Below are 56,499 nucleotides of genomic sequence, written 5' to 3'. Positions count from 1 at the left end.
ACCACTGGGACCGTCCCGACGACGGCATCTGGGAAACCCGCGGCGGCAGCAAGGACTTCACCTACAGCCGCCTCATGTGCTGGGTGGCCCTGGACCGCGGCGTCCGCCAGGCCGTGGCCACCGGCCGCCCGGCCGGCGTGCGGCGCTGGACCGCCGTCCGTGACGCCATCCACGGCCAGATCATGACCCGGGGCTGGAGCGAGGAGCGCCAGGCGTTCGTCCAGCACTACGACAGCACTGTCCTGGACGCCTCGCTGCTGATGATGCCGCTGGTCGGCTTCATCCCGCCGAAGGATCCGCGCTGGCTGTCCACCCTGGACGCCATGGACCGGGAACTCGTCTCGGACAGCCTCGTCCACCGCTACGACCCCGACGCCTCACCGGACGGTCTCAGGGGCTCCGAGGGCACGTTCTCGCTCTGCTCCTTCCTCTACGTGTACGCCCTCGCCCGGGCCGGACGGGTCGAACAGGCCCGGTACGCCTTCGACAAGATGCTCACCTACGCCAACCACGTCGGCCTGTTCGCCGAGGAGATCGGGCCCACCGGCGAGCAACTGGGCAACTTCCCGCAGGCGTTCACCCACCTCGCGCTGGTCACCGCAGCCCTCGCGCTCGACGCCGAACTGGACGGGGAGCCATGACGGAACCGATGGAACCGGAGGAACCGAAGGGACCCGGAGGGCCGCGGGCAGCGGTGCCACGGCCGGACGGGGCCGCCGAGGCCGGCCAGCCGCGGGAGGCGGACCTGTTGCGCACCATCCTGCGCTCTCCCGGCTACCTCAGAGCCCTCGCCTTCTCCGCCTTCGTCGGCATCCCGGTGTCCCTGGTCGCGTTCTGGTTCCTCGCCGGGCTCCACGCACTCGAACACGCCGTGTGGGTGTCGCTCCCGCACGCCTTGGGCGAAGGCGGGCCCCCGTGGTGGTGGCCCCTGCTCCTGCTGCCGGTGGCCGGGTTCCTCGTCGGTGTGGTCGTCACCCGCCTCCCCGGGGCCGGCGGCCACGTCCCCGCGGCCGGGCTGGCCACCGGCGGCACCAGGCCGGCCGCACTGCCCGGCGTACTGACCGCGGCGGCGGTGGGCCTGCCGCTCGGCGCCGTGCTGGGGCCGGAAGCACCCCTGATCGCACTGGGCGGCGGCCTCGCCCTGCTCCTGCGGGACCTCACACGGGCCCCGACGAGTGCGCTGACCACCGCGTTGCTGGGCTCGGCCGGCGCGGCGGCCGCCATCGCGGCGATCTTCGGCAACCCGCTGGTCGCCGCCGTCCTGCTGATCGAGGTGACGGGCGTGGGCGGGCCACGGCTGTTCGCGGTCATGCTCCCCGCGCTGCTCTCCAGCGGCATCGGCTCCCTGGTCTTCACCGGCTTCGGGCGCTGGACCGGCCTGGGCACGGGCAAACTCGGCCTCAAAGTGTCCGGGGCGGACCCGCGCCTGGACGCGGCGGACGTGCTCTGGGCCGTGGTCATCGCCCTCGGCTGCGCCCTCCTGATGCGGCCGGTGCAGTTCGCGGCGCGCCGGGTCGCCGTGTTCGTCTCGCGGGGCACCGTGCCGCGCACGGCGCTCTGCGCGCTGGGCGCCGGCGCCTGTGCCGCGCTCTACGCCCTGATCACCGGCCGTTCCTCGGCGGAGGCCGCGCTGTCCGGTCAGTCGACGCTGGCCCAGCTGGCCGCCGATCCGCACGCCTGGGGAGTCGGCGCGCTGGTCGCGGTCCTGCTGTTCAAGGGCGCCGCCTACGCCCTGTGCCTGGGCAGCCTGCGCGGCGGCCCCATCTTCCCGGCGCTGTTCCTGGGGGCCGCGGCCGGCGTTCTGGCGTCACCCCTGCCGGGCCTGGGCGTGGTGCCCGCCATCGCGGCGGGCATGGCCGCCACCACGGTCGCCGTCCTGCGGCTGCCGGTCAGCAGCGTGGTGCTGGTGATCCTGCTGCTGGGCAGTTCCGCCGTGATGCCCGTGGCGATCATCGCCGCCGTGATCGCCTTCGTCGTCACCGAATTGCTGCCGGAGCTCCCTTCCCTGCCGCCGCCCGCGCCCGGGCCCGGCGCGGCCGCCGACGCCCGGGCGGCCCGGGCGCCTTGACGGCGGCCGGGCCGCCCGCGGCAGAGGGGTGCCACGGGAATTCCCGCTCGATCCGGTACTGCCGGCCGGCCCGTACGTCGCTACGCTGGACGACGCGCAGTCGGCCACGCCCGCACGGCAGCAGGAGGTACCGGGATGGCACCTACGGCGGCACACCAGGGGCAGGGGCCCGATCCCGGGCTGTACGGACCCGGGTCCGTGACGTGGCAGTGCCACGGGGACCCGGTGATGTGGATCGCCGGGGTCCGTGCGCTCTACCTCCAGGCCCTGCACCCCCGGGCCGTCCGCGGCGTCATGGAGAACAGCGCCGCGTTCGGGGACAAAGGGGGCCGCGCGGAGGCCTGGGGGCGGCTGCTGCGCACCGCGGACTTCGTCGGCACCCTCACCTACGGCACCACCGCCGCCGCCGAGCAGGCCGGCGCCCGCGTCCGGGCCGTCCACCGCAAGCTGTCCGCGACCGACCCCGCCACCGGCCGCCGGTTCCCCGTCGACGACCCCGCCCTGCTGCTCTGGGTGCACTGCGCGCAGATCGACAGCTTCCTGCACGTCCTGCGCCGCTCCGGCGTCCCCCTCACCCCCGCCCAGGCCGACCGCTACGTGGACGAGAACCGGGTCAACGCCCGCCTCGTCGGCCTCGACCCCAGGGGCGTGCCCGCCGATACGGCCGCTCTCGCCGGCTACTTCGAGACGGTCCGCCCCGACCTCGCCGCCGGGGCCGACGCGCTCGCCGTGGACGACTTCCTGCGCTCCCCGCCCGTCCCCGGATACCTCGTCCCTGGCCGAAACCTGCTGTGGCGGCCGCTCGCCGCCCTCGCGTACGGTTCCCTCCCGGACCACGCGCACCGGCTGTACGGCAGACCCGCTCCCGACCCGCGGGACGTCACCCGCCGCTTGCGCCTCACAGGACGCCTGTTGCGCACCATCCCCGCAGGTCTGCGCTGGCAGCTGCCGCCAGGTCACATCTTGAAAGCGATGCGCCGCATGGGCCCCGGGAGTCGCCCCTCGGCGTACACACTGCGTACATCAGCGGCCATACTGGACCGTCCGGGGAGGGCGTAGCACAACACACGGGGGCGGCTTCAAGACATGGCGGAGTCCAGACTGATCCAGGGCCGGTACCGGTCGCTCGATCTGATCGGGCGCGGCGGCATGGGCGAGGTATGGCGGGCCCGGGACGAATCGCTGGGCCGCCAGGTCGCCGTGAAGTGCCTCAAGCCCCTCGGGCCCGAGCAGGACAACCACTTCACCCAGGTGCTGCGCGAGCGCTTCCGCCGCGAGGCCCGCGTGGCCGCCGCGCTCCAGCACCGCGGCGTCACGGTGGTCCACGACTTCGGCGACGACAGCGCGGCCGGCGGTCCCCTCTACCTCGTCATGGAACTCCTGGACGGCCGCAACCTCAGCCAGCTCCTGGAGGACAACGAGTCGCGTCCGCTCCCCGTGGACGTCGTCGTGGACATCGCCGAGCAGATGGCAGCCGCGCTCGGATACACCCACGACCAGGGCGTCGTCCACCGCGACCTCAAGCCCGCGAACATCATGCGGCTCACCGACGGCACCGTGAAGATCTGCGACTTCGGCATCGCCCGCCTCGCCCACGACATCGGCTTCACCGCCAAGCTCACCGGCGGCGGCATGGCCATGGGCACCCCGCACTACATGTCGCCCGAGCAGATCGCGGGCGGCGAGGTCGACCACCGCAGCGACCTCTACTCCCTCGGCTGCGTCCTGTACGAGATCGCCACCGGCGCCCCGCCCTTCGACCTCGGCGACTCCTGGTCCGTCCTGGTCGGTCACCGCGACAACGCGCCCGTACCGCCCCGCGAGCACCGCCCCGAGCTGCCGGAGTACTTCGACCGGCTGGTCCTCGAACTGCTCGCCAAGCGGCCCGAGGACCGCCCCGGCGACGCCCGGCACCTGCACCGGCGGCTCGTGGAGCACCGGCTCGGCCCCGGCGGGCTGCCCGGCGCCCAGCCGCCGCTGCCCGAATGGGCCCGGGGGATGACCGCCGGCCGCAAGGCCGGCACCGACGCCCGTCCCGCGAGCGGGGAATGGGCCGTGCTCACCGGTTCCTGGACCGCCGCCCGGCCCGGCGTGACCCGGCCGATCGAGCGGCCCGACGCCGCCACCGACCCCCGGCTCACCCTCGCCGTCGGGCTGACCCGCGCCGAGGCTCCCGGCGGGCCGGGGCATCCCGACGCGCTGGACGCCGCCCACTCCCGTGCGTACGCCCTCAGCCGCGCCGGCCGGTCCGAGGAGGCGCTGGCCGCCTACGCCGCCGTGGCCCGGGGGCGGGCCAGCGTGCTGGGTCCCGACCACGGCGACACCCTCGCGGCCCGCCAGCAGGAGGCGTACGAACTGGGCCGTCTCGGGCGCCACCGCGAGGCCTGCGAGACCTACGCCGCGGTGGCCGCCGCCCGTTCCCGCACCGTGGGCCCCCGCCACCCCGACACCCTGCGCTGCCGCCACGGCCTCGCCTGCGCGCTCGGTGCCCTCGGCCGCCACGAGGACGCCCACCGCACCGCCGCCGAGGTCGCGGCGGACCGCGCAGCCGTGCTCGGCGCCGAACACCCCGACACGCTCCTGACCCGGTACGAGGTCGCGTACGCGCTCGGCCGCCTCGGTCGCTGGGACGAGGCGCTGGCCGGCTTCCGGCAGGTCGCCGCCGTCCGTGAACGGGTCCTCGGCCGCGACCACCCCGACGCCCTCGCCGCCCGCTACGAAACCGGGGTCGCGCTGGGCCGCACCGGGCGCGCCGCCGAAGCCCTCGGCCTGTTCCGCGCCCTGGTGCGCGACCGCACCCGCGCCTACGGGGCCGCCGACCCGGAGACCCTGCGCGCCCGGCACGTCCTCGGCGTGAACCTGGGCCGGCTGGACCGCTGGGAGGAGGCGGTGGCCGAGGCCCGCGAGGTGGAGCGGGCGCGGGCCGAGGTGCTGGGCGCCGAGCACCCGGACACGCTGGTCAGCCGCCGCGAACTCGCCGTCGGCCTGGGCCGCCTCGGCCGCTGGCACGAAGCGCTGCCGCTCTACCGGGAACTCTCCGGCATCCGCGAACGGTCCCTCGGCGAAGGGCATCCCGACACGGTGCTGGCCCACGCCGACGAGGCGCACTGTCTGGAGCGGCTCGGCCAGGTGTGCTACCAAGAGCCATGACGACGACCTCGGCGCCCTTCGGGCAGGCGGCCTACGACGTGGTGATCGTGGGCGGCGGGCACAACGGTCTGGTGGCCGCCGCGTACCTGGCCCGCGCGGGCAGGTCCGTAGTGGTCCTCGAACGGCTCGGCCACACCGGCGGCGCCGCCGTCTCCACCCGCCCCTTCGCGGGCGTGGACGCCAGGCTGTCGCGCTACTCCTACCTGGTCTCCCTCCTCCCCGCGAAGATCGTGCGCGATCTCGGCCTGGACTTCGCGGTACGCGGGCGCACGGTCTCCTCGTACACGCCCGTCGAGCGCGCCGGCCGCCCGGGCGGACTGCTCATCGGCGGCTCCGAGGCCCGTACGCGGGAGTCCTTCGCCCGCCTCACCGGCTCCGACCGCGAGTACGAGAACTGGCGCGCCTTCTACGCGACGACGGGCCGGCTCGCCCGGAAGGTGTTCCCCACCCTCACCGAGCCGCTCCCCACCCGCAGGGAACTACGGGCCCGGATCGACGACGAGGCCGCCTGGCGGATGCTGTTCGAGGAGCCACTGGGCCGGGCCGTGGAACGGTGCTTCTCCGACGACCTGGTGCGCGGCGTGGTGCTGACGGACGGCCTGATCGGCACCTTCGCCGACGCCCACGACGCCTCCCTCGCGCAGAACCGCTGCTTCCTCTACCACGTCATCGGCGGCGGCACGGGTGACTGGAACGTCCCGGTCGGCGGCATGGGCGCGCTGACCGACGCCCTGGCGCAGGCCGCGCGGACGGCGGGAGCCGAGATCCTCACCGGGCACGAGGCACTGCGCATCGATACGGACGGCGACGCGCCCGCGGAGGTGACGTTCCGGACGGCGACCGGGGAGGGCGCCGTCGCCGGCCGCACGGTGCTGGTGAATGCCTCGCCGCGGGCCCTGGCGGAACTGCTCGGCGAAGCCCCGGCACCCCGGCCCGAAGGCGCCCAGCTCAAGGTCAACATGCTGCTGCGGCGGCTGCCCCGGCTCCGCGACACCTCCGTGGACCCCCGCGAGGCGTTCGGCGGAACCTTCCACATCGCCGAGGGGTACGAGCAGCTCGCGCGGGCCCACGCCGAGGCCGCGACCGGTGAACTGCCCTCCGTACCGCCCTCGGAGATCTACTGCCACTCGCTGACGGACCCCTCGATCCTCGGACCCGAACTCGTCGCGCGCGGCTACCAGACCCTGACCCTGTTCGGCCTGCACACCCCGGCCCGGCTGTTCGAGAAGGACAACCAGGGGGCGCGGGAGGTGCTGCTGGCGGGCACCCTCGCCCAGCTCGACGCGCACCTCGCCGAGCCCCTCACCGAATGCCTCGCCCTCGACGCGGACGGCCGGCCCTGCATCGAGGCCAAGACCCCGCTCGACCTGGACCGCGAACTGCGCCTGCCCGGCGGCCACATCTTCCACCGCGACCTGTCCTGGCCGTACGAAGACGGTCAGGACACCGGCAGGTGGGGCGTCGGTACCCGGCACCCGAACGTACTGCTGTGCGGGGCGGGCGCGGTGCGCGGCGGCGGGGTGAGCGGGGTTCCCGGTCACAACGCCGCCATGGCGGTCCTCGGACGCTGAGCCGTCAGCCGACCTGGCCGGTCGGCTCGATGACCACGATCGGGATCTCGCGGTCCGTCTTGGTCTGGTACTCGTCGTAGTCGGGCCATTGCCCGACCATCACGGGCCAGTACTTGGCCCGTTCCTCGGGGTTCGCCGTGCGGGCGGTGCCCTGGAGGATCTTCGGGCCCACCTGGACGCGGACTTCGGGGTGCTCGGACAAGTTCTTGTACCAGAGCGGGTGGTCGGCGGCGCCGCCCTTGGACGCCACGATGAGGTAGCGGCCGTCGGCCTCGCCGTAGATGAGCGGTGTGCGCACCGGCCGGCCGGACTTGCGGCCGAGGGTGGTCAGCAGCAGCGTCTGGGTGTTGTTCCAGAACTGGCCCTCGCGGCCGTTCGTCTCGACGTACTTCCGCAGGTGGTCGAGCTGCCAGGTGCCGGGTTTGGGGTCGGTCGGGTTGTCCCAGTCGACGGTGGTCATCGGGGTGCCTGCCTTCGCGTCGAACGATCAACGAACCTCAATCAACCACACAACGCCCCGCGGCACGGCGTTCATTCCGGCCGGACGTGGCCCGGACGGGTGAACCCCGCCCCGTCCGGCCCTCCGTCGGAGGGTGGGCGTGGCCGGAGCTGCCGGGCGCGCCCGACTTGCCCGACCGGCCCGGTGGGGCACCGCGCGGCCTGCTGCCGGCCGGGCCCCCGGCGCGGACGGCCGATCTCGCCGCGCACCGGGACCGCGCGGAGCCGCTGCTGCCGGGTCTGCGGCAGCCCTTCGCCCGGCACGCGGCGGTCCCGGACGGCTGGATCCGGACCTTCCGGGAGTTCGAGGGGCTGCTGCGGGACTGGGACGAGCTCGTCGCGGGGGCCCGCCGTAGGGGCTGGGGCCTGATCGGCTTACCCCTCTGAGCGCGGCTCAGTCGGCCGACCGGGTCCAGCCCGTGGCCTCCAGGCGGGCGAAGTCGGCCGGGCGGTCCTCGGCGAAGAGGAGCCGGGCCGGTTCGGCGACGCGGATGACGTCGACGTAGACGCCGCGCCCCACGTAACGGCCGGTGGCGGCGTGGCGGAAGCGCAGGCGGACCTCCCGGCCCGCCCAGGAGGGGAGGGGCGCCTCGAGGCGGTGCCAGATGCGGCCCGACCAGCCGTCGGCGCGGCCCTGGGGCCACGGTTCGGGGGCGCCGCCGGTGGAGCGCACGGTGCTGAAGGGCAGCGGCTCCCACGTCCGCCCGTCGGCGGAGGCCTCCAGGTGGAAGGCCCCCTCGCCCGGCACGGTGTCCCACCACAGGGCGCAGCGCAGCCGGGCGGCCGCGGTGGCGGGGGTCAGCGGGGGGAGGGTGAGGGTGCCCGAGCCGCCCGGGGTGATGCCGGAGAACCAGGCGGGGCCGCCGTGCCTGGTGCGGACGGGGACGGCCCGGGCGAAGCGGTTGCCCGCGGCGACCCGGGGCGCGCTGCCGGCCCGCCAGGTCCGCACGGGGTGCACCGAGTTGCCGAGCAGGATCAGGAAGGAGTCGGTGGAGGGGTCCAGGACCAGGGAGGTGCCCGTGAAGCCGGTGTGACCCGCGGAGTGCGGCGTGGCCATGGCGCCCATGTACCAGTGCTGGTAGAGCTCGAAGCCCAGGCCGTGGTCGTCGCCGGGGAAGGCGGTGTTGAAGTCGGTGAAGAGCAGCTCGACGGAGGCGGGGCGCAGGATGCGCTTCCCGGCGTAGACCCCGCCGTCGAGCAGGGCGCGGGCGAGGACGGCCAGGTCCCAGGCGGTGCCGAAGACGCCCGCGTGCCCGGCGACGCCGCCGAGGGCGTACGCGTTCTCGTCGTGGACCTCGCCCCACACCAGGCCGCGGTCCAGGCCGGACCAGGGCGGACGCTGTACCTCGGTGGCGGCGGTGCTCCGGCGCCAGGAAAGCGGTGGCCGGTAACGCGTGCGGTGCATCCCGAGCGGAGCGGTGATCTCCTCGCGGAGCAGGGTGTCCAGAGTGCGATCGGTGATCCGTTCCAGGAGCAGCTGGAGCGCGATGAGGTTCAGGTCGGAGTACCGGTACACGGTCCCCGGAGTGTCCTGCGGTCGCACCGACCACAGCAGCCGCAGCCGGCCCTCGCGGGTGGACTCCTGGTAGAAGGGCGCCCACGAACGCAGCCCCGAGGTGTGCGTGAGCAGCTGACGGACCGTGACCAGTTCCTTGCCGCCCCCGGTGAACTCCGGCAGGTACCGGTCCACCGGAGCCTCCAGCTCCAGCCGCCCCCGCTCCATCTGCTGCACGGCCAGCAGCGAGGTGAACAGCTTCGTGAGCGAGGCCAGGTCGAAGACGGTGTCCTCGGCCATCGCGATCCGTTCGGCCGCGGGGAACTCCCGGGCCCGGTCGGCTCGGCCGTCGTAGTCCGCGTACCGGACCGCGTCGCCCATGGCCCGGTGGAGCGCGACGGTGCGGCCGCGCCCGGCGAGCACGACGGCCCCGGCGTAGTACGGGTGTTCGGGGGAGGGGCCGAGGAAACGCCGGGCCTCCTCCGCCACCCCTTCGAGGTGCTTCTCCAGCAGCCCGGCCTGGCGGGCGGACCCGTAGCGCAGTTTCAGCCCCTGGAGGGCGCGCCGCTCGGCCGGGTTGCCGCGGGCGCCCGCCGCGCCGGGGAGGGCGGCCTGGAGGACGAGTACGCCGCCGAGCGCGAGCAGCCGCGCCCCGAGCCGCCTCCGGCTCAGCCCCCCGTCCCCACCCGCGGCGCCCCGCCCCCGCCCGGTCCCGGCGCCCGGGTCGGCGCCCGCGCCTGCCGGTACGCGGTTCGCGGCCGCCCCCTCGGCGTGGGTACCGGCCGGGTCGGGACCCGGTTTCGCGCCCGCCGGGGCGGAGCCCGCCCGGCCGTTGACCCCGACCGCCCCCGTGAACTCGTACATGACCGGTCCTCCCGTCCGCCGTCACGCCTTACCGCAGTATCTGCCCGCGCGGCCCGCACCTCCCGCACCGGCCGGCCCGCAAAGAATCTGACGCTGCATCAGAAAACCTCTTCCCTCGACCGGCGCGCTGCGGCATCCTCACGCCCATGGAGACGGAGCTGAGCAAGAAACTGGGAGTCGAGCACGCCATCTTCGGCTTCACGCCCTTCCCGGCGGTCGCCGCCGCCATCACCCGCGCGGGCGGCTTCGGCGTACTCGGCGCAGTCCGCTACACCGCGCCCGACGACCTCAAACGCGACCTCGACTGGATGCAGGAACACACCGACGGCAAGCCCTACGGCCTCGACGTCGTCATGCCCGCCAAGAAGGCGGTTGACGGCATCGGCGAGGCCGAGATCGAGGCGATGATCCCCGCCGGACACCGTGCCTTCGTCCGCGACACCCTCGCCAAGCACCACGTGCCCGAGCTCGCCGAGGGCGAGGCATCCGGCTGGCGGATCACCGGCTGGATGGAACAGGTCGCCCGCGACCAGCTCGACGTCGCCTTCGGCTACCCCATCAAACTCCTCGCGAACGCGCTCGGTTCCCCGCCCGCCGACGTCGTCCGCCGCGCACACGAGCACGGCGTCCTCGTCGCCGCCCTCGCAGGCAGCGCCAAACACGCCCGCCGCCACGCCGAGGCCGGCATCGACGTCGTGGTCGCACAGGGCTACGAGGCCGGCGGCCACACCGGCGACATCGCCACGATGGTGCTGGTCCCCGAGATCGCCGAAGCCGTCACCCCCCTCCCCGTCCTCGCCGCCGGCGGCATCGGCAGCGGCGAACAGATCGCCGCCGGCCTGGCCCTCGGCGCGCAGGGCGTCTGGCTCGGCTCCCTCTGGCTCACCACCACCGAAGCCGACCTGCACTCCCGCGCCCTCACCGCGAAACTCCTCGCCGCCGGCTCCGGCGACACCGTCCGCTCCCGCGCCCTCACCGGCAAGCCCGCCCGCCAGCTGCGCACCGAGTGGACCGACGCCTGGGACGACCCGGACGGCCCCGGCGCGCTCCCCATGCCGCTCCAGGGCCTGCTGGTCGCCGAGGCCGTGTCGCGGATTCAGAAGTACGAGGTCCAGCCGCTGCTCGGCACCCCCGTCGGCCAGATTGTCGGCCGGATGAACAGCGAACGCAGCGTCCAGGCCGTCTTCGACGAGCTGACCGGCGGCTTCGAGAAGGCCATCGACCGAATCAACCGCATCGCCGGCCGCCGGACCCGAGAGGCGTGAACAGCATGACCGACACCAACGGCTTCTGGGCCCAGGCCACCGCCGAGCCCGACCGCGCCGTAATAACCACTCCCGACGGCGAACAGTGGAGCGCGGGCCGGCTGCATGCGGACGTCAACCGGCTCGTCCACGGGCTGCGCGCCGCCGGGATGGAGAAGGGCGACTCCTTCGCCGTCGTCCTGCCCAACGGCGTCGAATTCCTCACCGCCTACCTCGCCGCGTCCCAGGCCGGTTTCTACCTCGTCCCGGTCAACCACCACCTCGTCGGCCCCGAGATCGCCTGGATCGTCGCCGACTCCGGCGCCCAGGTGCTCATCGCGCACGAGCGCTTCGCCGAGGCCGCCACGGCGGCGGCCGACGAAGCCGGCCTGCCCGTGAGCCACCGCTACGCCGTCGGAACGGTGGCCGGTTTCCACCCGTACGAGGACCTCCTCGCGGGACACCCCGGCACGCCCCCCGCCGACCGCACCCTCGGCTGGGTGATGAACTACACCTCCGGCACCACCGGCCGGCCGCGCGGCATCCGCCGCCCGCTGCCCGGCAAGCTCCCCGAGGAGACGTACCTCGGCGGTTTCCTCGGCATCTTCGGCATCCGGCCCTTCGACGACAACGTCCACCTCGTCTGCTCACCGCTCTACCACACCGCGGTCCTCCAGTTCGCGGGCGCCTCGCTGCACATGGGGCACCCGCTGGTGCTCATGGACAAGTGGACCCCCGCCGAGATGCTGCGCCTGATCGACCGGCACGCCTGCACCCACACCCACATGGTGCCGACCCAGTTCCACCGCCTCCTCGCGCTCCCGCAGGAGACGAAGGACGCCTACGACGTCAGCTCCATGCGGCACGCCATCCACGGCGCCGCCCCCTGCCCGGACCACGTCAAGCGGGCGATGATCGACTGGTGGGGCGGCTGCGTCGAGGAGTACTACGCCGCCAGCGAGGGCGGGGGCGCCTTCGCCACCGCCGAGGACTGGCTGAAGAAGCCGGGAACCGTCGGCAAGGCCTGGCCGATCAGCGAACTGGCCATCTTCGACGACGACGGCAACCGGCTGCCGCCCGGCGAACTCGGCACCGTCTACATCAAGATGAACACCGGCGGTTTCAGCTACCACAAGGACGAGGGCAAGACCCGTAAGAACCGCATCGGCGACTTCTTCACGGTCGGCGACCTCGGCCTGTTGGACGAGGAGGGCTACCTGTTCCTCCGGGACCGCAAGATCGACATGATCATCTCGGGCGGGGTCAACATCTATCCGGCCGAGATCGAGTCCGCGCTCCTCACCCATCCGGCGGTCGCGGACGCCGCCGCCTTCGGCATTCCGCACAGCGACTGGGGCGAGGAGGTCAAGGCCGTCATCGAGCCCGCCGAGGGCTTCGAGGCGGGCGACGCCCTCGCCGCCGAGATCCTGCACCACTGCGAGCGGCAGCTGGCCGCCTACAAGCGCCCCAAGACGGTCGACTTCATCGAGACGATGCCCCGCGACCCCAACGGCAAGCTCTACAAGCGACGGCTGCGCGATCCGTACTGGGAAGGGCACGAGCGCGCCATGTGACGCACCGGGGCAACGGTTCTGGCAAGTTGGCCGACATGAGTACGGCACCGCACAGAACGCCCCTGACCGACTGGACCGTCCTGGTCCCCGTGGTGGCCCTCGCCGCGCTCGTCCTGAGCTGGGGACGCGACCTGCCCGCCGTCGCGGTCGCCCTGGTCGCCCTCTGCCTGGCGGGCGCGGTCCTGGCGGCCGTGCACCACGCCGAGGTGGTGGCCCTCCGGGTCGGCGAACCCTTCGGCTCCCTCGTCCTCGCCGTCGCCGTCACCATCATCGAGGTGGCCCTGATCGTCACCCTGATGGCCGGCGGCGGCGAGAAGACCGCCTCGCTGGCCCGGGACACCGTCTTCGCCGCCGTCATGATCACCTGCAACGGCATCGTGGGCGTGTCCCTGCTGGTCGGTGCGCTGCGCAACCGGGTGGCCGTCTTCAACGCCGAGGGCTCGGGTGCGGCGCTCGCCACCGTCGCGACCCTCGCCGTACTCAGCCTCGTGCTGCCCACGTTCACCACCTCGAAGCCCGGCCCGGAGTTCTCCAGTGCCCAGCTGACCTTCGCCGCCTGTGCCTCCCTCGCGCTCTACGCCCTGTTCGTCGCCGTCCAGACGGTCCGTCACCGGGACTACTTCCTCCCCGTGGACACGCAGGGCAGCGCCTCGGGAGCGGTGGCCGGGGACGAGGCCCACGCCGTGCCGCCGAGCGTCCGTGCCACCCTGGTCAGCCTCGGTCTGCTGCTGGTCGCCCTCGTCGCGGTGGTGGGCAACGCCAAGGCCGTCTCGCCGACCATCGAGCGGGGCGTCGCCGACGCCGGGCTGCCGCACGCGGTCGTCGGTGTGATCATCGCTCTGCTGGTGCTGGCTCCGGAGACCCTGGCGGCCGTCCGCGCCGCCCGCCGGGACCGGGTGCAGACCAGCCTGAACCTTGCCTACGGCTCGGCCATCGCCAGCATCGGCCTGACCATCCCGGCCATCGCGCTGGCCTCGGTCTGGCTCTCCGGACCGCTGCTGCTCGGCCTCGGCCCGGTCCACATGGTGCTGCTGGCGCTGACGGTGGTGGTCAGCGCCCTGACGATCGTGCCGGGGCGGGCGACGCTGCTCCAGGGCGGGGTACACATCGTGCTGCTGGCCGCGTACCTGTTCCTCGCGGTGAGCCCGTGAGCCCCTGAGCCCCTGAGCCCCTGAGCCCGATGGGCCCCTGCGCCCGTGCGTCAGCGCCGCCGCTCGTGCGGCCGTACGATCTCCAGCCGCGGCGAGGAGAGGATGTCCCGCTCGCAGAACCGCGAGGTGACCCAGCGCTCCCGCGAGAACAGCATGGTCTGGTCCGCGTAGTACGGCGACCGCGGGTCCGCCGACTGGCTGTACGTCAGCAGGGTGCGCGCCACCGGGCAGCGGCTGCCGTCCCAGCCCACCGCCTGGATGTGGCTGGAGCCGTGCACCACCTCCGGGTAACCCCCGGCGGCCGCGTTCCACGGCGCCTCGATCTTGTTCCAGACGCCCAGCGCCTCCGTGCCCCCGCCCACCGGCAGCTTCCGGCCCGCGCGCACCACGAACTGGTGCTCCCCGAGCGGCGCGTCCAGGGCGATCCCGGCCGCCCGCAGCTCCGCGACGGCGTCCGCGAGCGCCCGCCCCACTCCGGGCGCCGCCCGGTTCAGCGTCCGGGGCGTGCCGACCGGGTCGGCCGGGGAGAACGGCACCAGCCACAGGTCCTTGGCCGCCGTGCCCGCCGTCAGCCTCCGCCAGAAGCGGTCGAACAGCAGGGCGCCCCGGCTGGAGCCGTCGGCCCGGTGGTCCCAGCCGGCCAGCACCGGGCACGCCGCCGAGACGTCCACCGCCGTGCCGTCGCTGCCGTTCGCGGTGCCACCGGGCAGCGCGGCGCACACCCCGGCCGCGTCGGCGGCGGCCAGGTCGCCGGCCGGGACCCGGTTCGCGTACTGCTGCGCCTGGAGGTCGGCCACCGTCAGCCGGCCCCTGGCGGCCATCGCCGAGACGTCCTCGACCGCGCCCCGGGTGCGCAGGGACCGCGGGGTGCCGACCGTGCCCCAGATCCGCTCGTACCCGGTCAGCGGACGGTCCGCGTTGGCCAGCCACGCACTGTCGTTGGAGTTCTCGGCGTACGGGGCGTCCCGCAGCGTCGGCGCGCTGCCCGGGCCGAACACGCCCGGCTGTACGGCGTCGGGGTCCGAGCCGGGCGCGCAGTCGCCCCGCGCGCCGTCCAGCACCGCGAGCCCGGAGGCGGGGTACGTGGCCCTGCCGAGCGGGGTCGAGCAGCGCGCGGCGAGCTCGTCGGTGATCCGGGGGAGCACCTGGGACTGGGTGAAGAGGGTGTGGCCGGCCGAGTCGGCGGCGACGGTGTTGACCCAGGGCAGGCCCTGGGTGCGGGCGAGGGCGTCCCGCAGCCCGGCCACCGAGCGCGCCCTGCCGAGGGCGAGGGCGGTGTCGGAGCCGCGCAGGTTCAGGGCGTTGGGGTCGTTCAGCACGTACGCCGCGGCGGAGGTCCAGGGCAGCGGCAGGCCGGGGCCGAGGGCGGTCACGACCGGCCCGAACCGGGTCCACCACTGGCTGCGCACGACCGGTGCCCCGCCCGCCACCGGGACGCCGACCTTGCGCTCCGTCATCCGCTCCGGCTTTCCGTCGACCAGGTAGACGGTCGGGTCGGCGGGGTCGAGGGTCAGCTGGTGCAGGTTGACGGGGGTGCCGGTGGCGACCGTATGGCTCCAGGCCACCCTCTCGTTGAAGCCGATGTTCACCACGGCGCTGCCGAGCAGCGAGGCGCCGGAAACGTTCAGTTCGCCCGGGATGGTCTGCTGCGACTGCCAGAACCGGCGGCCGCCCTGCCACGGGTAGTGGGGGTTGCCGAGCAGCAGTCCGGTGCCGTTCGCCGTGGTCGAGCCGGCGAAGGCCACCGCGTTGGAGCCCATGTCGTAGCGGCCCGGGTCGAAGAACTGCCGGGCGGCTTCGGCGGCCGCCGCGGGATCGATGCCCGCGGATCCGGCGCGGGCTGCGGCCGATGCCGGCGGCTGCGCGGCCGTGATCCCGTCGATGCCGCGCCCCTGGCCCGCGAGCACCGAGACGGCGAAGCCGTGCGCGGCCACGTCGAGTGCGGTGACGGGGTGGACCCAGGCGGCGCCCTTGCAGGCCGGGTCGGTGATCTCGTGCTGCGCCAGCCAGGCGTTGTACCCGGCCGCCCAGCCCCGCATCAGTTCCTTGACGTCCTTGCCCGGCCCGCCGGGCGCGGGGGTGGCGAGCAGCCTCTCGATCGTCCCGGACTCGCGGACGCCCTTGAAGTAGAGGTCGCTGGAGAGGTTCGCGGTGGCCGAGGAGAGCGAACCGTCGGGCGCCGCGTCGGGGCCGAACCAGCGCGAGCGCTCCCCGGCGACGGTCAGGAACCCGTCGGCGAGCACGCACACCTGGTCGGCGGCCTGCGCCCAGCCGGTGCCGAACCCGAGGTCCGCGTAGTCCCGGGCCACGATGTGCGGAATGCCGTTCTCGGTGTACCGGATGACGGCGGACAGCCCGCCGTCGGACGGGGCCGACCCGTCGGCGGCGGCCGCCGGGGACTGCGGAACGGCCGCCGCGGCGGTGAGCAGCGCGGCGCCGGAGAGCGCGAGGCGGCGCAGGAGCGGGCGGGTGCCGACCTGCAAGGTGCCTCCCAGGTGGCTGCCGGTGGGCTTGCGCGTCCGTGCGGCGACGTACGCCCGCACCCGGTGCCGGGGGCGTCCGTACGTCGCCGCGGGCGAGAGGTCAGGCGTCGAAGTCGGTGCCGCGGCTGACGGACTCCCAGGCGTCGGCTTCGGCGCGGGCGGCATCCGCGTGGGCCCGGATGAACTCGACGGCGTCGGTGCCCAGCACGAGCCGCAACGGGGTCTGCGGGGCGTCCAGGGCGGCGAGGATCGCGGCGACCGCCTTGACGGGGTCCCCGGGCTGGTGGCCGTCGCTCGCCGGAAGCCCGGCCCGTACCGGGCCGACGATGTCCTCGTAGGCGGGCAGCGGGGTCGTGGACCGCAGCGCACCGCCGCCGGCGAAGCCCGTGCGGAACGAGCCGGGTTCCACGATGAGCACCTTGATCCCGAAGGGGGCCACCTCGGCCGCGAGCGCCTCGGTCAGACCCTCCAGGGCGAACTTCGTCGCGCAGTAGGCCCCGACACCGGGGAAGGCCAGCCGTCCGCCCATGCTGCTCATCTGGACGATCGCACCGGACTTCCGGGACCGCATGTGGGGGAGTGCGGCGCGCTGGAGCGCCGCCGGGCCGAAGAAGTGCAGATCCATCAGCTCGCGGAGTTCGGCGTCGCTCGCCTCCTCCACGGCGCCGACCAGGCCCCGGCCCGCGTTGTTGACGAGGACGTCGATACGGCCGAAACGGGCCACGACCCCGTTGACGGCCTCGTCCGCCCGGGCGGTGTCCGTCACGTCCAGGGCCAGCGGGACGAGGCGCTCCGGGTGCTCGGCGGCCAGGGCTTCGAGGGCGGCGGTGCGGCGGGCGGCCGCCACGACCGTGTCACCTGCGGCCAGCGCCGCCTCGGTCAGGATCAGGCCGAAACCGGAGGACGCCCCGGTGATCAGCCAGACCCGGCCCTCGGGCGCGCCCGTCGGATGCTGCGTAGTCATCAATCCCCCTGCGAGTGACTGGTGTTACCGGATCACCCAGATCCTCGCACCGGTGGGCCCCGCGGCGTCAGTCGGTTCTCGGACCATGCGGATCCGGACCCTCCTCGGGGACCGCGCCGGTTCTGTGCAGCCGGCGCAGGGTGAGCCGTTCGTGCACCAGGCGGCCGACGAGTGAGCCGCCGTAGACGACGAAACCGACCCCGACCAGCCAGGACTGGACGACGAGAAGGGTGCCGAACGGCCCGTAGGTGACGGCGCTGGACGCGATCAGCGGGGAGAACACCAATTGGGAGAAGACGCGCAGGCCGAGCAGGCCGACGCTGGTGGCGATCGCCCCCGGCAGCAGGGCGCGCCAGCGGACCCGGCCGCCCAGCAGGAGGCGCTGGGAGGTCCAGAAGAAGAGGACCGTGCCGATGAGGTCGCTGACGGTGCCGACGACAATGCCGGGCGCGCTCTTGGAGGGGGCGGGGATCTCGACCAGGAGTGCGAGGTAGCAGACGAGCAGGGCGAGCCAGACGACGTGCCGCCACATGGTGTGCCAGCGGGCGGTCGGGAGGTCCCAGACCTTCTCGTAGCCGGTCTGGACCGCCGAGCCGAAGGTCAGGCCGAAGACGGCGAGGGCGGCCAGACCGAAGGCGGTGGTCCGCTCCAGCGCCAGGTCGGCGGCGCTGAACAGCATCTCAACCCGGGCCCGCGAGGCCTCGGTCACCCCGAGGGCCTGCCCGAGCCAGCGGCCGAAGCCGGAGCCGCTGCCGGGCGCGGCGGCCGCGACGACCACGAGCAGCGGTACGAGGGTCAGGAACCCCAGGGCCGCGAAGCCCATCGCCCGGTGCATCAGCTCCATCTGGCGCCCACGGCTCCAGGCCAGCCCGACGAGGGAGGCCCGGAGCCGGTCGTGCGGCGGACGGGGCGTCGAAGTCACACCCTTCACCTACCCGGCCGCACCCCGATCGCCTCGGAGGCGCCGCCGAAAACGGCCCGAAGAGGTGGTTTTCCGGCGCCCGCGCAGCCGACCCCGGCTCGCCGGTGGCCGTCAGGGGCGTTCGGGTGTCTCCCCCCTCAGGTCCCGGATCCGCTTGATCTTGCCCACGGACCGCTCCAGCGTCTCCGGATCCACCACCTCGACCCCCACGGACACCCCCACGCCCTCCTTCACGGCCCTGACCACCGCGGCGGCCGCCGCTTCCCGCTGGGCGGCGTCCGCCTCGCGCCGGGCCTCCACCCGGACGGTCAGCGCGTCCATCCGGCCCTCCCGCGTCAGCCGGAGCTGGAAGTGCGGGGCCAGGGCCGGAACGCGGAGCAGGATCTCCTCGATCTGCGTGGGGTAGAGGTTCACCCCCCGCAGGATGATCATGTCGTCGCTGCGGCCCGTGATCTTTTCCATCCGGCGGAACGCCGGGCGGGCGGTGCCCGGCAGCAGCCGCGTCAGATCCCGGGTGCGGTACCGGATGACGGGCATGGCCTCCTTGGTGAGCGAGGTGAACACCAGCTCTCCCGGCTCGCCGTCCGGCAGCACCGCCCCGGTGAGCGGATCGACCACCTCGGGGTAGAAGTGGTCCTCCCAGATGTGCAGCCCGTCCTTCGTCGAAGCGCATTCCTGCGCCACCCCGGGCCCCATCACCTCCGACAGCCCGTAGATGTCCACGGCGTCGATGCCGAGCCGGTCCTCGATCTCCCGGCGCATCTCCTCCGTCCACGGCTCCGCGCCGAATATCCCCGTACGGAGCGAGGTCGACCGGGGGTCGATGCCCTGGCGCTCCATCTCGTCCAGCAACGTCAGCATGTAGGACGGGGTCACCATGATGACCTCCGGCCGGAAGTCCTGGATCAGCCGGACCTGGCGGTCCGTCATGCCCCCGGATGCGGGCACGACCGTGCACCCGAGCCGTTCAGCTCCGTAGTGCGCGCCCAGGCCGCCGGTGAACAGCCCGTACCCGTAGGCGATGTGCACGACCTGCCCCGGCCGGCCGCCCGCCGCGCGGATCGAGCGGGCGACGACATCGGCCCAGGTGGACAGGTCCCGCTCGGTGTAGCCCACCACCGTCGGCCGGCCGGTGGTTCCGCTGGAGGCGTGGATGCGGCGCACCTGCGACCGGGGGACGGCGAACATCCCGAAGGGGTACTGGTCGCGCAGGTCGGCCTTGGTGGTGAAGGGGAAGAGGGAGAGGTCGGCGAGGGAACGGCAGTCGTCGGGGTGCACACCGGCCTTCTCGAACGCCTGCCGGTAGAAGGGCACCGTTTCGTAGACCCGGTGCAACGTGTCGCGCAGCCGGCTCAGCTGGAGGGCCGCCAGCTCGTCACCGCTCAGCAGTTCGCCCGGGTCCCGCTCCTCGCCCGCGAAGTCCGACATGTCCTCACCCCGTTCTCGACGCACCGACCGATCATTCGGTAGCCTGCCGGAGGCCGACGGCTAAATCAATGACTCGAACGAGTGATCGGTGCCGTCGGTGCCGCAGGACCGCGCGGGACCCGGCCGGAGCGCCGCCCGGCCGCTGTTCGCTCCCCGCGCCCGGCCGCCGTTCGCTCCCCGCGTCCGGCGGTGGTTCACTGTCCGCATGCCGCTCGCCGACTACGGGGTGCTGTCCGGAACGCTGCACCGCCACTTCCGCGACGAGCCCGACACGCAGGGCCGCTGGTTCCGCGTCAACCTGGAGGTCGACGCACCCGACGGCCGCTACCGGTGCGCCGTCGACGTCGACAGCAAGCACTCCACGACCGGCGTGCAGTGGAAGGTCCTCACCCTCGCCGCCTCGGTGCTCGAACCCGCCTCCGCGCTCGCGCCGGGCTATCACGACCTCGCCCGCACCTCCGGATCGGGCGCCCTCGACTTCCAGCGCTACCCCGCACTGGCCGGCGGGCCAGGCCGCGCGATCGCCCGGCTGCGCGCGCTCCTCGGCCGGCCGGGCCCGTCGTACCCCTGGATCTCGGGCTCCTGCCTCGAAGCCTCCCAGGCGCTGGAGCCGGTCCTCGTACCCGGCCGGCCCGTCCTGGTCTTCGGCGAGCCCTTCGACCACGGCGGCCCGGGCATGCACGACATCCACCAGAACCAGGGCGACCCGTACGGCAGCCGCTGGTGGGCGGACAACGGGACCTGGCAGGACGGCGCGACGATGACCAGGAGGGACGACGGCTGGTACGACGTCTTCCTGTCCAGGTTCTCCACCCAGGCCGTCCGGACCGGTCCGGACGGCCACCCCCTGTGAAACGGGGGCGCCCACCACGGTCTCAGCGGGTGGCGTCCGCCTCCGTGGCCACCGCCTTCGCCCAGCGGTAATCCGCCTTCCCGCTCGGGGAGCGCTGGATCGCGGGCGTCACGACGAGCTGGCGCGGGATCTTGTACCCCGCCAGCCTGGTCCGGCAATGCGCCTGGACCTCTTCCAGCGTCGGCTCCGGCGCCCCCGCCCGCACCTGGACCACCGCGGCGACATGGCTGCCCCACGTCGGGTCCGCCACCCCCGCGACCAGCGCGTCGTACACGTCCGGGTGCGACTTCAGCGCCTGCTCGACCTCCTCCGGATAGACCTTCTCGCCCCCCGTGTTGATGCACTGCGAACCGCGCCCCAGCACGGTGACGATCCCGCGCTCGTCCACCGTCGCCATGTCACCGAGCAGCACCCACCGCTCCCCGCCCTTGCGGAAGAAGGTCTCGGCCGTCTTCGCGGGGTCGTTGTAGTAGCCGAGCGGCACGTGCCCGCGCTGCGCCAGCCGCCCTGGCCGGCCCACCGGCACCGGCTCGTGGGTCACCGGATCCACCACCTGCGTACGGTCGTTGACCTCCAGCCGGAACCCCTTCTCCGGGCCGGAGTCGTGCGCCGCCCGGCCGTTGGAACCGGACTCCGAGGAACCGAAGTTGTTCAGCAGCACCACGTGCGGCACCAGCCGCTGGAACTCGGCACGGACCGTGTCCGACATGATCGCCCCGGACGAGGAGACGCTGAACAGCGAGGACAGGTCAGTGTCCTTGAGCGGACCGTTCAGGGCGTCGATGAGCGGCCTGAGCATCGCGTCGCCGACCAGCGACACACTGGAGACCTTCTCCTTCTCGATCGTGCGCAGCACTTCCTCGGGCGCGTACTTGCGGTGGATGACCACCCGCTGACCGTAGTTGAAGGCGATGAACGAGGTCAGGGTCGAGGTGCCGTGCATCAGCGGGGGCGCTGGGAAGAAGGTGAGCCCGGCGCCGCGCGCCGTCACCCGTTCCGCCAGCTCCTCCGGCCGCTTCACCGGCTCGCCCGACGGCTCGCCGCCGAACAGCCCGGCGAAGAAGAGGTCCTCGGCCCGCCACATGACGCCCTTGGGCATCCCGGTGGTGCCGCCGGTGTAGATGATGAACAGATCGTCGGGGGAGCGGGGCGCGAAGCCGCGCTCCGGGGAGCCGGCCGCCTCCGCGTCCGCGTACGCCACCGGCGCGATCGCGGGCTCCGGCGCGCCGTCGGGAACCTCGCCGACCCGGATCAGGTGCCGGAGCCCGGCGGTCTGCGGCAGCGCCGTGGCCACCCGCCCGGTGAACTCGCCCTCGAACACCAGCGCCGCGAGGTCGGCGTCGTTGTAGAGGTAGACCAGTTCCTCTTCGACGTAGCGGTAGTTGACGTTCACCGGGACCAGCCGCGCCTTGAGGCAGGCCAGCACCGTCTGGAGGTACTCGACCCCGTTGTAGAGGTGCAGTCCCAGGTGCTCGCCGGCCGTCAGCCCGCTGTCGAGGAGGTGGTGCGCGAGGCGGTTCGCCGCCGCGTCCAGTTCCGCGTACGTCAGGCGGCGCTCGGCGCCGGTGCCCGGGTGGTCCACGTAGACGAGGGCTTCCCGGTCGGGGACCACGTCGACGACCGACTCGAACAGGTCGGCAAGGTTGTACTCCACCGTTCCTCCTGACCCGAAAGTGTCCATGGCTGACCCCATGGCCGGCCCGGCTCGGCGGTCATTAGAGCGCCGGGACGGTCAACTGGGAAGGCGCGCGACAAGAAAACTGACTGAGTGTCAGAAAACTATTGAACTGCATCCTCCCCTCCTGCAACCTGTTCTAGGTCTTCAGACAGGAGGACGGCAATGGGTGGGACGGAACACCTGACCGTGGAACGCCGCGGGGCCACGCTGGTGCTCACCATGAACAGGCCGGAGGCGAAGAACGCGCTCTCGCTGCCGCTGCTGGTCGGGCTGTACGACGGCTGGCTGGAAGCCGACGCGGACGACGCCGTCCGCTCGGTGGTCCTGACCGGTGCGGGCGGGGACTTCTGCGCCGGGATGGACCTCAAGGCGCTGGCCGGCCGGGGGATGGCGGGCGACCAGTACCGGGACCGGCTCACGGCCGACCCCGACCTCCACTGGAAGGCGATGCTCCGCCACCACCGGCCGCGCAAACCGGTGATCGCGGCGGTGGAGGGGTACTGCGTGGCGGGCGGCACCGAGATCCTCCAGGGGACGGACATCAGGATCGCGGGGGAGGGGGCCACGTTCGGACTGTTCGAGGTCAAGCGGGGCCTGTTCCCGATCGGTGGCTCGACGGTACGGCTGCCACGGCAGATCCCGCGCACGCACGCGCTGGAGATGCTGCTCACCGGCCGGCCGTACTCGGCGGCGGAGGCGGCGCGGATCGGCCTGATCGGGCGGGTGGTACCGGACGGCTCCGCGCTGGAACGGGCCTTGGAGACCGCCGAACTGATCAACGCTTGCGGGCCGCTGGCGGTGGAGGCGGTGAAGGCCTCGGTGTACGAGACGGCGGAGCTGCCCGAGACGGAGGGGCTGGCCGCCGAGCTGACCCGGGGCTGGCCGGTCTTCGAGACGGCGGACGCGAAGGAGGGCGCCCGGGCGTTCGCGGAAAAACGCCGGCCCCACTACCGCCGAACCTGAGCGCCGGCCGCGCGGTGCGGGCGCCGGTGGGCTGCGGCCGCGGGGCTCGGGCGGGCGCGCCCGGGGCCTCGGTACGGGTACCCACCGGCGGCCGCGGCCGTGCGGTTCTGGTGCGCGCACCCGGGGTGGCTCGCGGCGGGTTCACCGGGGCCGGCCGACCGGAACGCCAGAGCGACCCGGAGCCCGGACCGCCCGGCGCCGCCCACCCCGATCGGCCGCGCCGACGTATCCGACGACTGGACCACCCCGCGTCGGCCAGCCGGCCGACCGGAACGCAGGTCCGCCGGGGGGCCGGACCATCCGACGACCGAACCACCAGACGACCGGACCACCCGCACTGGCTGGCTGGTCCCCGGCCGGCCGACCGGATACCGGACCGATCCGACGACCGGCCCACCCGGCCGGACCACCTGGTAGCCCTCCGGCCGGGCGGCACCGGCGGAGGGGGTCATTCGCCGTGCCTTCAGACAGGAGCCCAGTCCATGACCGCAGCAGAAGCCGCCGCGCCGCCGCCCGAGGTGTTGCGTGCGCCCCTCGTCGTCGAGTTCCCGTTCACCCGGTCCCTCGGGCCCGTGCAGAGCGCCTTCCTCACCGGCCTGCGCGAGGGCGTCGTGCTCGGCGTCCGGACCACCGCCGGGCAGGTGATGGTCCCGCCCGTCGAGTACGACCCCGGCACCGCCGAAGAGATCCGCGAGCTCGTCCAGGTCGCCACCACCGGCACCGTCACCACCTGGGCCTGGAACGGACACCCCCGCCCCAACCAGCCCCTGGACCGGCCCTTCGCCTGGATCCTGGTCACCCTCGACGGCGCCGACACCGCGCTCCTGCACGCCCTCGACGCGCCCGGTCCCGACACCGTCCGCACCGGCATGCGGGTCCGGATCCGCTGGGCCGCCGAGCGCACCGGGGCGATCACCGACATCGCCTGCTTCGAGCCCCATGAGGGCCCGGCCGAACCCCGAGCGACCCCGCACGACGGGACGTTCGCCGACCCCGTCACCGGCATCGTCGCCCAAGCCCGGCTCGACTACACCTACAGCCCCGGCCGGGCCCAGACCGCGTACATCAACGCCCTCTCCCAGCGGCGGACCGTCGGCGAGCGCTGCCCGTCCTGCCACAAGGTGTACGTGCCCCCGCGCGGCGCCTGCCCCACCTGCGGCGTCGCCACCACCGACCGGGTCGAGGTCGGCCCCGCCGGCACCGTCACCACGTACTGCGTCGTCAACATCAAGGCCCGCAACCTCGACGTCGAAGTCCCCTACGTCTACGCCCACATCGCCCTCGACGGCGCCGGCCTCGCCCTCCACGGCCGGATCGGCGGCATCCCCTACGACCAGGTCCGCATGGGCCTGCGCGTCGAACCGGTGTGGACCGAAGGCGGCCGGTACCCCGACCACTACCGCCCCACCGGCGAACCGGACGCGGACTACGACGCGTACAAGGAGCTCATCTGATGGCCACGACGAACAGGTACGCCCGCGAGGTCGCGGTCGTCGCCTTCGCGCAGAGCGACCACCGGCGCCGTACCGACGAACTCAGCGAAGTCGAGATGGTCATGCCGGTCCTCCACCAGGTACTGGCCCGGACCGGCCTCAAGGCCGGCGAGATCGGCTTCACCTGCTCCGGCTCCAGCGACTACCTGGCCGGCCGGGCCTTCTCCTTCACCATGACGCTCGACGGCGTCGGCGCCTGGCCGCCGATCTCCGAGTCCCACGTCGAGATGGACGGCGCCTGGGCCCTCTACGAGGCCTGGGTCAAGATCCAGACCGGAGAGGCCGACACCGCGCTCGTCTACGCGTACGGGAAGTCCTCGCCCGGACCGGTGCGCGACGTCCTCACCCGCCAGCTCGACCCCTACTACCTCGCCCCCCTCTGGCCCGACTCCGTCGCCCTGGCCGCCCTGCAGGCGCAGGCGCTGATCGACGCGGGCGAGACCGACGAGCCCGCCCTGGCCGCCATCGGCGCCCGCAGCAGGGCCTCCGCCGCGGCCGGCAACCCGCACGCCCAGCTCGCGGGCGCCGTCCCGCAAGGCGACTACCAGGTCCGGCCGCTGCGCACCGGCGACTGCCCGCCCATCGGCGACGGCGCGGCCGCCGTCATCCTGGCGGCGGGCGACACCGCCCGCCGGCTGTGCGAGCGGCCCGCCTGGATCACCGGCATCGACCACCGGATCGAAGCGCACGGCCTGGGACTGCGCGACCTCACCGACTCGTCCTCGACCCGCATCGCCGCCGCGCACGCGGGCCTCTTCGACGCCCCGGTGGACACCGCGGAACTGCACGCGCCGTTCTCCTCCCAGGAGGTCGTGCTCCGCAAGGCACTCGGGCTCGGCGAGGGCGTGAGCGTCAACCCGTCCGGCGGGGCCCTCGCAGCCAACCCCATCATGGCCGCCGGTCTCATCCGCATCGGCGAGGCCGCCGCCCGCATCCACCGCGGCGCGTCCGACCGGGCCGTCGCGCACGCCACCTCCGGCCCCTGCCTCCAGCAGAACCTGGTCGCCGTCCTGGAAGGGGACCGAGCATGAGCAAGGCCGCCACATCGAAGGAGCGCGTGGCCGTCGTCGGCATCGGCCAGACCAAGCACGTCGCCGCCCGGCACGACGTCTCCATAGCCGGACTGGTCCGCGAGGCCGCCGTACGCGCCCTCGCCGACGCCGAGCTGACCTGGGCGGACATCGACGCCGTCGTCATCGGCAAGGCCCCCGACTTCTTCGAGGGGGTGATGATGCCGGAGCTGTACCTGGCGGACGCCCTCGGCGCGGTCGGCAAACCCATGCTCCGCGTCCACACCGCCGGTTCGGTCGGCGGGTCCACCGCGCTCGTCGCCGCCAACCTGGTCGCGGCCCGCGTCCACCGCACCGTCTTGACCCTGGCCTTCGAGAAGCAGTCCGAATCCAACGCCATGTGGGGCCTCTCGCTGCCCGTGCCCTTCCAACAGCCCCTGCTGGCCGGCGCGGGCGGGTTCTTCGCGCCGCACGTGCGCGCGTACATGAGGCGCACCGGCGCGCCCGACGCGGTCGGCTCGCTCGTCGCGTACAAGGACCGCCGCAACGCGCTCAAGAACCCGTACGCGCACCTGCACGAACACGACATCACCCTGGAGAAGGTCCAGGCGGCGCCGATGCTGTGGGACCCGATCCGGTACTCGGAGACCTGCCCCTCCTCGGACGGGGCCTGCGCGATGGTCCTCACCGACCGGGCGGGCGCGGCCCGCTCGCCCCGGCCCCCGGCCTGGGTGCACGGCGGTGCGATGCGCAGCGAGCCGACCCTGTTCGCGGGCAAGGACTTCGTGTCCCCGCAGGCGGGCAAGGACTGCGCGGCCGACGTGTACCGGCAGGCCGGGATCACCGATCCGCGCCGGGAGATCGACGCGGTGGAGATGTACGTACCGTTCTCCTGGTACGAGCCGATGTGGCTGGAGAACCTGGGCTTCGCCGAGGAGGGCGAGGGCTGGAAACTCACCGAGGCCGGGGTCACCGAACTCGACGGCGACCTGCCCGTCAACCCGTCGGGCGGTGTCCTGTCCACCAACCCCATCGGCGCCTCCGGCATGATCCGCTTCGCCGAGGCGGCCCTGCAAGTACGCGGTCAGGCGGGGGAACACCAGATCGCGGGCGCCCGCCGGGCCCTCGGGCACGCGTACGGCGGCGGGGCACAGTTCTTCGCGATGTGGCTGGTGGGCGCCGAACCGCCCACTTCCTGAAGCCGGTCCGACGGGCTGGGCCGGCCGGGGCCGGGACGACGGGGCCTGTGCGGTACCCGCCCGCGTGGTTAACCTGGCCCTCGGACGACGTACCGGGAGGAGCACGCACGTGGCCGAGAGCATGACTTCGCAACCCGCCGCCGGTTGGGGCAAGCCGGATCTGGATCTCAGCGGGGCGCACTGGCGGTCCAGCAGCCGGGGAGCGGGGGACGTCCAGATCGCCTTCGTGGAAGGGTTCATCGCGATGCGCAACAGCGAGCGGCCGGACAGCCCCTCGCTGATCTTCGCGCCCGACGAGTGGCGCAAGTTCGTCCTCGACGCCCGCGGCGGGGAATTCGACCTGACCTGACGCCCGCGGCCCGCCGCCGGGCACCGGGCGCGGAGCCGCCGTCCGGCGCCCGGCGGGGGACCGTTCTGCCGTCATGGCCGCGATGACGACCGACTGCCGCCGAAAGGGCGATGCCGCGCAACCGTCCCGGTGGCCGGCTCCTCCCGGTGGCCGCGGCCTTCCCGGCCCGCCGCGGCTGCGCGCTCGACGGCGGCGCCGCGGGCCACGACGAACCGGCCGACCTCTACCCCGGCTGCCGCCCGGTACGCGTACTGCGCGTCCTCGACGCCGAGTTCCGCCGTCGCCCCTCGCCGACCCCGCTCGTAGCCGTGGGACGCGACCGTCCGGACGCCCCGCTCCCGTGGTGGCGCCGACGGCGTTCGGCCGGCGCCCGAAGCGGCCGGATGCACCGCCGGCCGGGGCACAGTGGCCCCGTGGACGAGATCGGCTCAACCTGTTCCACGCGCAGGCACAGGCGTTCGAGAAGGCGGCCCGACGGGCGCTCGGCCCCGGTGGCCGGCCGCCCCTGGTCCCCTCGTGTCCGGGCTGGCCGGTGTCCGACCTCGTCGGCCACCTGGGCTCCGTGCACCGCTACCTCGCCCACATCCTCCGGGAGCGGCTCACCGAGGCCCCCGACCCCACCGACCCGTCCCTCTACGGGCTGCCGGCGGACCCGGCGGCGCTCGCCACGTGGCCGATGCCGGACGGGACGCCCACCCTCGATCCGGCACCGGGGGCGCTGGTCGACTGGTTCGCCGAGGGCACCGGGGCGCTGGAGGGACTGTTGCGCACGCTCGGACCGGGCGTGCCGGTGTGGACCTGGTCGGCCGAACGGACCAGCGGCTTCCGCCAGCGGATGCAGCTGATCGAGCTCGCGCTGCACCGCTGGGACGCGGAGGCCGTTATGGGTGTCCCAGCGCCCGTCGACCCCCGGATCGCGGCCGATGCCGTGCCCCACACCTTCGAGGTGACGGCCCCGGCCCGGCGCGCCCGGAAGGCCGCCCCGCCGGGCGCCGGTGAGCGGTACCGCTTCCGGCTGACCGACGCCGCCGGGTCCTGGACGGTCACCTTCACCGGGGGCGGGGCGCTCCTGGAGCCCGGTGCCACCGGCCCGGTGGACGTCGAAGCCGCCGGGACGGCCTCGGACCTGACGCTGTTCCTCCGGCAGCGGCTGCCCGCCCCCGCGTGGCCGGTCACCGGCGACACCGCCCTTCTCGACCACTACTTCACGCTGGTCCCGCCGGTCCAAGCGATGTCCCCGTGGTCCCCGGTGGGTCGGCGCACGGCGTCGGATGCGGTGCACCGCAAGGCGGTGGGGCGTCCTCATACCGGGCTTGTCCGGGCGTTCCGACAGCCGGCGAGGTGCCGGTGGCCGACGCCGTGCGGCCGCCCGGGATCACGGGACAGCCCCTGGGAGCCGACCCCCGCCCGGGCCGGGCCCCGCCACCGGTACGGCCCGTGGCGGAAGCGGGACCCGGGGCCGGAAAAGCCGCCCGGCCACGTACCATGGCGGCATGTCCTTCCTCCGCCGCCACCGCGCCGCCACACCCGCCGGCCCGGACTTCGACGTCCTGGCCATGGACCCGGGGGACTGGCCGGGCAACCTCGGGGCCGGGCTGCTCCCCGCTCCCGACGGCAGCTGCCAGGGTGTCTTCCTCCGCTACGACCTCTTCGGCGGCCGCGGCCCCGCGATGATCATCGGCAACCTCCCCGAGGGCTCACCGGCCCGGGAGCTCGCCGACAAGCAGGTCCCCTTCGAGGTGGCCCAGCTCCTCGACGCCCTGGAGAACGACGAGGAGGTCGAGGTCACCGGGGTGGAGGACTGCCCCGTCATGCAGGGCGACAACCTCCTCATCGTGCGGAAGGTGAAGCTCTCGGAGTCCCGCATCTCCTGCGTCCAGTTCGACCGCAGCGACAACGTGCTGGTCACCATCGCCAGCTGGGACCGTCCGATCACCGACGACCTCTACGCCCTGCTGAAGCCCCTCCCCGCCGAGCTCTTCCAGCAGGGCTAGGGACCGCGGCGCAGCGCCCGGCCGTCCTACGCGTCCGCGATGTCGTTCGCCGCCACGTAGCCGAACGTCATCGCGGGGCCGATCGTCGACCCGGCCCCCGCGTAGCTGTGGCCCATCACCGCAGCACTGGCGTTGCCCGCCGCCCACAGGCCACGGATCACCGAGCCGTCCGCCCGCAGCGCCCGCGCCCGTGCGTCCGTGACGATGCCGCCTTTCGTCCCCAGGTCCCCCGGCACGATCTTGAAGGCGTAGAACGGCGGCGCCCACACCGGCGCCAGGCACGAGTTCGGCTGGACGTTCGGGTCCGTGTAGTAGTGGTCGTACGCCGTGTCGCCGCGGTGGAAATCCGGGTCGGTCCCGCTCCACGCCTGCGCGTTGAAACGGCCCAGCGTCGCCCTCAGCGCCGCCGCAGGTACCCCGATCTGCCCGGCGAGCGCGTCCCACGTCCAGGCCTTCTTCGCGGCTCCGGCCCCGTACCACGCGTCCGGGAAGGGCAGCGTAGGGAGGATGTCCTTGAAGAGGTACTTGTCGCGGTAGTTCTGGTCCACGATCAGCCAGGCCGGTATGTGGGAGCCGGCGGCACCCCGGTCCTTCTCGTACATCACGTGGACCACGTCGCTGTACGGAGCCGCCTCGTTGACGAACCGGCCGCCGTTCGCGTTCACCATCAGCCCGCCCGGGAGGGTCCGCTCGGCCAGGCAGAAGTACGGCTCGCCGGGCAGCGGGATCGACGGCCCCCACCAGGCGTCTTCCATCAGCGCGAGCGCCGCCCCGACTCGCTGGCCCGCCCGGATGCCGTCGCCCGTGTTCTCCTTCGCACCCACCGACCACTGCGTGCCGATCGGCTGCTGCTGGTACTGGGCCCGCATCGACGCGTTGTGCTCGAAGCCGCCGGAGCCCACGATCACGCCCTTGCGGGCCCGCACCACACCCCGTACGCCCTCCTTCTCCACCACCACCCCGGTGACCGCCCCGTCCTCCTGGACCAGGTCGACCAGCGGGCTGTTCAGCCACACCGGCACCCCCGCCCGCAGCAGCCCCGCGCGCAGCCCGGCCGCCAGGGCCTGGCCCATCGTCAGCGGCCGCTCCCCGCGCAGCGCCGCCTTCGCGCCGCGCTCCAGGCACTCGGTGGACACCGCCAGCCCCTTCGCGCTGACCGCCGCCAGGTTCAGCCACTTGTAGTCCTGGCTGAACACCACCATCCCGGCGGGCACCGGCATGTACGCCGGGTTGAGACGGACCAGTTCGGCCCCGAGCACGTTCCCGTCGATCTGGTCGGGCTCGACGGAGCGTCCGTTCGGCAGACCGCCGGGCAGGTTCGGGTAGTAGTCGCTGTAGCCGTCCATGAAGCGGAACTTCAACGGGCTGTTGGCCATGACGAAGTCCAGCATCCGGGGCCCGTTCGCCAGGAATGCCCGCTGTCGGTCGGCCGGTACGTCGGGACCGACCACCGCCGCCAGGTACGCCGCGGCCTTCTCCGGGGTGTCCGGCACACCGGCTCCCAGGACGACCGAGTTGTTCGGCAGCCAGATACCGGCGCCGGAACGGGCCGCCGAGCCGCCGAAGGTGGGGGCCTTCTCGACCATCAGCACGCTCAGCCCGCGCTTGGCGGCGGTGAGCGCGGCGGTCATCCCGGACGCCCCCGACCCGACCACGACGACGTCGTACTCGCCGAGCGGTGCCCCGGCCGGGACGGCGCCGGCCGCGGCCCGGGCGGCGGCCGGCAGCACGGTGGCGGCGAGCACCCCGGCTCCGGTACCGGCGAGCACCGTCCGGCGGGCGGTAAGGGGAGCGCGGGCGTGATCGGACGGTGCGGGCATGGGCGGGCTCCGGGGCAGTGGGCGGGGTGTCGGCTTCAGCACGTCTGATGCTGCGTCAGCAACGTGTTCGGAGGATCATGTGATGTCAAGGCATCCGACACCGCCGCCCCGGTCCGCACGAGAGCGAGGCCCCGCGGCGGTGGGAGCCACGGGACCTCGCGTACGGGGAGCGGACGGGTCAGCGGGTGCCGACCACCGCTCGGACGGCCCTGCGGGCCATCCCGCAGTCGTCGTGCAGCCGGCGCAGCAGCAGGCGCTGTTCCTCGCCCGAGGACAGGGCGCCCGCGGGCAGCGGCTGCGTCGGGGCGGTCGCCAGCATCGAGCGCTGCACCGCCGTCTCGGACATCCGGATCTCCCGGGTCAGGATCAGCATCAGGTTCACCAGGAACGCGTCCCTGACCGCGGGTCCCTGCTGCTGGGCCAGCCGGCTGATCTGGCCGCGCGCCGCCGGCGCGTCGCCCAGGACCGTCCACAGCGTGGCCAGGTCGTAGCCCGGCAGGTACCAGCCCGCGTGCTCCCAGTCGAGCAGCACCGGCCCGGCCGGCGAGAGCAGCAGGTTCGACAGCAGCGCGTCACCGTGGTTGAACTGCCATGTGGCTCCGGCCAGTTTGAGGCCGTGCAGCAGCTTCTGCAGGTCGCCGAAGTCCCGGTCGGTCAGCATACCGAGCTGGTGGTCGCGGGCGATCCGCCGGGTGTAGTCCAGCGGGTGCCCGAACAGCTCGGCCGACGGCCGCCACTGGTTCACCCGGCACACCGCCCCCAGCGCCGCCCGTACGTCGGCCCGCGGCGGGGCCTCCACCGGGTGCCGCTGCAGGGCCGCCACCCGGCCCGCCATCCGCTCCACGACCAGGACGCAGTTCTCCGGGTCGGCGGCGATGAGCCGGGGCACCCGTACCGGCGGACGGTTCCGGACGAACGCCCGGTATGCCGCTATTTCGTGCCGGTACCGCTCGCGCCACTCGGGCGAGTGGTCCAGTAATACCTTCGCGACGGCGGTCATCCGTCCTGTCGTCCCCACCAGGAGGACCGACCGGCCGCTGCGCCGCAGCACCTGGACGGGCGCGAACTCGGGACAGATCCGCTGCACCGAGGCGAGGGCCGTGCGCAGTTGGGCGCCCTGCGGCCCGGACAGGTCGATTCTTCCGCTGAGCGGCTGGGCCCCGGTTCCCGGCATCCGCCGGGCCCGTACGGCGGCCTGCGCCGGGGCGGCCGGCCGGCCGGGTTCGAGGTAGGGGCCGCCGCCCGCCTGGAGCGTGCGGTGCGGCCGGACCGGGGCGGACACGGAGGACGTTGCTGCGTACATGGCGTTTACGGTTCCCTTCGTGCGCCGACGAGTTGCGTACGCCGCCCCGCCGGATCCCGTACTTCACCCTGGGGAGTTCCGCCGGGGGCCGGGTCGGGGAGGCGCATTCCTACCTGACACCCCGCTGCGGGTGGCACACCATCTGGCGCACCCTGGCGAACCCTGGCGAATAGTCGCTGGGCACCTGACGGCGGGCTACTGTCAACTCAGCCGAGAACCTGGGGGCTTGACGTGAGCAAAGGTCCAAACACCCGTCTGAACGACCTGTTCGGCCTGGCCGGCTGGTCCAAGGGCGAACTGGCGAGGATGGTCAACCGGCAGGCGGCCGCCATGGGCCACCACCAGCTGGCCACCGACACCTCGCGGGTGCGGCGCTGGATCGACATGGGGGAAACCCCGCGCGAGCCGGTGCCCACGGTACTGGCAGCACTGTTCACCGAGCGGCTCGGTCGTGTCGTGACCATCGAGGACCTCGGGTTCGTACGGCAGCGGCGCACCGCGAAGCGGCAGCCGGACGGGGCGCAGGAGAACCCCGACGGAGTGCCCTGGGCGCCCGAACGCACAGCCGCGGTCCTCACCGAATTCACGGGAATGGACCTCATGCTCAACCGTCGCGGTCTGATGGGCGCGGGAGCCGCGCTCACCGCCGGCTCAGCCCTCAGCAACGCCATGTACGACTGGCTGCACACCGATCCCGCCACCGCCAAGGACGCGCACCGCTTCGGCGACGGCGCCCACCAGGCCGACCCCGCCGGCTACGACCGCTACGAGGCGGCCCCGATCGGCTCGCAGGAGATCGACGCCCTGGAGCGCTCCGTCGAGGTCTTCCGCGCCTGGGACGCCTCCAGGGGCGGCGGACTCCAGCGCAAGGCCGTCGTGGGACAGCTCAACGAGGTGGGCGGGATGCTGGCCTACCACCACCCCGACCACCTCCAGCGCCGGCTGTGGGGAGTGGCCGCGAACCTGGCGGTGCTCGCCGGCTGGATGTCCCACGACGTGGGACTCGAACCCACCGCACAGAAGTACTTCGTCATCGCCGCGCACGCCGCCCGCGAGGGCGGCGACCGGCCGAGGGCCGGCGAGGCGCTGTCCCGGGCGGCCCGCCAGATGGTGCACCTGGGCAAGCCAAACGAGGCACTGGACCTGATGAAGCTGGCGAAGTCCGGCTCCGGCGAGGAGACCCTGCCGCGCACCCGCGCCATGCTCCAGACCATCGAGGCCTGGGCGCAGGCCGCCATGGGCAAGGGCCAGGCCATGCGCCGCACCCTGGGCGAGGCGGAGGACCTGTTCGTCTCCGACAAGGGCGACGTACCGCCGCCCTCGTGGATGCAGCACTTCGACGAGGCGGACCTGCACGGAATGCAGGCGCTGGCGTTCCGGACGCTGGCCGACCACGACCCCACGGCCGCTCCGGTCGCCCAGCGCCACGCCAAGGAGGCGCTGCGGCTGCGCGCCCAGGGGCACCAGCGGTCGCAGATCTTCGACTACATCTCCATGGCCTCGGCCTGCTTCATCGCCGACGACCCGGAACAGGCCGACCGGTACGCCCGGCTCGCCCTGGTGTCGATGAACGAGACGTCCTCGCACCGGACCTGGGACCGGCTGCGCGAGATGTACCGGCTCACCGGCCAGTACTCCGGCTACGCGCACATCGAGGACCTGCGCGAGGAGATCAAGCTGGCCCTGCCCGACACCCCGGCGGTGGCGAGCACCGTCTGAGAACCCACGGCACCCGCACGTGCCCACTGGTACGGACATGAGAAAGGCCGCGCCCGCTGGCGCGGCCCAGGGAAAAGCCCGGTCCCCGTCCGTCGACGGTGCGGCGCGGTCAGAGGCCGATCCGGGCCACGAGCACGCAGGCGTCGTCCTCGCGCTCGTTGTCCCCGAACTCCTCCAGCACGATCCGTACGCAGTCCTGCGCCGAGCGCGCCGCGGAGAACCGGGGCGCGAGCGCGAGCAGCCGCTCGGTCCCGTCCGCCCGGCTGAACTCGATGCTGCGCGGGGTCAGTCCGTCCGTGTGCAGGACCACCACGTCGCCCGGTTCCAGCAGTTCCTCGGCCTGGCCGTACACCGCGCCGGAGGTCGCCCCCAGCAGCACGCCCTCGGGCGGCTGGAGCGATCGGCCCTGGCCGCCGCGGAACAGCAGCGGCGCGGGGTGGCCGGCCTGGGCCCAGGAAAGCACGCGAACGGCGGGATCGTAACGGCAGCACACGGCGGAACCGAGGGCCGGCTGGACGGAGGTCTCCAGGAGCTGGTTGAGCCAGCCCATCAACGGGCCGGGCTCGATGCCGGCCATGGCCATCCCGCGCAGGGCGCCGAGCATCATCGCCATCCCGGAGGTGGCGGTCACGCCGTGGCCCGTCAGGTCGCCGACGGTCAGCAGCGAGCGCCCGTCGGTCAGTTCGAGCGCGTCGTACCAGTCCCCGCCGATCAGTGCGCTGGTGGCGGAGGGCATGTAGTGCGCCGCCACGTCCAGGGCGCCGGTGCTGTCGTGCGGGAACCGCAGGGAGCCGCGCCACGGGGGCAGCACGGCTTCCTGCAGTTCGACCGCCAGCCGGTGCTCGGTCTGCGCGATCTCCCGGCGCCGCTGGAGCGAGTCACGGGACTCGCGCACCGCGCGCTGGCTCCGGCGCAGCTCGCTCACGTCCCGCAGCACGGCCCACATGGACGCCGTGCAGCCGTCGGAGTCGAGCACCGGCTCGCCCCTCATGTGCAGTGTCCGGACCCGCCCGTCGGCCCGGACGATGCGGAACTCGCCGTCTATGGGCTTGCCGTCCACCAGGCAGTCGGTGACCATCGCGGTGAGCAGCGGCTGGTCCTCGGAGAACAGGGTCGAACCCAGCTCGTCCAGGGGGAGCGCGCCGGCCTCGGGGGACCGGCCGAAGATCTGGAAGAGTTCCTCGGACCAGTTCACCTCGTCCGTCAGCAGGTTCCACTCGGCGCTGCCGACCCGGGTCGGCCGGTCCTCGACCGTGGTCTCGGGTGCCGCCCCCGGCAGCTCGAAGGGCTGCTCGGGCGCGGGCGGCAGGCCCTCCTTGAGCTGGCCGAGGTGCTGGCCCAGGTCGTCGAGGTGGTGGACCGCCAGGTCGCACAGCGCCCGCTGCCAGCGCCCTTGGGCGTCGTCGTCGTCCACGACGGTGTCGCGGCGCACGGCGTCCACTTCGCCCCGCAGGCGCCGGGTCTGCGAAATCAGTGCGTCCACCGACCCCGGCTCGGGCGGCTGCGCGGGACGGTCCGCGAACAGGTGGGACGGCATGAGAACTCCGATACAGGCGCGGCACGGCCATGAAGGAAGGACCGATTACGACTGTTGCACAGGCCGGGACGGCCTGTAAGGCGTTTGGCAACATCCGCAACGTGGTTGCTCAAGGCATATGCCGTGGGCCTTCGGGGCCTCCTCCGTGTGTACGAATGTTTCCGGTCACCGTCCGCCGGGGCCTACGCCTCCAGCGGCACGGGGTGGATCTCCTGCGCCGGGTGCCCGGTCCGCTCGTGGATGCGCTGCACCGCCTCGGCGGTCGGGGCCTCGGACAGGCAGTACACCGTGCCCGAGTCCGGGTCGGCCCAGGCCTGCTTGAAGTGCACGCCTTCCTGTGACTCGATCGCCTGGTCGGCCCGGTGGGCCTCCATCAGCTGCTCGGCGGTGATGCCCTTCATACCGGTGTGGACGTCCATGAACATGGCCATCGCCCCACACCTCCTCGCTGTCACGGTCGTGTCCGGCTCCTGCACCTCCCATCGTCCACCTGCGGCCGGAAAACCGCTGTCCGGACGGGGGGAGTCGAGCGTACGCACGAACGGCGCGTGCTCCCGGGGCGCCCCGAGGGCCTCCGACTGCCGGTCATCACCCGGCTGCGGGACCGCTCGAACGAAGGACCCCGCTCCGCGCGACCACTTCCCACTCGACCCGGTGATCGCTACGCTACCTGCCGGTAGCGAATCGGTGGAGTCCACTCGGCTGGATCCGCGCAGGGTGGGGACACGACGACATGACCGGGCAGAGCCCCACCGCGGACCGGAGCCGACGCTCCTTCCTCACCCACCTCGTCGCCGCGCCGACCCTCGCCCTCGTCACCCGGGCCGGAGCCGACGCCCTCGCCCCGCAGTCCGCCGCCGCCGCGATACCGACGCTGCCCGCCATCGCCGACCTGGTCGACCTCGGCGATCTGTTCATCCTGGCCGGCGCCCCCACTTCGGCCATGCTCGCCCTCACCGTCGAAACGGACGGGACCGTGCGCTTCCGGCTGCCGCGCGAGGAGGTCGGCCAGGGCCTGACCACCGCGGTCGCCGTCCTCGTCGCCGAGGAACTCGACGCCCCGCTGGCCGCCGTACGCGTCGAACTCGACGACGCCCGGCCCGAGCTGCTGTTCAACCAGCTCACCGGTTCGTCCAACTCCATCCGCTCCCTCTACGGGCCGGTCCGGCAGACCGCCGCCACCGCCCGGGCCCGGCTGGTCGCTGCCGCCGCCGCCCGCTGGCGGCTCGCCCCCTCCGCCCTGACCACCGCGAACGGCGTCGTGCGGGCCCCCGACGGGCGCACCGCCGACTACGGAAGCCTCGCCGCGGCCGCCGCCGACCCCGCCCTGCCGGTACTCGGCGCCACCCCGAAGCCGTCGGCCCGGCACACCCTCGTCGGGCAGCCCGCCGGGCGGATCGACGCCCGCGCCATGGTCACCGGCGCCCAGCAGTACACCCTCGACCTCGACGTACCCGGCGCCAAGCCGTGCGTCGTACGCCGCCCGCCCACCCTCGGCGGCAGCGTCCGCGGTGTCGCCAACCGCGCCGCCGTCCGGGCCATGCCCGGCGTCCTGGACGTGGTGACGGTCCCGACCGGGGTCGCCGTCGTCGCGGAGACCTTCGGCCAGGCCCTCGACGCCAAGTCCGCCCTCCAGGTCACCTGGGGTCCCGGTCCGGCCGACCAGCTCTCGGACGCCCAGGTCCGGGCGAAGCTGCGCGCGGTCAACCCGGCGCCCCCGCTGCCGCCGCTGCTCACCCCGTACGTGGACGCCGAGTTCGACTTCGCCTTCGTCAGCCACGCGCCGATGGAGACCAACTGCGCCGTGGCCGACGTGCGCGAGGACCGCGCCGAGATCTGGTCCGGGCTGAAGTCCCCGATCGTGGCCCGCCAGACCATTGCCGCGGACCTCGGCTTGCCCCCGGACAAGGTCACCGTGCACGTCGTCCAGGCCGGCGGCTCCTTCGGACGGCGGCTGTTCTTCGACGCCGCCCTGGAGGCGGCCCGGGTGTCCAAGGCCTGCCGCCGCCCCGTACGGCTGATGTGGACCCGCGTCGACGACACCCGCCACGGGCGGATGCGCCCCGCCACCCACCACCGGATCCGCGCCACTTACGCCCTCGGCGAGGTGCTGAGCTTCGAGCACCGCGTCGCCGCCGCCGAGACCGACTTCCGGCACGGACTCGGCGAGATCATCACGGCCACCGCGGCCAGCCTGCCGTCGGGCCTGGGCAACGCCACCCTCGCCCAGACGCTCTTCCTGACGACGGTCAAGTCCCCGTACCACTTCGGACTCACCACCCAGGCGCTCACCGAGGTCCCCACCGGGGTCCCCACCGGCTCCTGGCGTTCGGTGTACTCCGCCAACACCCGGGGCGCCGAGGAGATCGTCGTCGACGAACTCGCCGCCCGCACCGGCGAGGACCCCTACCGGTTCCGGCGCGCCTTCCTGAAGACCGACGCCCAGCGGGCGGTCCTGGACAAGGCGGCGCAGGAGGGCGAATGGGGACGCCCCGTGCCGGCCGGGTGCGCGCAGGGCATCGCCTTCCACGAGGAGTACAAGTCCCGCACCGCCTGCCTGGTCGAGATCGACACCCGGGACCCGCGCCGCGTCCGGGTCACCAAGGCGGTCATCGTGGCCGACGTCGGCCTGCCCGTGAATCCGCGCGGTGTGGAGGCCCAGCTGATCGGCGGCCTCACCGACGCCATCTCCACCACCCTGCGCGCCGGTCTGCACCTCGAAAGCGGCCTTCCCCTGGAGGGCAGTTACAGCCAGTTCCACTGGGCGCAGCAGCGGGACACCCCGCGTGACGTACGGGTCTTCGTGCTCCCGGCGACCGGTACCGAGCCGGGTGGCGCCGGCGAGCTCGGCGTTCCGGCCGCCGTGGGCGCGATCGCCAACGCGTGGGCCCGCGCCACCGGTTCCAAGCCGCGTTCCTTCCCGCTCTCCTTCGACGTCGACTTCACCCCCTACCCGCGTCAGTAACGGTCCGCCGCGCCAGTTCAGGAGTCCCGCCGTGCCCTCGCACACCTTCACCGTCAACGGGCGGAGCGTCACCGTCGACGCTCCCGACGATCTGCCCCTGCTCTGGGTGCTGCGCGACCTGCTGGGCGTGCGCGGGCCCAAGTACGGCTGCGGCGTGGACGTCTGCAAGGCCTGCACCAGCCACCTCGACGGCGTGGACGTCCGCCCCTGCGTGGTGCCCGTCTCCGCCTGCGCCGGGAAGGCGGTCACCACCATCGAGGGGCTGGCCGACGGGGACAGGCTCCACCCGGTGCAGGAAGCCTGGCTCGAACAGGACGTCTCCCAGTGCGGCTTCTGCCAGCCCGGTCAGATCATGGCCGCGGTCGCCCTGCTCAAGCGGACCGCCAGCCCCACGGACGAGGACATCGACGCCATCGCCAACATCTGCCGCTGCGGCACCTACTTCCGCATCCGCGAGGCCATCCGCAGCGCGGCGGCCAAGATGTGAACGGCGCGGCGGCGGACGGCCGGGACGCGAGCGGACCGGCCCCGGCACCTCCCCCGTTGCCCCCGTCGGCGCCGGGGCCCGACCGCTCGGGTGCCACCCTAGGCGCCGGGCAACCGGTCCGCCGGATGCGCCCCGCACAGTGAGCGGGCGAGACGGGTGTCACAGCGCACAGTGTGCGGCGGCTGGTTGAATGCGGCGGCGCGACGGCCGCACCGAAGGGACCTCCCATCTCGTCACATTCCGCCACCCCGGCGCCCCCCGACCCCTCCCGGTCCGACGACATCCGCACGGTGCACCGGCTCGCCCACACCGGTGGCTCCGCCGCGCTGTTGCGGTGGCTGGCCACCCGGCTGGGCGGCTGGACCGGGGTGACGGACATCACGGGAGTCGACCGGCCGCAGCGGGCCGGAGCACCGGCACTCGCCGGTCGGGCCGCGGCCGAGATGGCCGCCCGGGGCGCCCGTTCGGCGGTGCTGCACGGCGACGGCTCGGCCGCACTGCTGTTCGCGCTGGACGAGCGGCACGCGCTGGCCGCCGTACTGGACCTGCCGCACCACCCCGCCGCGGCCGCCCTGCTCGCGGACGCCGCCGTCCCGCTGGCCCTGGTGCTGGCCGCCGAGGAAGCCCGGCTGCGCGAGGAGCGGGCCCGGCTCGCCGAGTCGCGGGCCCGCGAAGCCGTGCTGCACCTGTTGATGAACGGCCGGATCTCCACCGCCCGGCAGGTCGCGTCGACCTTGGACCCCGCCCTGCCCGAGCCGGTACGGCTGTACGTCATCGAGTGCCGGCCCGGGGCGCGGCCCGCCGTGGCCGCGGTGTGCGAGCAGCTCACCGGCGGACGGGCCTGGACCGTCCACTGCCCCGTGTACGTACGCCACCTCATCGTGCTGGTCCCCGCGGATCCCGCGGCGGGCCCGGGCGGGAGCGACCACCTCGCCGCGGCACTCGTGGAACTGGCCGGGGACTGTGTGGTCGGGGTGAGCGCCGAGGCCCACCTGCGGCAGCTGCCCACCGCCTACGGCCAGGCCTTCCACGCCCTGGCCGTAGCGCGGGGCCGCGCCGGGCGGCACGCCCGCTTCGGCCCCGGCCCCGAACTGGAACTGGCCGCCCGCGACGCGGCGGCCGACTGGGCCGAGGCCCTGCTCGCGCCCCTGCACGGGTACGAGCCCCGGCGGCCGCAGGACCCGGGGCCCCGGGAACTGCGCGCCACCGCCCACGCCTGGCTGGACTTCGCCTCGTACGCCACCCGGCTCCTGAAGATCCACCGGAACACCCTGGCCACCCGGATCCGCCTGGTCGAGGCCGTGCTCGGCCTGGACCTGGCCCGCTTGGCCGACCAGGCGGCCCTCTCGCTGGCCCTGCGCCTGATCCCGGCCGGCGGCCGCCCGCCCGGCCTGGCCGCCGCCGTGGGCGCCACCGATCTGGACGGCGTCCTGCGCCACCCCGACCTGGTGGCCTGGTCCCGGGCGCATCTCGGCCCGCTGACCGGGCCCGGCGCCCCCGCCGGTGCGCGGGAGACCGTCCGCGCCTGGCTGCGGCACGACGCGCGGCTCGCCCCGGCGGCCGCGGACCTCGGCCTCTCGCTGCCCGGCACCCGCAAACGCCTCACCCGGGTCGAGGAACTGATGGAGCGTTCCCTGCTCCGCTCGCCGAGCGCCCGCTACGACCTGTGGCTGGCGCACCGGGCGGAGGAACTGGACCGCGCGCCGGATCGGGGACACAGCGCCGATGGCGGACGGAATGCCGCGAAAATGGATGATCATGCCTGAATGAGGCGTATCAATGCGAAACGCGTGCTGGTCGGTGAGCCGCTCGACACCGCACGGCTGGGCGAGACGCTGCTGCCCAAGCGGCTCGCCCTGCCGATCTTCTGCAGCGACCCGCTCTCCTCCGTGGCCTACGCCACCGAGGAGATCCTGCTGACCCTGGCCCTCGGTGGCGTCGCCCTGCTCCACCTCGCCTGGTACGCGGCCGCCGCCATCGTCTTCCTGCTGGTGGTGGTCGTCGCCTCGTACCGCCAGACCTGCCACGCCTACCCCGGCGGCGGAGGCGCGTACGTCGTCAGCTCGGCGAACCTCGGCCAGACCGCCGCGCTGACCGCCGCCAGCGCGCTGCTGGTCGACTACGTGCTGACCGTCGCCGTGTCGGTCGTCTCCGGCGTCGCCGCCATCACCTCGGCCATCCCCTCGCTCAGCGACCACCAAGTGGCCCTCTCGGTCGCCTTCGTCGTGCTGCTCACGCTGATGAACCTGCGCGGCCTAAGGGAGTCCGGGCGGGTCTTCGCCGTCCCGACGTACGGCTTCGTCCTCGTGATCTACCTCATGTTTGCGGTCGCCGCGTTCCGGATCGCGACCGGCGACACCATCCGGGCCGAGTCCGCCACCCTCCCGATCACCGCCGAGGGGACGTACGCCGGGTTCGCCCTCGTGCTGCTCGCGATGCGCGCGTTCGCCTCCGGGTGTACCGCACTGACCGGTGTCGAGGCCATCAGCAACGGCGTACCCGCCTTCCGCAAGCCCAAGAGCCGCAACGCCGCCACCACACTGGCCGCGATGGGCGCCCTGGCGGTGACGATGTTCATGGGCATCACCGTCCTCGCCATGGTGTACGAGGTGCACGTCGCCGCCGACCCCACCGAGCTGGGCCTGCCCGCGGGCACACCCATGTCCACCGCGCTGGCCCAGATCGGCCGCGCCACCTTCGGGGACTGGCACGTCCTCTTCTACCTGCTCCAGGCCGTCACCGCCGGGGTACTCGTCCTCGCCGCGAACACCGCCTTCAACGGCTTCCCGATGCTCGCCTCCATCCTCGCCCGGGACCGGTACGCGCCGCGCCAGCTCTACAACCGGGGTGACCGGCTCGTCTACTCGAACGGCATCGTGCTGCTCGCGCTCGCCGCGATCGCCCTGATCGTCGCCTTCGACGCCGAACTGACCCGCCTCATCCAGCTGTACATCATCGGCGTGTTCGTCTCCTTCACCCTCTCCCAGGCCGGCATGGTCCGGCACTGGAGGCGCGAGCTGGTGTCGCCGGGCACCGCCCAGGAGGAACGGATCCACATCCACCGCCGGCTCGCCATCAACGCCATCGGCGCCACGCTCACCGCCCTGGTCCTGGTCATCGTCCTCGTCACCAAGTTCACCCACGGCGCCTGGCTGGTCTGCATCGCCATGCCCGTGCTGTTCCTGGGCATGAAGGGCGTCCGGCGGCACTACGACGCCGTCACGGCGCAGGTCGCCGTCCCGGCCGGGGCGCAGCCCCGCAAGCCCGCCCGCCACCACGTGCTGGTCCTGGTCTCCTCCGTGCACGCCCCGACGCTCAAGGCACTCGGCTACGCGCAGGCCCTGCACCCCGACACCCTGACGGCGGTGTCCGTGGCCGCCGACGAGGACGACATGCGGCGGCTGCGGCAGGCGTGGGCGGACCACGCTCCCGGGATCGGGCTCAAGGTGCTGCACTCGCCGTACCGCGAGGTGGTCGGTCCGGTGATGGCCCACATCCAGGAGCTGGCGGCCGCCGACGGCGCGGACGTGCTGTCGGTCGTGATCCCCGAATACGTGGTGGGCCGCTGGTGGGAGCAGCCCCTGCACAACCAGATCGCGCTCCGGCTCAAGGCGAGGCTGTTGTTCACCCCGGGCGTCGCGGTGATCGACGTGCCGTACCTGCTGGAGTCGGCGAAGGCCGCGGAACCGGACAAGGCCGGGCCGCCGGAGCGGTAGCTCAGTCGGCGGCGTGCTGGAGCACCGCCGCGTGCGCCAGTGCCAGTTCCACCACCTGCGCCGGATCGGAGAGCGACCGGCCGGTGAGCCGTTCCAGCCGGCGCAGCCGGTTCGAGACGGTGTTGCGGTGGCAGTACAGGCGCTGCGCGGCGTACGTGGTCGAACCCTGGCAGGCCAGCCAGGTCCCCAGGGTCGCCAGCAGTACCCGGCGGTCTTCCGGGGGCAGTGCCAGCACCGGGCCCAGCACCACGCGGCGCAGCCGGCCCGCGAGTTGCGCGTCTCCCGCGACCAGCGCTGCCGGAAGCCGCTCGTCCACCAGGGCGGCGCCCGGGCCGCCCGTCGCCGGCGCGGTGCGCAGCGCGAGCGCGGCCAGCCTGCGGGCGCCGGCCAGTTCGGCGGGGGACTCCACCACCGGGCTGACCCCGGCCCGGACACCGGGCGGCGCGAGCAGCTCGCGTACGGACTCCAGCGGATGGTGGCCCAGCTCCACCAGCCCGCTCTCGCCGTCGGCGCGCACCCGCCACCACACGCGCGGGGCGCCGCCCGCAGCCGCCAGGGGCCCGGCGGGCGCCCCGCCGGGCCCGAACGCGACCACGGCGAACCGGCCCCGCTCCGGGAGCCCCAGCCGGACGGCGGCGTCCGCGGCCCCGGCGGCGGTTGCCGTGCCGTCCAGCAACACGTCCAGCAGGGCCGCCCGGCGCTCCCGGTCGCGCTCGTCGTGCGCGGCGCCGGCGTGCCGGTACGCCTCTGAGGCGGCGTCCGACATCCGGTCCAGCACCTCCCACAGCGCCGCCGCGCCCGGCAGCAGCCGCGGCAGCGAAGCCCGGTCGTGCGCGGCGACCGCTTCGGTCAGCGTCTGCCACAGCAGCCGCCCGGCCTGCCGGTATCCGCGCAGCAGGGCGTCCAGCGGCAGCCCCCGCGCCGCCGCGTCGGCCCCCTCGGCGCCGGCCGCGCGGGCTCCGGCCGGGTCCGGCGGCAGGCCCCGGGCGGCGCGGACCAGGTCCGCCACGGCCTGCTCCAGGGTGCGGTGGGCCCGCTCGCGCAGCTCTGCCCGCCCGAGCGGCGCGGCGTACGCGGGTTCCTCGGCCAGCGCCCGGTCGGCGAGCCGGTCCGCCGCCACGGCGATCCGGCGGCCCAGGTCCCCGCGTATCTCCTCGATGATCCGCTCCATGACGGGCAGCGTGACACGGGCGAGGGGGCGGTGGGGAGGCCCGGGAAGGACCCGAGTCCGCCGCAGTGCCCGCGACACCGCCGCCGCGCGGCGCCCGGGTACGGTGCGCGGACCGGCCGCCCCGGCCGCGGCCCGACCAGCCGGCGAACTAGTGGACCCGGGCATGCCCCCGGGGTAGGCCCAGGCCGGCGAACAGGTCCTGCGCGAGGTGCTCGGTGAAGACGGCCGACTCCGTCAGGGCGCGGCGCACCGCCGCCTCGTCGGGGGTCAGCCCGGCCGCCGCGGACCAGGCCAGGGCTGCGCACACCGCCGGGACCACGGGGAACTCGTGCACCGGTATCCCGTGGTCCACGGCCTTGGCGCGGTCGAGCAGCGCCCGCCAGCGGTGCCCCTCCGGCGCGGTGGCCTCGACGAAGCCGACGTCACTGTCGAGGAACTCCACGGCCACCACCGGCGCTTCCACGAGCCGGGCGAGCCGCGCCACACCCCGCCGGTCCGCCTCCTCGAACACCGCGGACCGCCAGCCTTCCACCGCCGGCGCCGAAACCTCGACCCCCGTGAAACCCGCGGCTTCCATCAGGCCCGACAGCCGGTGCGCCGAGGACCGTACGACCAAAGACCCACCCGAGTTACCCATACCGGCAACGGTACGGCGCCCCACTGACAACCCCCGAAGGCCCGTGCCGGGGGCGGGCGGTGGTTGATCTTATGCTCAGGTTTACGCGAGTCAGCTGGTTTTGTTGCCGGTGAGCGACTTTGATGGGTTTGCCAGCCTCGTAACGGAGCAGGGGGACTCACCATGGGCACCGACCACACCCACAAGGACAGCGCACCCACCCTGATCGGTTCCGTCCAGCGGGCGCTGCGCCTCGTGGAGGCGATGCACGCGGAGGGCGGCGCGACGGCCAAGCGGCTCTCGCGGATCACCGGGATTCCGCTGCCGACCGTCTACCACCTGCTGCGTACCCTCAGCCATGAGGGGTACGTCCAGCGCGAGGGCGGGGCGTTCCGGCTCGCGGACGACCTGCCGCTCGCTTCTTGATCAGAAGTAGACGGGATCCGGCCAAGCTGGCACGTGCTAGCGCGCATGTTCCAGCGGAAAATGCCAGAACGCCTTTTCGCTCTGCGGAAGTTGAGTAAGTTCCCTCCTGTCGCGCCGAACGACCGTGCACCCAGCACGTCCAGCCGGGAGGGGAGCCCGCGTGCCCGGGATCGACGAATGTCTGCTCGAAGCCATGGCCCTGCCCGGTGCGCGGGGCGCCGCGCTGGTCGACTGGAGCAGCGGACTGGCCCTCGGCACCGCCGGGGACTCCCCGGTGGGCGACCACGAGACCACCGCCGCCGAGACCGCCGAACTGGCCCGGGCGGCCGCCGAGTACGAGTCCTTCGCCCCGGCGGAACCGGGCGCCGAAGCCGGTTCGGGGCCGGGCGCCGCGGCCGGGCCGCCCGTCGAGGACCTCATCGTCACCACCCGGACCGGCTACCACGTCCTGCGCTTCGTCGAAACGAGCTTCGACAGCAGCGTCTTCCTCCACCTGTGGCTCGACCGCACCGACGGCAACCTGGCCCTGGCCCGGCACAGACTCCGCACCCTGGCGGAGGGGCTGGTGCTCAGATGACCGCCGCGACAGCGACCGCCCCGGCCACCGCCGTCTCCCCGCTGCTCACCCGCCTCGCCGCCGAACGCGCCACCGGCGCCCTGCTCCGCGACCGCGGCACCCTGTTCCTGGAAGACGGCCGGGTCGTGCACGCCGAGAGCCCTTCGACCCCCGGCCTCGACGTCCTGCTCACCACCGGCGGCGGCCTCGCCCCCGAACGCTGGAACGACGCCGTCAATCAGGCCGGGGCCCGCCGCCAGGTCGCCCGGTTCCTCGTGGACAGCGGTGGCCTCGCGGGCGGGGAGCTGGAGATCTGCCACCTCGCCGCCATCTTCGACGCCGCCTTCTTCGCCCTCTCGCCGGGCAGCGGGCCGTCCCGGTTCCGGCGCGGCGCCACCCACTGGATCGGCTCGGTCCGGTCGGTCCCCGCCGCCGCCGTCGAGCGGGAGACCTGCCGCCGCCGGGAACTGCTGGACGCGGTGTGGCCCTACCCCCAGCTGGACACCGCCCCCGTGGTGCCCCGCCCGGCAGCCCCCGGCCAGACGGTCACGGCCCGCCAGCGCCTCCTGCTGCGGCAGTCCGACGGAGTGCGCACCCCCGCGGACCTCGCTTGGGCACTGGGCCGGCCGGCCTTCCACACGCTGCTCGACGTCCGCAGGCTCGCGGCCGCCGGGCTGGTCGAGACCCCCCGTGAACCCGCCCCGGCACCGGTCGCCCGGGTGTCCCTGCCCGACTGGATGACCCAGACCCAATCCCCGGACGTGGCGCTGCTCCGCCGGTTACGCGACGCACTGGAGGCAAGCCTGTGAGGCTCCCGCTGCGACCGGTCCTGCGCGCCGACCGCTCCGAGCGCAGGCAGCCCGAAAGGAGGCCGGCCGACATGAGCACGGTGATGATGGCCGCCGAGACAGAAGCCGAGATACGCGCGGAGCTGCGGCGCCTGCGGGCCCGTGTTCCCCAGCTCACCGGCGCCCTCGCCGCGAGCGTCGACGGCCTGGTGCTCGCCCACGACAGCGCCGCCACCGAAGCCGAATCCGTCGCCGCGCTGACCGCAGCGGCCCTCGGCGTGGCCCAGCGGCTCAGCGACTGCACCGGCCAGGGCGGCTTCCGGGAACTGCTCGTGCGCGGCGAGCACGGCTACGTCGCGACCTACGCCGCCGGGGAGGCGGCCGTCCTCACCCTGATCGCCGAGCCGCGCGTCAACGTCGGCCGGCTCCACCTGGAGGGCCGGCGTTCCAGCCTGCGCATCACCGAACTCGTCGAGCACGGCCTCGGCAGGCGCGGTGGCCCGGCGGCCCCGCCCATGCCCACCGAGGCGTCGTCGCCCTGAGTTCCGTACGACCACAGCGACAGACGTCCCAGCACGAGTCACTCCCGCAGCGACAGCGGAAACAGCAGAAAGAGGAATCACTCATGGTCAACGTGGAGACCGCCCTCAAGGAAGCCACCACCATCGAGGGCGCGCTCGGCGCCGCGCTGGTCGACTACGGCAGCGGCATGGCGCTCGGTATGGTGGGCGGGGGAAAGGACCTCGACCTCGCGGTCGCGGCGGCCGGCAACACCGACGTGGTGCGGGCCAAGGTCCGGACGATGGAGATGCTCGGCATCAACGACGAGATCGAGGACATCCTGATCACCCTCGGCGGCCAGTACCACCTGATCCGGCTGATGAAGGGCCGCGGCAGCGGCGGGTTCTTCCTCTATCTCGCCCTCGACCGCGCTCGTGCCAATCTCGCGATGGCCCGGCACCAGCTGAAGGGCATCGAGGCCGGTCTGGAAATCTGAGGAGGACCCGCGAGGGTCGCGACGGCGCGGTGGCGGGCGGTTGAATTCTTTGCCGTCCGCCCGGCGATCGGGGGCGATATGTCCGAGGATGGGCGGAATTTATCATCCCGTTACCGAGTAAGATGCTCTAATCGGTTGATCATCAACAAAGCAAAAAGCTGGAGAACCTGCCACCCATGCCCCCGCGCCTGAGCATCGTCGTACCGGTCTACAACGTCGAGCTCTACCTCGACGAGTGCCTGGAGTCCATCGCCGCCCAGACCTTCGAAGACTTCGAGGTCGTCCTCATCGACGACGGTTCCACCGACGCGAGTGCCGCGATAGGCGAGGCCTTCGCTGCGCGGGACCACAGGTTCCGACTGGTACGGCAGAAGAACGCCGGACTCGGTGCCGCCCGCAACGCGGGTGCCCGTCACATATCCGAAGGCAGTGAGTACCTCGCCTTCGTCGACAGTGACGACACCATGCCGGCCAACGCCTACCAGCTGTTGATCGAAGCCCTGGACGAGACGGGTTCCGACTTCGCCGGCGGAAACGTCAAGCGGTTCCGCTCCGTCGGAATGCAGCAGTCCTGGGGACACCGCGCCCCCTTCGCCACGACCCGGCTGAAGACCCACATCTCCAAGTTCGCGCCGCTGGTCACCGACCGCACCGCGTGGAACAAGGTCTACCGGCGCACCTTCTGGGACGAGCACGGCTTCCAGTACCCGGAGGGCATCCTCTACGAGGACGCGCCGGTCAGCATCCCGGCCCACTACTTCGCCACCAGCGTCGACGTGATCAGCGACGTCGTCTACCACTGGCGGGTCCGCGAGACCGGCGAGCGCTCCATCACCCAGCGCTCCACCGACCCCGTCTCCGTCATCGACCGCGTGACGTCGATCCGCATGGTCCGCGACGCCCTCAAGGCCAAGCCGGGCGAGAAGTACGCCCGTTACCTGCGCGAGTACGACCACAACGTGCTCAGCGAAGAACTGCCGCTCATCTACAAGTACGTCGGCGAAGGCGGCCGCGACTTCCGGGCGGCCTTCGTCAAGGAGGTCGGCGGCCTCGTCCGCGAGATCGGACCCGGGCCCTGGTCCGACCTGACCGTCGCCGACCGGCTCAAGGCGTACCTCGCCCGCGAGGGCCGCGTCGAGGAGTTCATCGCCCTCAACAAGCACCAGAGCGACTACTCCTACAGCGTGCCGGTCAAGGGCCTCGCCCGCCCGCAGGCCGACTACCCCTTCCTCACCGCCCCCGTCCCCGCCAAGCTCCTGACCCTCGGCCCGCGCGAACGCCGCGTCGTCAGCCGCCTGGAACAGGCCGCCTGGAGCGACGGGAAGCTGCTGCTGCGCGGATACGCGCTGCCCGGCCACCTGGGCGCGGAGAGCCGCCTCGGCTCCCGCAAGATGCTGATCTTCCGCGAGCAGGGCAAGCGCCGCCGCAGCGTCGTCACCGCCCGTACGGTCGCCTCCCCGATGGCCACCGTGAACGAACCGCACCTCGCGCTGCGCCACGCCGACTGGGCCGGGTTCACCGCGGTCGTCGACCCCACCGTCTTCCAGACGGGCGGCACGTGGAACGACGGCACGTGGACCATCTCCATCGCCGTCACCGGCGCCGGCGGCCTGCACCGCGCCCGCCTCAGGGGCGGCGACCACGACAGCGGCCACAACCCGCCCGCCTACTGGGCGACCCCCGACGTGCGGATCGTCCCGACCGTCGGCGGCCCCCTGACGATCAAGGTCGAGGTCGTCCGCGCCCGGGCCCTGGACGTCCGCCCGTCCGGCGACGACGCCGTAGAGGTGTCCGGCGAGCTGTCCGCCGAGGTCGGCCCGGGCGCCTCCCTCCAGGCGACGCACGTCGGCAGCGGCAACACCCTGACCGCCCAGCTGGAGACGGCCGGAGCCGGCGCGAACAGCCGCGTCCCCTTCACCGCCGCCCTGCGCCTGGCCGAGCTGGCGGACGTACCGCTGCCCGGCCCCGGCGAATGGGGCCCGCAGGCCTGGAACCTGGCCGTCGTCCGGGCCGACGGCACCGAACACCCCCTGGTCCTCGACGAGCGGGGCGGTTTCACGCAGCTGGTCGTGCCGGTGCCCGCCGACGCCACCGGCCGCGCCGTCTTCGCCAAGCGCGGGCCCTCGGGCCACCTGGTCCTTTCGGTGCAGGCTTCGCCGCCGCTGGTGGACACCGTCACGACCAAGAACGGCACCCTCACCCTCGGGGGCATCTTCCACGCGCCCGCGGACACCGCCGACGAGCCGTACGAGCTGGTCCTGCACAACCACCACGGCGCCGAGTTCAGCTACCCCGTCACCCGTGACGGCGACCGCTTCGAGGCCACCTTCGAACCGGTCCTGCCCGAGCCGTACGCCGGTCGGACCACCCTGCCGCACAGCCGCTGGTGGCCCACCCTGCGCCCGGCGAGCCAGGGCGGCACCACCGCGAGCCTGCTCGGCGTCGACCGCGGCGCGCCGCTCCAGCTCCTGCCGCCGGTCCTCTTCTCCGGACCGCACCACCTCACCACCGACGGCCGCCGGATGCGCGTCGAGGCCCGGCTGTACGACCGGCTGGTGCTGAACAGCGACCCGCTGATCAGCCCGCACGACCGCTCCCGGTACGCCCAGCGGGTGGCCCGTGACATCACCTACCCGGCCCAGTCCGCCCTGCCGGTCAAGGACATGGTGGTGTACGAGACCTTCCAGGGGACCGGCGCCGGCGACTCCCCGCGCGCCATCCACGAGGAACTCGTGCGGCGCGGCACGAAGCTGGACCACGTCTGGCTGGTCCGGGACGGCCGTGCGGAGGTCCCGTCGACCGCCCGCGCCGTCCAGTACGACAGCCTGGAGGCCTGGGACGTACTGGCCCGGGCCCGCTACTACGTGGTCAACGACAGCGTGCCGGGGCACTTCCGGCGCCGCCCCGGGCAGACCGTCGTGCAGACCTGGCACGGCACGCCGTTGAAGCAGATCGGCCACGACTACCTGCACGACTACTACACGAGCCCCGAGGCGCTGGACGCACTGCGCCACGACGCCGCCCAGTGGTCGCTGCTCGCCTCCCCGAGCTCGTACGCCACCCCGGTCCTCAAGCGCGCCCTCGGCTACGACGGCGAGATCATCGAGTCCGGCAGCCCGCGCACCGACGCCCTCGTCCGCCCGGACGAGCAGCGCGTCGCCGAGATCCGGCGGCGGCTCGGCCTGCCCGAGGGCAAGAAGGTCGTCCTCTACCTGCCGACCTGGCGGGAGAACCGCGAGGGCTGGTCCAACGGCTACAAGCTGGACCTGCAGATCGACCTGGACGCCGCCCGCAGCGCGCTCGGCAAGGACCACGTCCTGCTGATCCGCGGCCACCACAAGGTGAACGAGCAGGTCCGCGAGGGCGTCCGGGACGGCTTCGTGGTCGACGTCTCGCGCTGGCCCGACACCACGGACCTGCTGCTGGTCGCCGACGTCCTGATCTCGGACTACTCGTCCGCGATCTTCGACTTCACGCTGACCGACCGGCCGATCCTGCTGTTCACGTACGACCTGGAGCACTACCGCGACACGCTGCGCGGCTTCACCTTCGACCTGGAGAAGAAGGCTCCCGGACCGCTCATCGCCGACTCCGCGAGCCTGATCGAGGCCGTGCGCGACGCCGACGCGATCTGCGCCGCACACGCCGAGGCCCGCGCGGCGTTCCGCGCCGAGTTCTGCGACCTGGACGACGGCCACGCCGCCGCGCGGGTCGTCGACCGGATGCTCGCCCTGTAGTCCGGACGAGCGCTTTCCGGAAGGGACACGGACCGGTCCCCGGCACACCGATGAGTTCGGGGCCGGGGACCGGTCTTCATGTGTGGGACGGACCGACCCCGGGGCCCGTCCCGCCCACCCACTGTGGAGGCAGTCATGAGCAGCAGCGCCGGCTTCACCACCTGTCTGTGGTTCGACGGCAACGCGGAGGCCGCGGCGGACTACTACCTGTCCGTCTTCAAGGACGGCGAGCGAGGACGCACCGCCTACTACAACGAGGCGGGGCCCGGTCCGGCCGGTGAGGTGCTGATCGTCGAGTTCGAGATCAACGGGCAGAAGTTCGTCGGCCTCAACGGCGGCCCGCAGTTCCCCTTCACCGAGGCCATCTCCTTCCAGATCCACTGCGCCGACGAGGCGGAGGCGGACTACTACTACGACGAGCTGACGAAGGACGGCGGAGCGGAGTCGGCCTGCGGCTGGGTCAAGGACAGGTTCGGGGTGTCCTGGCAGGTGGTCCCGCCCGGCGCCATCGACCTGATCGCCGACCCGGATCCGGGCCGGGCCGCCCGCGCGACGGCCGCCATGATGACGATGAAGAAGCTGGACGTGGCGCGAATGCGCCGGGCCGCCGACGCCGAGGGCTGAGCGGGGGCCAGGGACGGGGCCGGTGCCGACCGGATGCCGGACCGGCCCGGCTCAGGCGCCGATCCGGGCCAGCAGCGCCGGCAGGGCCGTCCCGATCGGCTCACGGACCACCTCGTCCGCGAGTGAGTCGTACGGGGTCTCCTCCGCGTTCACGATGACCAGCCGGGCCCCCGCCTCCGCGGCCATCCCGGCCAGCGAGGCGGCGGGCTGCACCTGGAGGGTCGACCCGGCGGCGACGAACACCTGACAGCCCTTGGCCACCGCCACGGCCCGCCCCAGCACCTCGGGGTCCAGCCGCTCACCGAACATCACCGTCGCCGCCTTGAGGATCCCGCCGCACACGAGGCACGCGGGATCCGGCTCCCCGGCCGCGACCCGGGCCAGCGCCTCGTCCATGCCCGACCGGGCGTGGCACGCCGTGCACACCACGGACCGGGCGGTGCCGTGGAGTTCGAACACCTTGCGGGCGGGCATCCCGGCGAGCTGGTGCAGACCGTCCACGTTCTGGGTGAGCACCCGCACCGGGGTCCCGCCGCGCTCCAGCTCCGCCACGGCGTAGTGCGCGGCGTTGGGCCGCGCCCCGAGCGCGCCCAGCCGGGCCCGCATCAGCCAGGAACGGCGCCTGACCTCCGGGTCGGCCATGTAGTACGCGTACGTGACGAGCTTCTCGGCGCCGGGCTCGCGCCGCCACAGCCCCTGCGGCCCCCGGTAGTCCGGAATCCCGGAATCGGTGGACATCCCGGCCCCACTGAACACTGCGACGAGCGGCTTCCCCATGGGCCGACCCTACGCAGACCGTCCCCCGGTCCGCGAGCTCGTTTTTCCCGGGCCCGCTGCCCGCTGCCCGCTGCCCGCGGGCAGCGGGCGGGGGAACCGAGCCACAGTGGTGAATCCCGCCCCCACTGGGGTGAGGTCCCCGCCGCGTCCCGCCCGACGTGACCGCACGGACGGTTACAAACCGGACATGAAGCTCACCCCGCACCTCCCCGGCGCCCTGCTGCTCGGCCTGGCCGCCCTCCTGGTCCCCGCGGCTGCCGCGCCCGCGGCCCTGGCCGACGCGCCTCCGTTCGGCGACATCACCGCCCTCGCCCACCGGCACACGGCCGCCCAGATCAGCGGCTTCCTGATCGGCTTCTACGGACACCACGGCCCGTCCGCCCACGACCGCCGGCACCGGGTCTCCCAGCAGCTCAAGGACAAACAGAAGAACTACCCGGACAGTGACGTGCTGCTCTGCGCCCGGAGCAAGCCCAACCGGATCACGGTCGGGCCGGCCACCGTCGCCCAGAACGCCGGCGTCGGCTGGGCCACCGTCACCACCCACTGGGACGGCGGGGCCACGGACACCTTCACCGCGTACGTCCGGCTCGACAGCAGGCCGATCCGGCTGGACGACGTGATCTGCGCCGGCTGACCGGCGAGCCGACGGCACGCACGTGGAGGCCGGTCCGGCCCCCCGCGCCGCCTCCTGGCGCGGCGTCAGGCCGACCGGTGCGGGGCTGCGCGGACGCGGGGGCGTCTGGTAGAACACCGGGCATGACGGGCTTCGAGATCACCGGCGCGAGCGCCTGCGACATGGAACTGATCCGCTCCTGGGCGGAGGAGGAAGGCTGGAACCCGGGCGTCGGCGACCGTTTCGCCTTCGCCGTCGCGGACCCCGGCGGGTTCCTCGTCGGCCGGCTCGACGGGGAGCCGGTGGCCTGCATCTCGGCGGTCCGCTACGGAACCGGCCACGGGTTCATCGGCTTCTACATCGCCCGGCCCGCCGTGCGCGGCCGGGGCTACGGGATCCGGCTGTGGCACGCCGGGATGGCGCGGCTCGACGGGCGCCTGGTCGGCCTGGACGGGGTCGTCGAGCAGCAGGACAACTACGGCAGGTCCGGCTTCCGCCGGGCCTGGAACAACGCCCGCTACGAGGGGGTTCCGGGGGCCGGGGACGACCGCGGGGTGCGGGTGGTCGACGCCGCTTCCCTGCCCTTCGCGGAACTCGCCTCCTACGACCGCCTGTTCTTCCCGGAGGCCCGGGACTCCTTCCTCGCGGCTTGGACCGGGCTGCCCGGGCGGACGGCCCTCGCCGCCGTCCGGGACGGACGGGTCGAGGGCCTCGGCGTGATCCGCCCGGGCAGCGCCGCCGCCAGGATCGGTCCGTTGTACGCCGCCACCCCCCAGGTCGCCGCCGCCCTGCTGCGCGGGCTCGCGCGGCACGCTCCCGGCGGGCGGGTCGCCGTGGACGTACCCGACGCGAACCCGGCGGCCGTGAAGCTGGCGGTCGACCTGGGACTGGTGCCCACCTTCGAGACGGCCCGCATGTACACGGGCCCGGCGCCCGCGCTCGACCTGTCCGGCCTGTACGGGGTCACCAGCCTCGAACTGGGGTGACGGAGACCGGGCGGCGGTCGCACGGCGCCGCCCGGCGGGGCCGGCGCGCCGTCCTACACGTGGAACAGGACGCCCTCGCTGCTGCGCAGCTCGCACGGGTTGGCGAAGACGTGCGCGTAGTTCATCCTGCGGCCCTGCCACACCCCGTCGACCGTGACGGTCAACGGGTTCCACTCCCTGGTACACCGCACGTTCGCGCGGGGTGCGGTCAGCGCGTCCGGCGCGCCACCGGTCGCGCGTAGTTCGGCGCACGCCGCGGCCGGGTCCGGGTGCGTGCCCGTCGGACGCGGCGCGCACACCAGCGTCCCCGCGCGCATCACCGTCGCCTGGGCGGGGTCCTCTCCGGAGGCGACGCTGACCACGAGCGCCGACGGGGCGTAGAGGGTTTCCGCTCCGGTCGGCGCCGCGTCGGCGGCTCCCGACCCGGCCAGCGCGGTGAGAGCGGTGAGCGCCATGGCTCCGGAAGCCAGTCCCAGACTCCTGCTGATGGACCGCATTTCGAACACTCCTCGGGGTCGTCGTGCCGGATAACGGACGCGAGTCTTGCCCATGCAGCGCCGGAACGCTCGTTCGGGCCGCTAATTCACGTCACCGTTCGTGAGCGCATGAGTGCAGTCCGCAGCCGTGGGAGGCCGTTGACCTGTGCGGACGGAGGGCGCCGAAACGGCCGAAGACACCCGCTTCGGGGGGCCGGCGGGCGGCCGCACGGCGGGCCCGCACCCCGCTGACCGGGGACGCGGGCCCGAGAGGAGGTTCAGCGGGTGGCGGCGATGCGCGGCGCGTACAGGTCGAGGAGACGGGTGCGCGTCTGCTGGAGCCGCATCGCCAGCACCCGCCCGACCCAATGCCCGATGGCGGAGCCGAAGGCGGGGTCGGCGTCCATCAGCAGCCTTACCGTGGGCGCGTCGAACTGGTCCGCCCGTACCAGGGTCATCGCCTCGGCGCCGAGCTGCCAGGCGTACGGCGGGAACAGCCAGGACCAGCCCACCAGTTCGCCCGGGCCGAGGCTCTCGATCGGCGCGGCGCGGTGGCCGGGGACGGGGAGCTCCAGGGTGACGGTGCCGGAACGCACGATCCAGAAGGACTCCGCCCGGCTGCCCTCGTTGAAGATCCGGGTGCCCTCGCGGAAATTGACCTCACGGGCCAGCGCCATGAGCCGGGCGCGGTGCTCGGCGGACAGCACGGCGGCGAGCCGGATGGGGGAAGGTGTGCTCACGACGGCCTCCGATCACGACCCCCCCAGGACTCCTGCTCACCTCAGTGTCGCCGACTCCGGCGCGCGGGGCGGTGCGACGCCGCGGCCCCGGGCCGAGCGGGGACGGGCGGGTGCCAGGGGTCACCCTGTGGACGCGGATAGTGACGGGGCTCAGTCCTCGCCGCTCGCCTCCAGGCAGGCCAGTTCCATCGCGTCCAGGACCGCCTCGTGGCTGCGCCGGCTCAGTTCGGCGACGTTCTCGATCTGCGCCGTGGCCCAGGCGGCGAGGGTCATCACCAGGACCCGGAGCCCGTCGGTGCCGTGTTCGGCGAGGATCGCGTCGGCCACGATCATGGCCTCCTCGGGGACCTGCTCCGGCGGCTCCATCCCGGCCAGACCCCGCAGCATCGCGAGGGTGCGGCGGGAGATCTCCGGCGTCATCCGCGCCAGCCGCATGTCTTCTTCGTCGTCCATCCGCCCACCTCCGGTGCCGTGCCGAACGCACTCAGGGCACGGTAGAGCGGCGCGACCCCCCGCGGGGCGGTTTTCCCCGGGGTTGCCCCCACGCGAACGACCCCGCGGCCCCCGCCCCCCGGACGGGCCCGCCCGCACCCGGCCGGGCGCAGGCCCCTGCGGGGCGGCCTCTGGGCGGTGCGTCCCCGCGCGCGGCTGCCGGGAGCACCGCCCGCGGACGTGGCTCCGCCGTGCCGCGTCCAGCGGGCCGCGGCGGCCGGAGAACCGGTTCGCCCTGTGCCTTCCGCAGGGGGCGACCGGCCGGTAACTTGGCGCCGCACCGCCCGCCCGGGCGGGCTTCCGCGGTCGGCAGGAGCGACATGAAGAGCCTGTTACGGGTGGTCCTGAGCGTGTTGGTGCTGACGGCGGCCGGGGCCCTGCCCACGGCCGCCGCGGCCGGGGCCCTGCCCACGACCGCCGCGGCCGCGCCGGCGACGGCGGACGCCTGGAAGCCGCCCCTGTCCACCAGCGGCCGGTACGTCGTCGACGCCGACGGCAACCGTTTCCGCCTGCGCTCAGGAAACTGGGACGGCGCCCAGGGCTCCTGGACCGGTTCCGGCGACCGCACCGACCCCGCCGGCCACCACGCCGGCCAGGACTCCCACGGCATCCCGCTCGGCCTGGACCGGGTGGCCCTGCCCGCCCTGCTCGCCGACTTCCGCACCCTCGGCCTCAACAGCGTCCGACTGCCCTTCTCCAACGAGATGCTGCACTCCACCGGCCCGGTCCCGGACGCGGCCGTCGCCGCCAACCCGGCCCTGCGCGGGCGCACCCCGCTCCAGGTCTACGACGCCGTCGTCGCCGCCCTCACCGACGCGGGCTTCGCGGTCATCCTCAACAACCACACCGGCACCACCCGCTGGTGCTGCGGTGTCGACGGCAACGAACGCTGGAACAGCGGCCGTTCCACCGCCCAGTGGGCCGACGACTGGGTCTTCCTCGCCCGCCGCTACCGTGACAACCCGCGCGTCGTCGGCGCCGACCTCTACAACGAGGTCC

The 56,499-nt window shown here is 73.6% G+C and carries 48 protein-coding genes and 1 pseudogene (2 of these 49 cut by a window edge); 32 read left to right on the top strand and 17 right to left on the bottom strand.

Features of this window, described 5'->3' with window-relative positions; genetic code table 11:
* The 5 genes from ACWGH1_RS01160 to ACWGH1_RS01140 all read left to right on the top strand — a co-directional run.
* Positions 1–641: the end of a glycoside hydrolase family 15 protein gene (locus tag ACWGH1_RS01160; RefSeq protein ID WP_453355483.1), read on the top strand. It extends 1,210 nt beyond the left edge of the window; the window shows 641 of its 1,851 coding nt (coding positions 1,211–1,851); the start codon falls outside the window, past its left edge; its stop codon occupies positions 639–641.
* Positions 638–2,068, top strand: a complete 1,431-nt coding sequence (locus ACWGH1_RS01155) for a chloride channel protein (RefSeq protein ID WP_453408312.1) — start codon at positions 638–640, stop codon at positions 2,066–2,068. The genes ACWGH1_RS01160 and ACWGH1_RS01155 overlap by 4 nt, the downstream gene beginning before the upstream one ends.
* A gap of 135 nt (positions 2,069–2,203) precedes the next feature.
* The gene (locus ACWGH1_RS01150) at positions 2,204–3,127 is read left to right on the top strand and encodes an oxygenase MpaB family protein (protein ID WP_453357586.1); all 924 of its coding nucleotides are present in this window, start codon (positions 2,204–2,206) and stop codon (positions 3,125–3,127) included.
* A gap of 27 nt (positions 3,128–3,154) precedes the next feature.
* Positions 3,155–5,218 carry a protein kinase domain-containing protein gene (locus ACWGH1_RS01145; protein ID WP_453408311.1) on the top strand — a complete coding sequence of 688 codons (2,064 nt, stop codon included), beginning with the start codon at positions 3,155–3,157 and terminating at the stop codon, positions 5,216–5,218.
* Positions 5,215–6,789, top strand: a complete 1,575-nt coding sequence (locus ACWGH1_RS01140) for a phytoene desaturase family protein (RefSeq protein ID WP_453353388.1) — start codon at positions 5,215–5,217, stop codon at positions 6,787–6,789. Before ACWGH1_RS01145 ends, ACWGH1_RS01140 begins: the two co-directional genes overlap by 4 nt.
* A gap of 4 nt (positions 6,790–6,793) precedes the next feature.
* Here the strand turns inward: ACWGH1_RS01140 and ACWGH1_RS01135 are convergent, their stop codons facing one another.
* Positions 6,794–7,249, bottom strand: coding sequence for a nitroreductase family deazaflavin-dependent oxidoreductase (locus ACWGH1_RS01135; protein ID WP_453353387.1), 456 nt, complete (start codon positions 7,247–7,249; stop codon positions 6,794–6,796).
* 167 nt (positions 7,250–7,416) lie between these two features.
* Here ACWGH1_RS01135 and ACWGH1_RS01130 point away from each other — a divergent pair, with 167 nt between their 5' ends.
* On the top strand, positions 7,417–7,674 hold the full coding sequence (locus ACWGH1_RS01130) for a hypothetical protein (protein WP_453353386.1): 258 nt from the start codon (positions 7,417–7,419) through the stop codon (positions 7,672–7,674).
* A gap of 7 nt (positions 7,675–7,681) precedes the next feature.
* On the opposite strand, the gene ACWGH1_RS01125 is transcribed toward ACWGH1_RS01130, so the two are convergent.
* On the bottom strand, positions 7,682–9,646 hold the full coding sequence (locus ACWGH1_RS01125; RefSeq protein ID WP_453353385.1) for a serine hydrolase: 1,965 nt from the start codon (positions 9,644–9,646) through the stop codon (positions 7,682–7,684).
* 146 nt (positions 9,647–9,792) lie between these two features.
* On the opposite strand from ACWGH1_RS01125, the gene ACWGH1_RS01120 reads away from it, so the two are divergent.
* From ACWGH1_RS01120 to ACWGH1_RS01110, 3 genes are read left to right on the top strand one after another with little or no spacing between them, the layout of a single operon-like run.
* Positions 9,793–10,911 (top strand): nitronate monooxygenase, encoded by a 1,119-nt coding sequence (locus ACWGH1_RS01120; protein WP_453353384.1) that lies wholly within the window; start codon positions 9,793–9,795, stop codon positions 10,909–10,911.
* Positions 10,912–10,916: 5 nt separating this feature from the next.
* Positions 10,917–12,464 (top strand): acyl-CoA synthetase, encoded by a 1,548-nt coding sequence (locus ACWGH1_RS01115; RefSeq protein WP_453353383.1) that lies wholly within the window; start codon positions 10,917–10,919, stop codon positions 12,462–12,464.
* Positions 12,465–12,499: 35 nt separating this feature from the next.
* Positions 12,500–13,615: a calcium:proton antiporter gene (locus ACWGH1_RS01110; protein ID WP_453353382.1), complete on the top strand. Its 1,116-nt coding sequence runs from the start codon at positions 12,500–12,502 to the stop codon at positions 13,613–13,615.
* A gap of 50 nt (positions 13,616–13,665) precedes the next feature.
* Here the strand turns inward: ACWGH1_RS01110 and ACWGH1_RS01105 are convergent, their stop codons facing one another.
* The 4 genes from ACWGH1_RS01105 to paaK form a co-directional block, all read right to left on the bottom strand.
* Entirely contained in the window at positions 13,666–16,098 is a 2,433-nt protein-coding gene (locus tag ACWGH1_RS01105; protein ID WP_453408310.1) for a penicillin acylase family protein, read from the bottom strand.
* 100 nt (positions 16,099–16,198) lie between these two features.
* Complete coding sequence (locus ACWGH1_RS01100) at positions 16,199–17,062, bottom strand: oxidoreductase (RefSeq protein WP_453356537.1); 864 nt, start codon at positions 17,060–17,062, stop codon at positions 16,199–16,201.
* Positions 17,063–17,129: 67 nt separating this feature from the next.
* Complete coding sequence (locus ACWGH1_RS01095; RefSeq protein ID WP_453356538.1) at positions 17,130–17,984, bottom strand: YhjD/YihY/BrkB family envelope integrity protein; 855 nt, start codon at positions 17,982–17,984, stop codon at positions 17,130–17,132.
* A 111-nt stretch (positions 17,985–18,095) separates the two neighbouring features.
* The gene (gene paaK / locus ACWGH1_RS01090; protein WP_453356539.1) at positions 18,096–19,412 is read right to left on the bottom strand and encodes a phenylacetate--CoA ligase PaaK; all 1,317 of its coding nucleotides are present in this window, start codon (positions 19,410–19,412) and stop codon (positions 18,096–18,098) included.
* A 205-nt stretch (positions 19,413–19,617) separates the two neighbouring features.
* Between paaK and ACWGH1_RS01085 the strand changes: the two genes are divergently transcribed.
* Positions 19,618–20,265 carry a DUF2278 family protein gene (locus tag ACWGH1_RS01085; protein WP_453408309.1) on the top strand — a complete coding sequence of 216 codons (648 nt, stop codon included), beginning with the start codon at positions 19,618–19,620 and terminating at the stop codon, positions 20,263–20,265.
* Positions 20,266–20,287: 22 nt separating this feature from the next.
* Here the strand turns inward: ACWGH1_RS01085 and ACWGH1_RS01080 are convergent, their stop codons facing one another.
* The gene (locus ACWGH1_RS01080; protein WP_453356144.1) at positions 20,288–21,919 is read right to left on the bottom strand and encodes an acyl-CoA synthetase; all 1,632 of its coding nucleotides are present in this window, start codon (positions 21,917–21,919) and stop codon (positions 20,288–20,290) included.
* A gap of 186 nt (positions 21,920–22,105) precedes the next feature.
* Between ACWGH1_RS01080 and ACWGH1_RS01075 the strand changes: the two genes are divergently transcribed.
* The 7 genes and pseudogenes from ACWGH1_RS01075 to ACWGH1_RS01045 all read left to right on the top strand — a co-directional run bounded on the left by ACWGH1_RS01075 (position 22,106) and on the right by ACWGH1_RS01045 (position 28,951).
* Positions 22,106–22,906 carry a crotonase/enoyl-CoA hydratase family protein gene (locus tag ACWGH1_RS01075; RefSeq protein WP_453356143.1) on the top strand — a complete coding sequence of 267 codons (801 nt, stop codon included), beginning with the start codon at positions 22,106–22,108 and terminating at the stop codon, positions 22,904–22,906.
* Positions 22,907–23,388: 482 nt separating this feature from the next.
* Positions 23,389–24,360 (top strand): Zn-ribbon domain-containing OB-fold protein, encoded by a 972-nt coding sequence (locus ACWGH1_RS01070; RefSeq protein ID WP_453356142.1) that lies wholly within the window; start codon positions 23,389–23,391, stop codon positions 24,358–24,360.
* On the top strand, positions 24,360–25,430 hold the full coding sequence (locus ACWGH1_RS01065) for a thiolase domain-containing protein (RefSeq protein ID WP_453408308.1): 1,071 nt from the start codon (positions 24,360–24,362) through the stop codon (positions 25,428–25,430). Before ACWGH1_RS01070 ends, ACWGH1_RS01065 begins: the two co-directional genes overlap by 1 nt.
* The gene (locus tag ACWGH1_RS01060; RefSeq protein ID WP_453357563.1) at positions 25,427–26,608 is read left to right on the top strand and encodes a thiolase domain-containing protein; all 1,182 of its coding nucleotides are present in this window, start codon (positions 25,427–25,429) and stop codon (positions 26,606–26,608) included. The genes ACWGH1_RS01065 and ACWGH1_RS01060 overlap by 4 nt, the downstream gene beginning before the upstream one ends.
* A gap of 121 nt (positions 26,609–26,729) precedes the next feature.
* Positions 26,730–26,957, top strand: coding sequence for a DUF397 domain-containing protein (locus ACWGH1_RS01055; RefSeq protein ID WP_453357564.1), 228 nt, complete (start codon positions 26,730–26,732; stop codon positions 26,955–26,957).
* A gap of 73 nt (positions 26,958–27,030) precedes the next feature.
* Positions 27,031–27,771 (top strand): annotated as a pseudogene (locus tag ACWGH1_RS01050) (maleylpyruvate isomerase N-terminal domain-containing protein); the annotation flags it as partial.
* Between the two features lie 679 nt (positions 27,772–28,450).
* Positions 28,451–28,951, top strand: a complete 501-nt coding sequence (locus ACWGH1_RS01045) for a hypothetical protein (protein WP_453352631.1) — start codon at positions 28,451–28,453, stop codon at positions 28,949–28,951.
* A gap of 26 nt (positions 28,952–28,977) precedes the next feature.
* Here ACWGH1_RS01045 and kstD read toward each other — a convergent pair whose 3' ends face one another.
* Together kstD and ACWGH1_RS01035 are read right to left on the bottom strand one after the other, a co-directional pair.
* Positions 28,978–30,771, bottom strand: coding sequence for a 3-oxosteroid 1-dehydrogenase (gene kstD, locus ACWGH1_RS01040; protein WP_453352630.1), 1,794 nt, complete (start codon positions 30,769–30,771; stop codon positions 28,978–28,980).
* A gap of 178 nt (positions 30,772–30,949) precedes the next feature.
* On the bottom strand, positions 30,950–32,074 hold the full coding sequence (locus ACWGH1_RS01035) for an aminoglycoside phosphotransferase family protein (RefSeq protein ID WP_453352629.1): 1,125 nt from the start codon (positions 32,072–32,074) through the stop codon (positions 30,950–30,952).
* A gap of 231 nt (positions 32,075–32,305) precedes the next feature.
* On the opposite strand from ACWGH1_RS01035, the gene ACWGH1_RS01030 reads away from it, so the two are divergent.
* Entirely contained in the window at positions 32,306–33,793 is a 1,488-nt protein-coding gene (locus tag ACWGH1_RS01030) for a DNA-binding protein NsdB (RefSeq protein ID WP_453352628.1), read from the top strand.
* A 109-nt stretch (positions 33,794–33,902) separates the two neighbouring features.
* Here the strand turns inward: ACWGH1_RS01030 and ACWGH1_RS01025 are convergent, their stop codons facing one another.
* Together ACWGH1_RS01025 and ACWGH1_RS01020 are read right to left on the bottom strand one after the other, a co-directional pair.
* Entirely contained in the window at positions 33,903–35,330 is a 1,428-nt protein-coding gene (locus ACWGH1_RS01025; protein ID WP_453352627.1) for a PP2C family protein-serine/threonine phosphatase, read from the bottom strand.
* Positions 35,331–35,512: 182 nt separating this feature from the next.
* Entirely contained in the window at positions 35,513–35,761 is a 249-nt protein-coding gene (locus tag ACWGH1_RS01020; RefSeq protein ID WP_453352626.1) for an SCO4226 family nickel-binding protein, read from the bottom strand.
* Positions 35,762–36,063: 302 nt separating this feature from the next.
* On the opposite strand from ACWGH1_RS01020, the gene ACWGH1_RS01015 reads away from it, so the two are divergent.
* From ACWGH1_RS01015 to ACWGH1_RS01000, 4 genes are all read left to right on the top strand, one after another.
* Positions 36,064–38,295: a molybdopterin cofactor-binding domain-containing protein gene (locus ACWGH1_RS01015; RefSeq protein WP_453352625.1), complete on the top strand. Its 2,232-nt coding sequence runs from the start codon at positions 36,064–36,066 to the stop codon at positions 38,293–38,295.
* 31 nt (positions 38,296–38,326) lie between these two features.
* Positions 38,327–38,782 (top strand): (2Fe-2S)-binding protein, encoded by a 456-nt coding sequence (locus ACWGH1_RS01010; RefSeq protein ID WP_453352624.1) that lies wholly within the window; start codon positions 38,327–38,329, stop codon positions 38,780–38,782.
* Positions 38,783–39,072: 290 nt separating this feature from the next.
* Complete coding sequence (locus ACWGH1_RS01005; RefSeq protein WP_453352623.1) at positions 39,073–40,548, top strand: helix-turn-helix domain-containing protein; 1,476 nt, start codon at positions 39,073–39,075, stop codon at positions 40,546–40,548.
* Complete coding sequence (locus tag ACWGH1_RS01000; protein WP_453352622.1) at positions 40,549–42,498, top strand: APC family permease; 1,950 nt, start codon at positions 40,549–40,551, stop codon at positions 42,496–42,498.
* Between the two features lies 1 nt (position 42,499).
* On the opposite strand, the gene ACWGH1_RS00995 is transcribed toward ACWGH1_RS01000, so the two are convergent.
* On the bottom strand, positions 42,500–43,669 hold the full coding sequence (locus tag ACWGH1_RS00995) for a helix-turn-helix domain-containing protein (RefSeq protein WP_453408307.1): 1,170 nt from the start codon (positions 43,667–43,669) through the stop codon (positions 42,500–42,502).
* 148 nt (positions 43,670–43,817) lie between these two features.
* Positions 43,818–44,306, bottom strand: a complete 489-nt coding sequence (locus tag ACWGH1_RS00990; protein ID WP_453354224.1) for a hypothetical protein — start codon at positions 44,304–44,306, stop codon at positions 43,818–43,820.
* 162 nt (positions 44,307–44,468) lie between these two features.
* On the opposite strand from ACWGH1_RS00990, the gene ACWGH1_RS00985 reads away from it, so the two are divergent.
* The 7 genes from ACWGH1_RS00985 to ACWGH1_RS00955 all read left to right on the top strand — a co-directional run bounded on the left by ACWGH1_RS00985 (position 44,469) and on the right by ACWGH1_RS00955 (position 51,413).
* Positions 44,469–44,711, top strand: coding sequence for a helix-turn-helix domain-containing protein (locus tag ACWGH1_RS00985; RefSeq protein WP_453354225.1), 243 nt, complete (start codon positions 44,469–44,471; stop codon positions 44,709–44,711).
* Between the two features lie 160 nt (positions 44,712–44,871).
* On the top strand, positions 44,872–45,288 hold the full coding sequence (locus ACWGH1_RS00980) for a hypothetical protein (RefSeq protein WP_453354226.1): 417 nt from the start codon (positions 44,872–44,874) through the stop codon (positions 45,286–45,288).
* Positions 45,285–46,076, top strand: a complete 792-nt coding sequence (locus tag ACWGH1_RS00975; RefSeq protein WP_453354227.1) for a transcriptional regulator — start codon at positions 45,285–45,287, stop codon at positions 46,074–46,076. Before ACWGH1_RS00980 ends, ACWGH1_RS00975 begins: the two co-directional genes overlap by 4 nt.
* An 86-nt stretch (positions 46,077–46,162) precedes the next feature.
* Positions 46,163–46,597 (top strand): roadblock/LC7 domain-containing protein, encoded by a 435-nt coding sequence (locus ACWGH1_RS00970; RefSeq protein WP_453354232.1) that lies wholly within the window; start codon positions 46,163–46,165, stop codon positions 46,595–46,597.
* A gap of 83 nt (positions 46,598–46,680) precedes the next feature.
* Positions 46,681–47,052 carry a hypothetical protein gene (locus ACWGH1_RS00965; RefSeq protein ID WP_453354228.1) on the top strand — a complete coding sequence of 124 codons (372 nt, stop codon included), beginning with the start codon at positions 46,681–46,683 and terminating at the stop codon, positions 47,050–47,052.
* A 176-nt stretch (positions 47,053–47,228) separates the two neighbouring features.
* Positions 47,229–50,789, top strand: a complete 3,561-nt coding sequence (locus tag ACWGH1_RS00960; RefSeq protein WP_453354229.1) for a bifunctional glycosyltransferase/CDP-glycerol:glycerophosphate glycerophosphotransferase — start codon at positions 47,229–47,231, stop codon at positions 50,787–50,789.
* A gap of 135 nt (positions 50,790–50,924) precedes the next feature.
* Complete coding sequence (locus ACWGH1_RS00955; RefSeq protein ID WP_453354230.1) at positions 50,925–51,413, top strand: VOC family protein; 489 nt, start codon at positions 50,925–50,927, stop codon at positions 51,411–51,413.
* Between the two features lie 51 nt (positions 51,414–51,464).
* Here ACWGH1_RS00955 and ACWGH1_RS00950 read toward each other — a convergent pair whose 3' ends face one another.
* Complete coding sequence (locus ACWGH1_RS00950; RefSeq protein WP_453354231.1) at positions 51,465–52,190, bottom strand: SIR2 family NAD-dependent protein deacylase; 726 nt, start codon at positions 52,188–52,190, stop codon at positions 51,465–51,467.
* Positions 52,191–52,377: 187 nt separating this feature from the next.
* Between ACWGH1_RS00950 and ACWGH1_RS00945 the strand changes: the two genes are divergently transcribed.
* Together ACWGH1_RS00945 and ACWGH1_RS00940 are read left to right on the top strand one after the other, a co-directional pair.
* On the top strand, positions 52,378–52,827 hold the full coding sequence (locus ACWGH1_RS00945) for a hypothetical protein (protein WP_453408306.1): 450 nt from the start codon (positions 52,378–52,380) through the stop codon (positions 52,825–52,827).
* A gap of 122 nt (positions 52,828–52,949) precedes the next feature.
* A complete protein-coding gene (locus ACWGH1_RS00940; RefSeq protein WP_453408305.1) occupies positions 52,950–53,792 on the top strand; it encodes a GNAT family N-acetyltransferase in 843 nt (280 codons plus the stop codon).
* Between the two features lie 53 nt (positions 53,793–53,845).
* Here the strand turns inward: ACWGH1_RS00940 and ACWGH1_RS00935 are convergent, their stop codons facing one another.
* The 3 genes from ACWGH1_RS00935 to ACWGH1_RS00925 all read right to left on the bottom strand — a co-directional run bounded on the left by ACWGH1_RS00935 (position 53,846) and on the right by ACWGH1_RS00925 (position 55,461).
* Complete coding sequence (locus ACWGH1_RS00935) at positions 53,846–54,289, bottom strand: SSI family serine proteinase inhibitor (protein WP_453357434.1); 444 nt, start codon at positions 54,287–54,289, stop codon at positions 53,846–53,848.
* 257 nt (positions 54,290–54,546) lie between these two features.
* Entirely contained in the window at positions 54,547–55,008 is a 462-nt protein-coding gene (locus tag ACWGH1_RS00930; protein ID WP_453357435.1) for a Crp/Fnr family transcriptional regulator, read from the bottom strand.
* 150 nt (positions 55,009–55,158) lie between these two features.
* Positions 55,159–55,461: a hypothetical protein gene (locus tag ACWGH1_RS00925; RefSeq protein ID WP_453357436.1), complete on the bottom strand. Its 303-nt coding sequence runs from the start codon at positions 55,459–55,461 to the stop codon at positions 55,159–55,161.
* A 359-nt stretch (positions 55,462–55,820) separates the two neighbouring features.
* On the opposite strand from ACWGH1_RS00925, the gene ACWGH1_RS00920 reads away from it, so the two are divergent.
* Positions 55,821–56,499 carry the 5' end (the start) of a glycoside hydrolase family 5 protein gene (locus ACWGH1_RS00920; protein WP_453408304.1) on the top strand. The gene runs 1,244 nt beyond the window's last position, so 679 of the gene's 1,923 nt are visible here — the first part of the coding sequence; the start codon lies at positions 55,821–55,823; its stop codon lies beyond the right edge, outside the window.

Source organism: Streptomyces sp. NPDC054883 (assembly GCF_053610645.1).
This window is presented reverse-complemented; position numbering and strand designations above follow the sequence as displayed.

What these genes read in the sequence shown, in the direction of transcription:
- ACWGH1_RS01115 (WP_453353383.1), top strand. Translation starts at nt 10,917, where the DNA reads ATGACCGACACCAACGGCTTCTGGGCCCAGGCCACCGCCGAGCCCGAC.
- ACWGH1_RS01150 (WP_453357586.1), top strand. Translation starts at nt 2,204, where the DNA reads ATGGCACCTACGGCGGCACACCAGGGGCAGGGGCCCGATCCCGGGCTG.
- ACWGH1_RS00950 (WP_453354231.1), bottom strand. Translation starts at nt 52,190, where the DNA reads ATGGGGAAGCCGCTCGTCGCAGTGTTCAGTGGGGCCGGGATGTCCACC.
- ACWGH1_RS00935 (WP_453357434.1), bottom strand. Translation starts at nt 54,289, where the DNA reads ATGCGGTCCATCAGCAGGAGTCTGGGACTGGCTTCCGGAGCCATGGCG.
- ACWGH1_RS01085 (WP_453408309.1), top strand. Translation starts at nt 19,618, where the DNA reads ATGCCGCTCGCCGACTACGGGGTGCTGTCCGGAACGCTGCACCGCCAC.
- ACWGH1_RS01100 (WP_453356537.1), bottom strand. Translation starts at nt 17,062, where the DNA reads ATGACTACGCAGCATCCGACGGGCGCGCCCGAGGGCCGGGTCTGGCTG.
- ACWGH1_RS01035 (WP_453352629.1), bottom strand. Translation starts at nt 32,074, where the DNA reads ATGTACGCAGCAACGTCCTCCGTGTCCGCCCCGGTCCGGCCGCACCGC.
- ACWGH1_RS01045 (WP_453352631.1), top strand. Translation starts at nt 28,451, where the DNA reads ATGTCCTTCCTCCGCCGCCACCGCGCCGCCACACCCGCCGGCCCGGAC.
- ACWGH1_RS01140 (WP_453353388.1), top strand. Translation starts at nt 5,215, where the DNA reads ATGACGACGACCTCGGCGCCCTTCGGGCAGGCGGCCTACGACGTGGTG.
- ACWGH1_RS01120 (WP_453353384.1), top strand. Translation starts at nt 9,793, where the DNA reads ATGGAGACGGAGCTGAGCAAGAAACTGGGAGTCGAGCACGCCATCTTC.
- ACWGH1_RS00970 (WP_453354232.1), top strand. Translation starts at nt 46,163, where the DNA reads ATGGCCGCCGAGACAGAAGCCGAGATACGCGCGGAGCTGCGGCGCCTG.
- ACWGH1_RS01075 (WP_453356143.1), top strand. Translation starts at nt 22,106, where the DNA reads ATGGGTGGGACGGAACACCTGACCGTGGAACGCCGCGGGGCCACGCTG.
- ACWGH1_RS00965 (WP_453354228.1), top strand. Translation starts at nt 46,681, where the DNA reads ATGGTCAACGTGGAGACCGCCCTCAAGGAAGCCACCACCATCGAGGGC.
- ACWGH1_RS01060 (WP_453357563.1), top strand. Translation starts at nt 25,427, where the DNA reads ATGAGCAAGGCCGCCACATCGAAGGAGCGCGTGGCCGTCGTCGGCATC.
- ACWGH1_RS01070 (WP_453356142.1), top strand. Translation starts at nt 23,389, where the DNA reads ATGACCGCAGCAGAAGCCGCCGCGCCGCCGCCCGAGGTGTTGCGTGCG.
- ACWGH1_RS01020 (WP_453352626.1), bottom strand. Translation starts at nt 35,761, where the DNA reads ATGGCCATGTTCATGGACGTCCACACCGGTATGAAGGGCATCACCGCC.
- ACWGH1_RS01025 (WP_453352627.1), bottom strand. Translation starts at nt 35,330, where the DNA reads ATGCCGTCCCACCTGTTCGCGGACCGTCCCGCGCAGCCGCCCGAGCCG.
- ACWGH1_RS01145 (WP_453408311.1), top strand. Translation starts at nt 3,155, where the DNA reads ATGGCGGAGTCCAGACTGATCCAGGGCCGGTACCGGTCGCTCGATCTG.
- ACWGH1_RS01125 (WP_453353385.1), bottom strand. Translation starts at nt 9,646, where the DNA reads ATGTACGAGTTCACGGGGGCGGTCGGGGTCAACGGCCGGGCGGGCTCC.
- ACWGH1_RS01135 (WP_453353387.1), bottom strand. Translation starts at nt 7,249, where the DNA reads ATGACCACCGTCGACTGGGACAACCCGACCGACCCCAAACCCGGCACC.
- ACWGH1_RS00960 (WP_453354229.1), top strand. Translation starts at nt 47,229, where the DNA reads ATGCCCCCGCGCCTGAGCATCGTCGTACCGGTCTACAACGTCGAGCTC.
- ACWGH1_RS01065 (WP_453408308.1), top strand. Translation starts at nt 24,360, where the DNA reads ATGGCCACGACGAACAGGTACGCCCGCGAGGTCGCGGTCGTCGCCTTC.
- ACWGH1_RS01155 (WP_453408312.1), top strand. Translation starts at nt 638, where the DNA reads ATGACGGAACCGATGGAACCGGAGGAACCGAAGGGACCCGGAGGGCCG.
- ACWGH1_RS01110 (WP_453353382.1), top strand. Translation starts at nt 12,500, where the DNA reads ATGAGTACGGCACCGCACAGAACGCCCCTGACCGACTGGACCGTCCTG.
- ACWGH1_RS00945 (WP_453408306.1), top strand. Translation starts at nt 52,378, where the DNA reads ATGAAGCTCACCCCGCACCTCCCCGGCGCCCTGCTGCTCGGCCTGGCC.
- ACWGH1_RS00990 (WP_453354224.1), bottom strand. Translation starts at nt 44,306, where the DNA reads ATGGGTAACTCGGGTGGGTCTTTGGTCGTACGGTCCTCGGCGCACCGG.
- ACWGH1_RS00925 (WP_453357436.1), bottom strand. Translation starts at nt 55,461, where the DNA reads ATGGACGACGAAGAAGACATGCGGCTGGCGCGGATGACGCCGGAGATC.
- paaK (WP_453356539.1), bottom strand. Translation starts at nt 19,412, where the DNA reads ATGTCGGACTTCGCGGGCGAGGAGCGGGACCCGGGCGAACTGCTGAGC.
- ACWGH1_RS01015 (WP_453352625.1), top strand. Translation starts at nt 36,064, where the DNA reads ATGACCGGGCAGAGCCCCACCGCGGACCGGAGCCGACGCTCCTTCCTC.
- ACWGH1_RS01000 (WP_453352622.1), top strand. Translation starts at nt 40,549, where the DNA reads ATGAGGCGTATCAATGCGAAACGCGTGCTGGTCGGTGAGCCGCTCGAC.
- ACWGH1_RS00975 (WP_453354227.1), top strand. Translation starts at nt 45,285, where the DNA reads ATGACCGCCGCGACAGCGACCGCCCCGGCCACCGCCGTCTCCCCGCTG.
- ACWGH1_RS01055 (WP_453357564.1), top strand. Translation starts at nt 26,730, where the DNA reads ATGACTTCGCAACCCGCCGCCGGTTGGGGCAAGCCGGATCTGGATCTC.
- kstD (WP_453352630.1), bottom strand. Translation starts at nt 30,771, where the DNA reads ATGCCCGCACCGTCCGATCACGCCCGCGCTCCCCTTACCGCCCGCCGG.
- ACWGH1_RS00955 (WP_453354230.1), top strand. Translation starts at nt 50,925, where the DNA reads ATGAGCAGCAGCGCCGGCTTCACCACCTGTCTGTGGTTCGACGGCAAC.
- ACWGH1_RS00940 (WP_453408305.1), top strand. Translation starts at nt 52,950, where the DNA reads ATGACGGGCTTCGAGATCACCGGCGCGAGCGCCTGCGACATGGAACTG.
- ACWGH1_RS00995 (WP_453408307.1), bottom strand. Translation starts at nt 43,669, where the DNA reads ATGGAGCGGATCATCGAGGAGATACGCGGGGACCTGGGCCGCCGGATC.
- ACWGH1_RS00985 (WP_453354225.1), top strand. Translation starts at nt 44,469, where the DNA reads ATGGGCACCGACCACACCCACAAGGACAGCGCACCCACCCTGATCGGT.